General features: G+C 66.3%; 55 protein-coding genes (1 of these 55 only partly in view). 39 read left to right on the forward strand and 16 right to left on the reverse strand.

Translation table 11 applies throughout. The annotated features are described in order from the left end of the window. The coding region (locus ABIE04_RS16620; protein WP_354552802.1) for an RHS repeat-associated core domain-containing protein at positions 1-552 on the forward strand (552 nt) is incomplete at its 5' end. A gap of 894 nt (positions 553-1,446) precedes the next feature. On the opposite strand, the gene ABIE04_RS16625 is transcribed toward ABIE04_RS16620, so the two are convergent. Further along, the gene (locus tag ABIE04_RS16625) at positions 1,447-1,641 is read right to left on the reverse strand and encodes a hypothetical protein (RefSeq protein ID WP_354552804.1); all 195 of its coding nucleotides are present in this window, start codon (positions 1,639-1,641) and stop codon (positions 1,447-1,449) included. Positions 1,642-1,990: 349 nt separating this feature from the next. On the opposite strand from ABIE04_RS16625, the gene ggt reads away from it, so the two are divergent. From ggt to ABIE04_RS16645, 4 genes are all read left to right on the forward strand, one after another. Next, positions 1,991-3,805, forward strand: a complete 1,815-nt coding sequence (gene ggt, locus ABIE04_RS16630) for a gamma-glutamyltransferase (protein WP_354552806.1) — start codon at positions 1,991-1,993, stop codon at positions 3,803-3,805. Between the two features lie 106 nt (positions 3,806-3,911). Continuing rightward, the gene (locus tag ABIE04_RS16635; protein WP_354552808.1) at positions 3,912-4,193 is read left to right on the forward strand and encodes a hypothetical protein; all 282 of its coding nucleotides are present in this window, start codon (positions 3,912-3,914) and stop codon (positions 4,191-4,193) included. A gap of 174 nt (positions 4,194-4,367) precedes the next feature. Continuing rightward, entirely contained in the window at positions 4,368-5,192 is an 825-nt protein-coding gene (locus tag ABIE04_RS16640) for a class I SAM-dependent methyltransferase (RefSeq protein ID WP_354552810.1), read from the forward strand. A gap of 172 nt (positions 5,193-5,364) precedes the next feature. Beyond that, positions 5,365-6,444: a tetratricopeptide repeat protein gene (locus tag ABIE04_RS16645; protein ID WP_354552812.1), complete on the forward strand. Its 1,080-nt coding sequence runs from the start codon at positions 5,365-5,367 to the stop codon at positions 6,442-6,444. Between the two features lie 133 nt (positions 6,445-6,577). On the opposite strand, the gene ABIE04_RS16650 is transcribed toward ABIE04_RS16645, so the two are convergent. Then, positions 6,578-7,492, reverse strand: a complete 915-nt coding sequence (locus ABIE04_RS16650; RefSeq protein ID WP_354552814.1) for a hypothetical protein — start codon at positions 7,490-7,492, stop codon at positions 6,578-6,580. 187 nt (positions 7,493-7,679) lie between these two features. On the opposite strand from ABIE04_RS16650, the gene ABIE04_RS16655 reads away from it, so the two are divergent. After that, complete coding sequence (locus tag ABIE04_RS16655) at positions 7,680-8,195, forward strand: DUF3016 domain-containing protein (RefSeq protein WP_354552816.1); 516 nt, start codon at positions 7,680-7,682, stop codon at positions 8,193-8,195. Between the two features lie 61 nt (positions 8,196-8,256). On the opposite strand, the gene ABIE04_RS16660 is transcribed toward ABIE04_RS16655, so the two are convergent. Then, a complete protein-coding gene (locus ABIE04_RS16660; RefSeq protein ID WP_354552818.1) occupies positions 8,257-8,664 on the reverse strand; it encodes an OsmC family protein in 408 nt (135 codons plus the stop codon). 325 nt (positions 8,665-8,989) lie between these two features. Here ABIE04_RS16660 and ABIE04_RS16665 point away from each other — a divergent pair, with 325 nt between their 5' ends. The 3 genes from ABIE04_RS16665 to ABIE04_RS16675 all read left to right on the forward strand — a co-directional run bounded on the left by ABIE04_RS16665 (position 8,990) and on the right by ABIE04_RS16675 (position 14,365). Continuing rightward, entirely contained in the window at positions 8,990-11,605 is a 2,616-nt protein-coding gene (locus ABIE04_RS16665; protein WP_354552820.1) for a glycoside hydrolase family 3 protein, read from the forward strand. Between the two features lie 54 nt (positions 11,606-11,659). Next, positions 11,660-13,231: a glycoside hydrolase family 30 protein gene (locus ABIE04_RS16670; protein ID WP_354552822.1), complete on the forward strand. Its 1,572-nt coding sequence runs from the start codon at positions 11,660-11,662 to the stop codon at positions 13,229-13,231. 195 nt (positions 13,232-13,426) lie between these two features. Continuing rightward, entirely contained in the window at positions 13,427-14,365 is a 939-nt protein-coding gene (locus ABIE04_RS16675; protein ID WP_354552824.1) for a M14 family metallopeptidase, read from the forward strand. Positions 14,366-14,453: 88 nt separating this feature from the next. Here the strand turns inward: ABIE04_RS16675 and ABIE04_RS16680 are convergent, their stop codons facing one another. The 5 genes from ABIE04_RS16680 to ABIE04_RS16700 form a co-directional block, all read right to left on the reverse strand. After that, the gene (locus ABIE04_RS16680) at positions 14,454-16,040 is read right to left on the reverse strand and encodes an exo-alpha-sialidase (protein WP_354552826.1); all 1,587 of its coding nucleotides are present in this window, start codon (positions 16,038-16,040) and stop codon (positions 14,454-14,456) included. Positions 16,041-16,054: 14 nt separating this feature from the next. Beyond that, a complete protein-coding gene (locus ABIE04_RS16685) occupies positions 16,055-17,380 on the reverse strand; it encodes an SGNH/GDSL hydrolase family protein (protein WP_354552828.1) in 1,326 nt (441 codons plus the stop codon). A 111-nt stretch (positions 17,381-17,491) separates the two neighbouring features. Next, a complete protein-coding gene (locus tag ABIE04_RS16690) occupies positions 17,492-20,302 on the reverse strand; it encodes a TonB-dependent receptor (RefSeq protein WP_354552831.1) in 2,811 nt (936 codons plus the stop codon). Between the two features lie 161 nt (positions 20,303-20,463). Beyond that, positions 20,464-21,639 carry a 1,4-beta-xylanase gene (locus tag ABIE04_RS16695; RefSeq protein ID WP_354552833.1) on the reverse strand — a complete coding sequence of 392 codons (1,176 nt, stop codon included), beginning with the start codon at positions 21,637-21,639 and terminating at the stop codon, positions 20,464-20,466. Between the two features lie 157 nt (positions 21,640-21,796). Beyond that, positions 21,797-22,942, reverse strand: a complete 1,146-nt coding sequence (locus ABIE04_RS16700; RefSeq protein WP_354552835.1) for an aldose epimerase family protein — start codon at positions 22,940-22,942, stop codon at positions 21,797-21,799. A 441-nt stretch (positions 22,943-23,383) separates the two neighbouring features. Between ABIE04_RS16700 and ABIE04_RS16705 the strand changes: the two genes are divergently transcribed. The 16 genes from ABIE04_RS16705 to ABIE04_RS16780 all read left to right on the forward strand — a co-directional run bounded on the left by ABIE04_RS16705 (position 23,384) and on the right by ABIE04_RS16780 (position 37,903). Then, a complete protein-coding gene (locus ABIE04_RS16705) occupies positions 23,384-24,154 on the forward strand; it encodes a FadR/GntR family transcriptional regulator (RefSeq protein WP_354552838.1) in 771 nt (256 codons plus the stop codon). A gap of 4 nt (positions 24,155-24,158) precedes the next feature. Then, positions 24,159-25,100, forward strand: coding sequence for a 2-dehydro-3-deoxygalactonokinase (locus ABIE04_RS16710; RefSeq protein ID WP_354552840.1), 942 nt, complete (start codon positions 24,159-24,161; stop codon positions 25,098-25,100). Next, entirely contained in the window at positions 25,100-25,753 is a 654-nt protein-coding gene (locus ABIE04_RS16715) for a 2-dehydro-3-deoxy-6-phosphogalactonate aldolase (RefSeq protein ID WP_354552842.1), read from the forward strand. Before ABIE04_RS16710 ends, ABIE04_RS16715 begins: the two co-directional genes overlap by 1 nt. Next, the gene (dgoD, locus tag ABIE04_RS16720; protein WP_354552845.1) at positions 25,750-26,898 is read left to right on the forward strand and encodes a galactonate dehydratase; all 1,149 of its coding nucleotides are present in this window, start codon (positions 25,750-25,752) and stop codon (positions 26,896-26,898) included. The genes ABIE04_RS16715 and dgoD overlap by 4 nt, the downstream gene beginning before the upstream one ends. 32 nt (positions 26,899-26,930) lie before the next feature. Next, complete coding sequence (locus tag ABIE04_RS16725) at positions 26,931-27,695, forward strand: SDR family NAD(P)-dependent oxidoreductase (RefSeq protein WP_354552846.1); 765 nt, start codon at positions 26,931-26,933, stop codon at positions 27,693-27,695. Then, the gene (locus ABIE04_RS16730) at positions 27,692-28,681 is read left to right on the forward strand and encodes an SMP-30/gluconolactonase/LRE family protein (protein WP_354552847.1); all 990 of its coding nucleotides are present in this window, start codon (positions 27,692-27,694) and stop codon (positions 28,679-28,681) included. Before ABIE04_RS16725 ends, ABIE04_RS16730 begins: the two co-directional genes overlap by 4 nt. Beyond that, the gene (locus ABIE04_RS16735; protein ID WP_354552848.1) at positions 28,678-30,066 is read left to right on the forward strand and encodes a sugar porter family MFS transporter; all 1,389 of its coding nucleotides are present in this window, start codon (positions 28,678-28,680) and stop codon (positions 30,064-30,066) included. Before ABIE04_RS16730 ends, ABIE04_RS16735 begins: the two co-directional genes overlap by 4 nt. Before the next feature lie 26 nt (positions 30,067-30,092). Then, entirely contained in the window at positions 30,093-31,112 is a 1,020-nt protein-coding gene (locus tag ABIE04_RS16740) for a glycoside hydrolase family 43 protein (protein WP_354552850.1), read from the forward strand. A gap of 250 nt (positions 31,113-31,362) precedes the next feature. Beyond that, complete coding sequence (locus ABIE04_RS16745) at positions 31,363-31,902, forward strand: DinB family protein (protein ID WP_354552852.1); 540 nt, start codon at positions 31,363-31,365, stop codon at positions 31,900-31,902. Positions 31,903-32,269: 367 nt separating this feature from the next. Continuing rightward, positions 32,270-32,551 (forward strand): zf-TFIIB domain-containing protein, encoded by a 282-nt coding sequence (locus tag ABIE04_RS16750; protein ID WP_354552854.1) that lies wholly within the window; start codon positions 32,270-32,272, stop codon positions 32,549-32,551. A gap of 96 nt (positions 32,552-32,647) precedes the next feature. After that, entirely contained in the window at positions 32,648-33,412 is a 765-nt protein-coding gene (locus ABIE04_RS16755; protein WP_354552856.1) for a TerC family protein, read from the forward strand. A 151-nt stretch (positions 33,413-33,563) separates the two neighbouring features. Next, positions 33,564-34,085, forward strand: coding sequence for a GNAT family N-acetyltransferase (locus ABIE04_RS16760; protein ID WP_354552859.1), 522 nt, complete (start codon positions 33,564-33,566; stop codon positions 34,083-34,085). A 96-nt stretch (positions 34,086-34,181) separates the two neighbouring features. Then, the gene (locus tag ABIE04_RS16765) at positions 34,182-34,403 is read left to right on the forward strand and encodes a TonB-dependent receptor (RefSeq protein ID WP_354552861.1); all 222 of its coding nucleotides are present in this window, start codon (positions 34,182-34,184) and stop codon (positions 34,401-34,403) included. A gap of 103 nt (positions 34,404-34,506) precedes the next feature. Next, complete coding sequence (locus tag ABIE04_RS16770; RefSeq protein ID WP_354552864.1) at positions 34,507-35,208, forward strand: alpha/beta fold hydrolase; 702 nt, start codon at positions 34,507-34,509, stop codon at positions 35,206-35,208. A 206-nt stretch (positions 35,209-35,414) separates the two neighbouring features. Continuing rightward, on the forward strand, positions 35,415-35,573 hold the full coding sequence (locus ABIE04_RS16775; protein ID WP_354552866.1) for a hypothetical protein: 159 nt from the start codon (positions 35,415-35,417) through the stop codon (positions 35,571-35,573). A 137-nt stretch (positions 35,574-35,710) separates the two neighbouring features. Beyond that, on the forward strand, positions 35,711-37,903 hold the full coding sequence (locus ABIE04_RS16780; protein ID WP_354552869.1) for a M3 family metallopeptidase: 2,193 nt from the start codon (positions 35,711-35,713) through the stop codon (positions 37,901-37,903). Positions 37,904-38,374: 471 nt separating this feature from the next. Here the strand turns inward: ABIE04_RS16780 and ABIE04_RS16785 are convergent, their stop codons facing one another. Then, entirely contained in the window at positions 38,375-39,274 is a 900-nt protein-coding gene (locus ABIE04_RS16785; RefSeq protein ID WP_354552871.1) for an acyltransferase family protein, read from the reverse strand. 203 nt (positions 39,275-39,477) lie between these two features. On the opposite strand from ABIE04_RS16785, the gene ABIE04_RS16790 reads away from it, so the two are divergent. Continuing rightward, positions 39,478-39,894, forward strand: a complete 417-nt coding sequence (locus ABIE04_RS16790) for a YbaN family protein (RefSeq protein ID WP_354552873.1) — start codon at positions 39,478-39,480, stop codon at positions 39,892-39,894. Between the two features lie 59 nt (positions 39,895-39,953). Here ABIE04_RS16790 and ABIE04_RS16795 read toward each other — a convergent pair whose 3' ends face one another. Beyond that, positions 39,954-40,805 carry an endonuclease/exonuclease/phosphatase family protein gene (locus ABIE04_RS16795; protein ID WP_354552875.1) on the reverse strand — a complete coding sequence of 284 codons (852 nt, stop codon included), beginning with the start codon at positions 40,803-40,805 and terminating at the stop codon, positions 39,954-39,956. 130 nt (positions 40,806-40,935) lie between these two features. Beyond that, on the reverse strand, positions 40,936-41,508 hold the full coding sequence (locus ABIE04_RS16800) for a DUF4410 domain-containing protein (RefSeq protein ID WP_354552877.1): 573 nt from the start codon (positions 41,506-41,508) through the stop codon (positions 40,936-40,938). Between the two features lie 346 nt (positions 41,509-41,854). Between ABIE04_RS16800 and ABIE04_RS16805 the strand changes: the two genes are divergently transcribed. The 7 genes from ABIE04_RS16805 (at position 41,855) to ABIE04_RS16835 (ending at position 47,503) form a co-directional block, all read left to right on the forward strand. Further along, positions 41,855-42,691 carry a DUF2167 domain-containing protein gene (locus tag ABIE04_RS16805; protein ID WP_354552880.1) on the forward strand — a complete coding sequence of 279 codons (837 nt, stop codon included), beginning with the start codon at positions 41,855-41,857 and terminating at the stop codon, positions 42,689-42,691. A gap of 3 nt (positions 42,692-42,694) precedes the next feature. After that, complete coding sequence (locus ABIE04_RS16810; protein ID WP_354552882.1) at positions 42,695-43,408, forward strand: hypothetical protein; 714 nt, start codon at positions 42,695-42,697, stop codon at positions 43,406-43,408. Then, a complete protein-coding gene (locus ABIE04_RS16815; RefSeq protein WP_354552884.1) occupies positions 43,405-43,803 on the forward strand; it encodes a J domain-containing protein in 399 nt (132 codons plus the stop codon). The genes ABIE04_RS16810 and ABIE04_RS16815 overlap by 4 nt, the downstream gene beginning before the upstream one ends. 111 nt (positions 43,804-43,914) lie before the next feature. Then, on the forward strand, positions 43,915-45,546 hold the full coding sequence (locus ABIE04_RS16820) for a trehalase family glycosidase (protein ID WP_436410398.1): 1,632 nt from the start codon (positions 43,915-43,917) through the stop codon (positions 45,544-45,546). 115 nt (positions 45,547-45,661) lie between these two features. Then, the gene (locus ABIE04_RS16825) at positions 45,662-45,943 is read left to right on the forward strand and encodes a hypothetical protein (RefSeq protein ID WP_354552888.1); all 282 of its coding nucleotides are present in this window, start codon (positions 45,662-45,664) and stop codon (positions 45,941-45,943) included. Positions 45,944-46,199: 256 nt separating this feature from the next. After that, positions 46,200-47,012 (forward strand): N-acetylmuramidase family protein, encoded by an 813-nt coding sequence (locus ABIE04_RS16830; protein WP_354552891.1) that lies wholly within the window; start codon positions 46,200-46,202, stop codon positions 47,010-47,012. After that, complete coding sequence (locus ABIE04_RS16835; protein WP_354552893.1) at positions 47,009-47,503, forward strand: hypothetical protein; 495 nt, start codon at positions 47,009-47,011, stop codon at positions 47,501-47,503. The genes ABIE04_RS16830 and ABIE04_RS16835 overlap by 4 nt, the downstream gene beginning before the upstream one ends. Before the next feature lie 6 nt (positions 47,504-47,509). On the opposite strand, the gene ABIE04_RS16840 is transcribed toward ABIE04_RS16835, so the two are convergent. Together ABIE04_RS16840 and ABIE04_RS16845 are read right to left on the reverse strand one after the other, a co-directional pair. After that, a complete protein-coding gene (locus tag ABIE04_RS16840) occupies positions 47,510-48,334 on the reverse strand; it encodes a DUF4377 domain-containing protein (protein ID WP_354552895.1) in 825 nt (274 codons plus the stop codon). A gap of 67 nt (positions 48,335-48,401) precedes the next feature. Beyond that, a complete protein-coding gene (locus ABIE04_RS16845; protein WP_436410397.1) occupies positions 48,402-49,103 on the reverse strand; it encodes a murein L,D-transpeptidase catalytic domain family protein in 702 nt (233 codons plus the stop codon). A 195-nt stretch (positions 49,104-49,298) separates the two neighbouring features. Between ABIE04_RS16845 and ABIE04_RS16850 the strand changes: the two genes are divergently transcribed. Together ABIE04_RS16850 and ABIE04_RS16855 are read left to right on the forward strand one after the other, a co-directional pair. Beyond that, positions 49,299-50,918 carry a L,D-transpeptidase family protein gene (locus ABIE04_RS16850; protein ID WP_354553095.1) on the forward strand — a complete coding sequence of 540 codons (1,620 nt, stop codon included), beginning with the start codon at positions 49,299-49,301 and terminating at the stop codon, positions 50,916-50,918. A 224-nt stretch (positions 50,919-51,142) separates the two neighbouring features. Next, positions 51,143-51,388 carry a hypothetical protein gene (locus ABIE04_RS16855; RefSeq protein ID WP_354552897.1) on the forward strand — a complete coding sequence of 82 codons (246 nt, stop codon included), beginning with the start codon at positions 51,143-51,145 and terminating at the stop codon, positions 51,386-51,388. Here ABIE04_RS16855 and tsaA read toward each other — a convergent pair. Beyond that, positions 51,383-51,955: a tRNA (N6-threonylcarbamoyladenosine(37)-N6)-methyltransferase TrmO gene (gene tsaA / locus ABIE04_RS16860; protein ID WP_354552899.1), complete on the reverse strand. Its 573-nt coding sequence runs from the start codon at positions 51,953-51,955 to the stop codon at positions 51,383-51,385. The two genes, ABIE04_RS16855 and tsaA, sit on opposite strands and share 6 nt — an antisense overlap. Positions 51,956-52,000: 45 nt before the next feature. Here tsaA and ABIE04_RS16865 point away from each other — a divergent pair, with 45 nt between their 5' ends. The 3 genes from ABIE04_RS16865 to ABIE04_RS16875 are packed head-to-tail and all read left to right on the forward strand — an operon-like array spanning position 52,001 to position 53,642. Beyond that, a complete protein-coding gene (locus ABIE04_RS16865; protein WP_354552902.1) occupies positions 52,001-52,375 on the forward strand; it encodes a YciI family protein in 375 nt (124 codons plus the stop codon). A 2-nt stretch (positions 52,376-52,377) separates the two neighbouring features. Next, a complete protein-coding gene (locus ABIE04_RS16870; protein ID WP_354553097.1) occupies positions 52,378-52,899 on the forward strand; it encodes a DUF6630 family protein in 522 nt (173 codons plus the stop codon). A 29-nt stretch (positions 52,900-52,928) separates the two neighbouring features. After that, complete coding sequence (locus tag ABIE04_RS16875) at positions 52,929-53,642, forward strand: HAD family hydrolase (RefSeq protein ID WP_354552904.1); 714 nt, start codon at positions 52,929-52,931, stop codon at positions 53,640-53,642. Here the strand turns inward: ABIE04_RS16875 and ABIE04_RS16880 are convergent. Beyond that, on the reverse strand, positions 53,639-53,893 hold the full coding sequence (locus ABIE04_RS16880; RefSeq protein ID WP_354552906.1) for a hypothetical protein: 255 nt from the start codon (positions 53,891-53,893) through the stop codon (positions 53,639-53,641). The genes ABIE04_RS16875 and ABIE04_RS16880 overlap by 4 nt on opposite strands. 65 nt (positions 53,894-53,958) lie before the next feature. Between ABIE04_RS16880 and ABIE04_RS16885 the strand changes: the two genes are divergently transcribed. After that, on the forward strand, positions 53,959-54,417 hold the full coding sequence (locus ABIE04_RS16885) for a putative toxin-antitoxin system toxin component, PIN family (protein WP_354552908.1): 459 nt from the start codon (positions 53,959-53,961) through the stop codon (positions 54,415-54,417). A 21-nt stretch (positions 54,418-54,438) separates the two neighbouring features. Here ABIE04_RS16885 and ABIE04_RS16890 read toward each other — a convergent pair whose 3' ends face one another. After that, positions 54,439-54,669, reverse strand: the 3' portion of a protein-coding gene (locus ABIE04_RS16890; RefSeq protein ID WP_354552911.1) for a hypothetical protein. Its footprint extends 165 nt past the window's final position; only the last 231 of its 396 coding nucleotides appear in the window; its start codon lies beyond the right edge, outside the window; the stop codon is at positions 54,439-54,441.

Below are 54,669 nucleotides of genomic sequence, written 5' to 3' on the forward strand. Positions count from 1 at the left end.
AACAATGGGTTCCGGGATTACAAGTCGGAGCTGGGGCGGTATCTGGAGAGTGATCCGATCGGACTTGGTGGTGGTATCAATACCTATGCCTATGTCGGTGGTAACCCATTGATCCGCGTTGATCCGTATGGGCTATGGACATTGCAGCTAGGCTTCTCACTTCAATATAGCCTAACTATTCCAGGCACAAGCCTAGGTGTTTCAGGAATGGTGGGCATAGGAGCTGCATTTGATACCAAAGGTGAAATCGCGGCTTATGTCTACGTTCCTAGTGGGCCAGGAGGCAGTATTGGCACAAGTGGGGGATCTGCAGGTGTTCAAGTTGAGGTCTCAAATGCTGACACCGTGAATGATCTTGCCGGTCCGTTTACTAATTTGGCCGCTTCTGGTGGCGAAGGCGCTGGAGGAAGCCTTGATGAGTTTTGGGGGAAAGATCACACTGGATGTAAAGACGTAACTGGTGTGGGTGTAACCCTTGGTGGTGGTGTAGGCGCAAATGCATTTATGGGTCCAACTACAACAACTTTGGGATCGGTAGGGCATTTATGGTAACCACCAGTAAAGTATTGACAGCCATTAAATGGCTTCTAGTGTCCGTATGGGCAATAACTGGGTATTCGCGTATACACTATTACGGTGTTTTTACGAGTAATGGGAGCAATAAGGCAACTCTGACAAACCCGATTGAAATTAACGATCACGGGTCATTGGTCTACGTTACCTTGCATCAAGATCACATTTTAACTTATTTAATTTATATTTCTGTGTCTAGTTTTATTATTGCCGTAATAATCGATTTATATCAGCGCAAACGTTTCTCAGGCCGAGAAGATCACTGACTTCATCGCAATAGAACTGAATGCTTGGTACCTTTTAGAGATCCAGCTAAATCCTGTAATATTGAATTAGATGGCAATCGGTTGACGGCCAACTTGAATCATGCAGAAGTTCAACAATAAAAGTCCGAGTTGATTGGTGTTACCAAAGGAAACGTGCCCGCAAGCATGCAAGGGGGCTTGGTATTTGATGCATATTTGATCCGCAGGAAGAACGATAGAGTACCAGGTCAGGCAATTTGGATACTTCAGGCGACACAAATTTATGCTGGGAAATCCATTGCTTCCAGGGACAAAAGATTCGAGGTCGTCTCACCGGGTATGCAAGCTGGAGGCGTCGTATTTCTTCGCGACCGAAGATACAGGGTATTTGCAGTGGAGTTGCACGGACGGCTTTATATCTGGGATGCAACTGTAGTACAGCTAAACTAGTGTCTCTTGCCATTATTCGTTGAACGTACTTTTAGTAGGTTTCCCGTCACCATCGCAATGATGATGGACGCCACCAGCCGAGCGATGATCGCGTTGAATCTGTCGGATGACCAAGAGCTCAGGGTCAAGAAAACCTAGGGGTCAGATTGAGCCAGTCTCGCTTTCTCGGACGGTCCGATTAAGCACCTGAGGCCAGTCTCTCGGTGCAACAAAACGGGGTCAGAGTGAGATGGCCGTCGCCACGGGCCGAGGCGTCGGAGAACGCCTGCGAGAGGCGGGTGATCGCGGCGGTGTCCGTCTCGGCAGCCCACACGCCGCTCGTCGAGACGAGCGCCGCAACCAGCATGAAACCTTGCAGGCAGCCCTGGCGCATCGTGGCATCTTCGGTTGGCGGTGGCGAAGCTTAGGCGCGTCGTCGTGGAACCAACGCGTGCAGGAAGTCATGCGCCTGCAGGCAGCACGGCAGATCGACGGTCGTGCGACTGGCGTCATTGAACGTCGACCAGCAGATCCACAGCGCACTTCAAAGCGTGACCCCGCCACCGATGTGACCGAACGAACCTGGCGGATCATCCGTACCGGCAAGTCGTTCCACAGACTGGTCCATACGTCGCGAGCAACCTGCCTGCATGCTGCGCGAACTGACGGGCGCCGGTGATATGGCTTTTTATCACTCGCGCGGGTGCGGCTATGCTGGTCCGATCCATGCCGGGAGTGAACCCATGTCCGATCCAAACACAGCGCGACTCGATGCCAGGCCAGCCACGCACGCGGAGGCGTTTCACGGCAGCCGATGGAGGCGCCGCGCCCTGCTGGTGGCGACGCTGGCAGTGTTCAGCGCACTGGCTAACGCCCAGAACGTCAATCCCGACGAGACCGGCCATGAGTCCGTCAGCACCCGGGCGGCACTGCAGAACGCCAGGCCGGTAACCGCCAGACATGCCATGGTGGTCAGTGCAGAGCACCTGGCCACGATGGTGGGCGTGGACATTCTCAAACGCGGCGGCAATGCCGTGGACGCCGCCGTGGCGGTCGGTTTTGCGGAAGCCGTGGTGCATCCGTGCTGCGGCAATATCGGTGGCGGTGGGTTCATGACCATCCACCTCAAGGATGGCCGCAACCTGTTCCTCAATTTCCGCGAGAAGGCGCCTTCGAAGGCGACACCGACGATGTTCCAGGACGCCGACGGCAATGTCGTCGAGGGACGCAGTACCGACAGCTATCTCGGTGTGGGCGTACCGGGCACGGTGATGGGGTTCGCTACCGCGTTGAAGGCCTACGGCACGATGTCGCTGCAACAGCTCATCGCGCCGGCCATCAAGCTGGCCCGCGACGGCTACGTGCTCCAGCAGGGCGACGTCGACAGCCTCGACTCGAGCACCGACGATTTTGCGAAGCATGCCAACGTGGCGGCGATCTTCCTCAACCATGGCAAGCCGTTCAAGGTCGGCGAGCGGCTGGTGCAGAAGGATCTCGCGCACACACTCGAGCTGATCGCGAAAGGCGGCACCAAGGCGTTCTACGAGGGCCCGATTGCCCACGCCGTGGTCAAGGGCAGCGATGCCAACGGCGGCATCCTGTCGTTGCGCGACTTTGCCGACTACACCGCGCAGTGGGAAACGCCGATCCAGTGCGAGTACCGCGGCTACACCGTGGTGTCGGCGCCACCGCCGAGCTCGGGCGGCACCACGCTCTGCCTGATCCTGCAGATCATCAAGCCTTACCCGCTCGCCAAGTGGGGCTACGGCTCGGTCGACAGCGTGCACTACCTGGTCGAGGCCGAGCGCCGCGCCTTTGCCGACCGCAACACCTACCTGGGCGATCCGGCCTTCGTGCACAACCCGATCGACACGCTGCTCTCGGACGCGCACGCGGCGAAGCTTCGCGCCACCATCAAGCCGGACAAGGCCACGCCGTCATCCGAGGTCCAGGGCAGCCTGGGCGCGCCCGAAGGCAATCACACCACGCACTACTCCGTGGTCGACAAGGACGGCAACGCCGTCGCCGTCACCTACACCGTCAACTTCCTGTTCGGCAACAAACAGATCGCCGGCGACACGGGCTTCTTCCTCAACGACGAAATGGACGACTTCACCGGCAAGCCCGGCGTGGCCAACGGGGCCGGCCTGGTCCAGGGCGTGATCAACCGGGTCGAGCCGGGCAAGCGACCCTTGAGCTCCATGACGCCAACCATCGTGCTGCGCGACGGCAAGCCGTTCATGCTCACGGGCAGTCCCGGCAGCGCCACCATCATCTCGTCCACGTTGGAGAGCTTCCTCAACGTGGTCGACTTCGGCATGAACATGCAGCAAGCCGTCAACGCGCCACGACTGCACCAGCAGTGGTATCCGGACGTCGTTTACGCGGGGCAGGGCCTGCTCACGCCGAAGTCGCAGCAAACCCTGGAAGCGATGGGCTACACATTCAAGCAGTTCAGCGGGGGCGCGGTCGAAGCGATCCTGCTCAATCCAAAGACCGGCCTGCTGGAAGGCGCCAATGACCCCCGTCGTCCAGCCGGTCTGGCAGCCGGCTATTGATGGGTTCTTCACGCAAGAACAGGGGCCATGTTCATTTTATTCGGATGGCTAAATGGGCCACGGGGTCAACCGGGCTATCGTGCCGTCCTGATCACGAAGAAACGCCATGACGAAAAGCTACACCCCACCTCTGACCACGAACCCGCATGGCCCTCTCTACCGAGTCGATAAAGGGATCAGGGCAGCGCAGCAACGGCTGGATGCCGCCATCGACGCGAAGCGGCATCACACCAACCAGAATCTCGCCCACGAGGTGATCAAAGAGGCTCGCGAAGGACTCAAAAAGTCTGAGCAGTTGCGTGTGCTCAAGATCAAGGAACTCGCGCAGAAGGCCGCGGAGATCGATGAAGAACGGGGCCGCGTTCACTTGAATCCCCCAAGGAAGTGAACCTGACCCGTTTTTCTCATCGGACCGGCATGGGGAGTGCTATCGTTTTTATGCAGGCCCTGGCAGTGAAAGCCAACGGCGAACCCTGATTTCGCGCAGGCCTGCGGGTCTGGCGGTCCGCACGCGCCGCGACCGCCATGCTGTCCAGAGCGGCATTGCGAAGAGGTGAGCGCCATGAGTGGTCATCATGCCGACGCGGTGTTTGCGGGTTCTGTCCCGGAACTCTACGACACGTACATGGTGCCGCTGATCTTTGCGCCGTATGCGACGGATCTGGCGAGCCGGTTGAGGCCGAGGCGTCTTTCCCGGGTGCTGGAAATCGCCGCCGGTACCGGCGTGGCCACGCGTGCGATGGCGGCGGCGCTGCCGGAAAGCTGCGCGATCGTCGCCACCGATTTGAACCAGGCGATGCTCGATCATGCCCGCGCCGTGGGAACCCCTCGCGCCGTCGAATGGCGCCAGGCAGACGCGTTGCAATTGCCGTTCGAGGACGCGACGTTCGATGCCGTCGTGTGCCAGTTCGGCGCGATGTTCTTTCCGGACAAGTCCAGGGCGTTCGCCGAGGCGCGTCGGGTGCTGAGAAAAGGGGGCGTCTTCATTTTCAGCGTGTGGGACCGGATCGCAGAAAACGAATTCGCCGACGTCGTCACCACCGCGCTGGCATCCGTCTTTCCGTGGGACCCGCCGCGCTTCATGGCCCGCACGCCGCACGGTTATCACGATCGCGAGCTCATTGCGCGGGACCTGGCCAACGCCGGTTTCACCCGCTCGCCGCGGATCGACACCGTCGCGGCGCGCAGCCGCGCAGAGTCTCCCCGTGTCGCCGCCATGGCTTATTGCCACGGCACCCCGCTGCGGAACGAGATCGAGGCCCGCGATGCCGCCCGGCTCGGTGTAGCTACCGAGGTCGCCGCGGAAGCCATCGCCAGGCGATTCGGGCGGGGCAGTGTCGACGGCAAGATCCAGGCGCACGTTGTTACTGTTGAAGCTGGCGACTGACAGGTAAGCATCGCGGCCAGCTGACCGCGTCCGAAAAGATGCCAGTGGCAATGGCTGTGGCCAGAGATGCCGGGCACGGTCCTGCCATCGCGAGCGAACTGATCCGGCGCCTGCGAAAGGACTAGACTGGCGTCGGTAAACGTTCCCGCCCCTGGGCGTGGAGGGTTTCGGCATGGTGACCTGGGCGTACGCGGCAATCCTGGCATGGTCCGTTGCCATGCCTGCGCCGGCCACGTCGGTTGCGCCGGTTGACTCGGTCACGGCGGCCGCGCCGGCCGTGTCGCCGATGCCGCGCCCGGAGCAGGTGATGGCGGTGCCGCCGGAGCTGCGTGCGCAGCTGCAGCAACAGGTCATCGATGCCAGCGGTTCCGGAAGGTCGCGACTGGAACGGCTGGTGGGCTTCCTGTTCCAGAAGTCGGGCCTGGGCATGGAGTATTCGGCCGACGCCACGTTGACCATCGAACAGGCCTACCGCACTCGCAAGGCCAATTGCCTGACCTTCACCCTGCTGACCGTGGCGCTGGCGCACGAGTCCGGCTTGCAGGCCTACGGGCAGGAGCTTGACGACGTCGTGGCCTGGCGCGTGGGCGACGACATCGTCTACCGGTTCAACCACGTCAACGCAGGCATCGCCATTGGCCGCTCGCGCCTCACGGTGGATGTGGCGCGGGATCTGGTGATGTCGCACAAGCCACCCCAGCGGATTTCCGACCAGCACCTGCTGGCGCTCTACTACAACAACCGCGCCGCCGAGTTGCTTGCCGGTGCCTCGCCCGCGGCGGCCGCTCCGTACATGGCCATGGCGCTGCAACTGGCCCCGCGCTATGCCAGCGCCTGGGCCAATGCCGGCGTGTTGCACCTGCGCGAGGGCGACCCGCGGGCGGCCGAACGCGATTACCTGAAGGCGCTGGCGCTCGACCCGGTAAACGCAGGCGCGCTGATGAACCTGGTGGCGCTGTACCGGAACAACGGCGACGAGGCGCGCCGCGCCGTCTATGCACGGCGTCTCGAGAAGGTCCAGGTGAAAGACCCCTACTTCCAGTTCCTGCAGGCCGAGGACAATGAGAAGCAGGGCGATTACGCGGGTGCCGTGCAGCACTACCGGCGGGCCATCCGCCTTTATGACGGCGACTCGCGTTTCTACCTCGGACTGGCCCGCGCCTATCGGCAACTGGGCGAGGAGCGCCACGCACGCCGGGCCATGAACCGCGCCGCCGCGCTAAGCCGCCGCAGCGCCGGGAGCAGGAACTAGGGTCGAGCCAAAGCCGGAGTGTGCTTTTCGAGTGGGCCGGAGGAGCTGGCCGGTTCGGAACTTCGTTGTATGCGACAGGCTGCCGCGCGGATTCGGGTCCCGGTACCACACTGGATCGGCGCCCCGTTCGTTTTCAGTAGAAGCGGATGCCCGGCCTGAGCACGAGCTGGAAGAACAGCAGCAACCCCAGGACCGCGGCGAACAGGTAGGCGAGCGACGGGGCGGTCGTGGTTCCGTTGGCCCTGGCGTCGCGCACGCGCCAGGCTCCCGCCTGGATCCAGGGGATGCCACAAAGGAGTACCAGCAAGGGCACGACGAGGACCTCGAGCAGTTCGCGCGGAACGCGGAACGGGACGACCAGCGCGGTGGCGAGCAGCGCCGGCAGGGTTATGGTGCGGAACACGAAACGTGCGCGGAAACCAGGACCCTCGATGTGCTCGCGGACATGGGCGAGCTCGAGCGCCGGACGCCGGAATTGCAACGCGACGGCCGGCATCAGGCCCAGGGCGAGCAGGCCCGCACCGATGCGCGCGGTTTCGCCGAAGTGCAGATAGCTCATTGCCATGCCGACGTCGCTGCCCTGGCTCAGCGACCCGATGACGACCTGCGGCAACGCCATGAAGCAGCCGCAGTACGCCATCCAGTACAGGAACAACCGGGTGCCGTCCGATCGTTCCCGCGGCCGCCCGAGCAGCCACAGGCAGAACAGGCCGACGGACAGGGTCGCCAGCGCGCCGGTGCCCTGGAACAGGCCGGCAAGCGGATTCGTGCCTTCCCAGCTGTGGTTGTTGTGGTACAGGGTTGGGCGCAGGCCGGGCGTGAGTGCCTTGGGCAGCACCAGGAACAGTTCCTGGATGAAGAACGTCAGGTTGAACGCGAGCACGTAGAGCAGCGTCGACGCCGCCGTGAGCCGCCAGCTTCCGGCAATGGCGGCATGGTCGCCATGTGTGCGGCGAGCGGATACGGCGCCGGCCACTCCCAGCGCCAGCGGAGCCGCAACGATCGTCAGCGCCGAGGCTGCGAGGATCAGTACCGGTCCGGCAGTCATGCTCCGCGATCTCCTGAAATGCCAAGGGACATTCTGTCGGCGCGCGCCCGCAGGGTCGATATGCCGTCGGTCACGCCGGAGTCCCGCAACGGGAAAGCCGCCGACCTGCCTTGCGGGCCGGACGTATACTGATCCCCGCTGCTCCGCCGCCGCGACAGGCGGCCTGTTCCGCTACGGGAGATCTGCCATGAAATCTTCCCCGCTGTTCCGTTTTCTGTGTCTGGCCTGTCTGGCCCTTGCTTCGGTGACCGCATGGGCGGCGACGCCGCCGGACAACGTCAGCGTTCGCTACAAGGATCCCCAGCATTTCACCGAGGCAAGACGCAATTTCGGGTTGCACCTGGTCAGGCCCGACGCCTACCTGGAGCCGCTCAGGACCTACATCGCCCAACGTGCCGCGCGCATTCTGGCGCCGGGCCAGCGGCTGGACATCGAGGTGACCGACGTGGTCCGTGCCGGCCAATACGAGCCGTGGCGTGGTCCCGACTTCAACGACGTGCGCATCATCAAGGACATTTATCCGCCGCGCATCGACCTGAATTTCACCTTGTACGGCGCCGACGGCAAGGTGCTGCGCGAGGGCAGCCGCAAGCTGCGCGACGCGGCTTTTCTCAGCCGCAGTTCGCCCGTGGATCAGGACTCGCTGCGCTACGAGAAATCCCTGATCGATCTCTGGCTGCGCAAGGGCGCCGAGAAGCTTTGAGAAGGTCGTCGCTGGCGGCCACGGCCCCAGCCCCGTCTTGCTGCCGTCGATCGCCGGGTGATCACGGCCCGCGGCGGGAAGTGATCGCGATCCCTGCCAGCAGGGATTTCGTGACCGGTGTCTTGCCTGCCACGTCGAGCAGGTGGGCCCATTGCTCGTCGCTGAGCGGGTTCGAAGTCGCAAGCACGCGCCGGATGCTTGTTCCCGTGTCCTCGCTCTTTGAAAGCTCCAGGTCGACGTGGATCTCTCCCACGTCCCAGCCCTTCCTTTCGGCGTACATCTGCAGGGTCATCGCCGTGCACGCACCCAGACTCGCCAGCAGGTAGTCGTAGGGCGCGGGCCCGGCATCCTGGCCGCCGTGTAACGCCGACTCGTCGGCAACCAGGTCGTGCCTGCCGGTGGCGATGACCGTTCGGTAGTGCGTGGAAGTGGACTTCGCGCTTGCGCTGGAAACAGGTTTCAGATGCATGAGGATTTCTCCATGCCAGGGTGAAAGCCGTTGGTACGAACCCACGAACCGGGTCAGAGCCGCTTGCTCGTCCGCTGGAATACTACGGCCCTTGGGGCATGCCGCGTTGCCCGGCTTCCACTGCAAGTTGCAGCCCGCGAGGCGCCGCGTCGCGGCGCCCCGTCTCGCCTGGTGTGACGCCGTTCGCGCTGCTTCACCCATCGGCAGGCCTGTGCCGCAGTAGCATGTGTGCCGGGGGAGTGGACATCGGCGCAGTCCGCGTGCCTCGGCGGAAATCACGCGCGTGTAAAGTGTCAGGCGAATGCTCCAGACAATCGAGGCTCCCATGGTCCGTACCGGATGGTTGTGGTTGATGTGTGCAGTGCTGGCCACGGTCGACGGCGGGGGCGCCGCGCTGGCAGTTGACGCGCAAGCGGCGAAAGACGCGCGAGCTGCGGCGGCGCCATCCTCCGAGCGTATGCCGGAGCCGACGCACTATGCGGACTGGCCGGCGATCGAGAGCCGACTGCCAGCCGATCCCGCGCTGGAGGCGCGCGTGCGAAAGATGGTGGCGAGCATGAGTCTCGCCCAGAAAATCGGTCAAATGACGCAGGCCGAGATCAAGTCCATCACGCCGGCCCAGGTGGCGAAATACCATATCGGCTCGGTGCTCAATGGCGGCGGCTCCTGGCCCGGTGGAAACAAGCACGCCGGTATCGGGGATTGGCTGGCGCTGTCCGACCGTTACTACGAAGCGTCGATGGCGACCGACGCGGCGGTCAAGGTGCCGGTCATCTGGGGCATCGACGCCGTGCACGGGGACAACAATGTCTTCGGGGCCACGATGTTCCCGCACAACATCGGCCTGGGTGCGGCGCACGACCCGGCCCTGATCGAAGCCATCGGCGCGGCGACCGCCAGGGCGGTGCGCGCTACCGGCGTCGAATGGGTGTTCGCGCCGACGCTCGCCGTGGCGCAGAACGCCCGCTGGGGGCGCACCTACGAAAGTTTTTCCACCGACGGCCCGCTGGTGCGCGCCTATGCGCGCGCCTACGTGGAAGGGCTGCAGGGCCGCTTTGGCGACCACAACGTGATGGCGACCGCCAAGCATTTCATCGGCGACGGAGCGACCCACAACGGAACGGACCAGGGCGACGCCAGGGTCAGCCTGAAGGACATGATCAACGTGCACGGTTCGGGCTACTTCGGCGCGATCGAGGCCGGCGTGCAGAGCGTGATGGCGTCCTACAACAGCTGGGATGACGTGGCCGCCGGCATCGACTACGGAAAAATGTCGGGCGCGCGCGCCTTGTTGACGGGTGCACTGAAGGACAAGATGGGCTTCCAGGGCTTCGTCGTTTCCGACTGGAATGCCATCGGCCAGTTGCCGGGCTGCACCAATGCCAGTTGCCCGCAGGCGATCAATGCCGGCATCGACATGGTGATGGTGCCCGACGACTGGCAGGCCTTCATCGCGAACACCACCCGCCAGGTCGAGAACGGCGACATCCCGATGGCGCGCATCGACGACGCCGTCAGCCGGATCGTTCGCGCCAAATTGCGCATGGGCCTGTTCGGCAAGCGGCCTTCGCAACGGGTGGGGGCCGGCGACGCCGGGTCATTGCAGAGCCGCGAGCTGGCGCGGCGCGCCGTTCGCGAGTCGCTGGTCCTGCTGAAGAACAATCACGGCGCGCTGCCCTTGAAGCCGGGGTCGAAAATCCTGGTCGTGGGGAAGAGTGCCGACAGCCTGTCCAACCAGACCGGCGGCTGGTCGTTGACCTGGCAAGGCACGGGCAACGGCAATGCCGACTTCCCTCACGGCGAAACGATCCTGGCCGGGCTGCGCAAGGCCGATGGCGCGGCGAACGTCACTTACAGCGAAACGGCACAGGGCGTGGATCTGAAGTCCTTTGACGCCATCGTTGCCGTGATCGGCGAGACGCCGTACGCGGAGACCATGGGCGACATCATGCCGTCGGCGACGCTGCGGCACAGCGATCGCCATCCGGAGGACCTAGCCGTCTTGCAGACGGTGGCCAAGGGCCGCAAGCCCGTCGTTACCGTGTTCGTGGCGGGGCGCCCGCTCTACGTCAACGACCTGCTCAATCTCTCCGACGCGTTCGTGGCCGCCTGGCTGCCCGGGACCGAAGGCGAGGGCGTCGCAGACGTGGTGTTCGCACGCCATTCCGGCGCGGGCTCCTACAACTTCAGCGGAACGCTCGCCATGCCGTGGCCGGGTGTCCCCTGCCCCGACGCGAGCGGTAGCGGCATCAAGGCGGCGCGCTGGCTCTTCGCGCCCGGCTACGGGCTGCGCTATCCGAGCAAGCATGCGATAGGTACGCTGCCCACCGATCCCGCCGTCGACGCGTGCGCCGAAGCGTCGGTGCTGTCGGTGTTTCACACGCTTGCTGTTCCCCCGTTCTCGCTCTATCTGGCCGATGCGGACCCGGAGCATCCCGCGCATGACATCGGCTCCGATCTGAACGCCGTCATCGAATGGCCGGCCAGCCATCCGGTGCTGCGTTTGCGCACGGTTCAAGTCAACACCCAGCAGGACGCCAAGTCCGTGACGTGGCTCGGCGCCGGCCGATTCTTCGCGCGGAGTCCCCAACCGAGGAACCTGGCACCGCTCGTATCCACCCATGCGGCCCTGCAGTTCGATGTGGTGATCGCCACGCCCGCCAAAGGGCCGGTGAAGGTGTACATGGGCTGTGGCCAGCACTGCACGAGGAGTGTCGACCTCACGCACACCTTCGCCACCTATGCGAACGGCGACCGCCACACCGTGTCGATTCCGCTGGATTGCTTCATCAAGGGCGGCGCCGACCTCTCACACGTCGACGTGCCGTTCGGCGTGCTGGCATCGCCGCCGTTTTCCGCCGCGTTTGCCGACGTGAAAATCGTCGCGGGTGCGCCGGCTGGACGCGCTGACCTGACGTGCGCAAGCCTGGGCGCTCCGTGAGCGTGGGGTTGTCGCCAGTGAACCGCAGCGTGGTCGATGGGCCTTGTGTGCAGCATGGATGAGCGCAAAGGTGTTTCCGGCTGGATGGCCGTGGCATCCATCACCCTAATCACCATGCTCGCACTGGCGGCCCTTTACGCGCCGCGGCGCAAGCATTCCGCGATAGCGTCCAGGGTGACCTCGACGCCGCTTCCGGTGACAGCCCCGGTCAAGCTGTGGTTGAGCACGGCTGATCGCCGACTGCGCCTGGCGCGGCAGCCCGACATCGAGATGAGCGACCACGAGCCGTCGCCCGCCGATGTGGTCATCGACGTCACCAAGAAATACCAATCCATCGTCGGCTTCGGGGCAGCGTTGACGGACTCGTCGGCGTGGCTGATCCAGAACAAGCTGAACGAGGGGCAGCGCACGGCGTTGCTGCGCGAGTTGTTTGGACCACCGCCCAACCTCAACCTGAACATGACGCGCCTGACCATCGGCGCCTCGGATTTCTCGCTGCAGCACTACACCCTGGATGATCTTCCCGCCGGTGAGGTCGATCCGGCATTGCTGCATTTCAATGTCGCCTCCAATCTGCAAGACGTGATACCGGCCGTGCGCGAGGTCCTGTCCGTCAACCCGCAGCTGCGCATCATCGCGTCGCCATGGAGTGCGCCGGCGTGGATGAAGACCAGCGCGAACCTGATTGGCGGAGAGCTGCTGCCGCAGTTCGAAAGCGCGTACGCGGACTATCTCGTCAAGTACCTCGACACCTACCGCGGGTACGGCATCCCCATCTTCGCCTTGACCTTGCAGAACGAGCCGGGCTTCGTGCCGGTGACCTACCCGGGCATGGAAATGGCCGCGGCCACGCGCGCGCGCATCATCGCGCAGTATCTCGGCCCGGCGCTGGCGGGCCGCAAGCCGAGAACACGCATTCTTGGCTGGGACCACAACTGGGACGCGCCGGAACAACCCCTGGGCGTGCTGGCCGACCCCGCTGCGGCGCGCTATGTCGATGGCATTGCCTGGCACTGCTACAGCGGCACCCCGTCCGCGCAGGGTGACGTGCATCGCGCGTATCCCGGGAAGGACGTCTACATCACCGAGTGCTCGGGCGGCGACTGGGAGTCCGCGCGGAATGGCGAGCTGATGTGGTTCGCGCGCGACCTGCTGCTCGCCGGGCTCAGGCACTGGGCGCGCGGTGTCGTGTACTGGAACCTGGTACTCGACGAGCAGCATGGTCCGCATTTCGGCGGGTGCGACCTCTGCAAGGGCGTGGTCACGATCGACTCGCGCACGGGCGAGGTGAGTCGCAACGACGAGTACTACGCGTTCGCGCACTTCAGCCGATTCGTCCTGCCCGGCGCCGTCCGCGTGGGGTCCGGTGAAACGGACAAGGAAATCAACAATGTGGCCTTCCAGAATGCCGCCGACGGATCGGTCGTGCTGGTGATGGTAAACAGCCATGTGGATGCGCGCCGTGTCTTCGTCACGCAGGACCAGGTCCGTTTCCAGTACACGTTGCCGGCGCAGAGCGTGGCGACTTTCGTATGGAACCCGGTTGAGGCCGGCAAACCCGCGGATACGGCAAGCCCACCGCCGGCCACGAGCGGGACGGTCGGCGAGCGCAAGGTGACGGAGTGATGCCGTGTTGCGGCAGGCGCCTTTCTGCATCGACGGGATCGCATGATCTGCCCAAGCTCCCATCGGCTTCGCAACGTCGGGGTCATGGCGGCGTTCCTTGCGGGAAGCGTCTCGCTCTGGCGTGTCGTGGCGGCCGGCGTTTCGGTCCGGTGTTAAAGTCGCAGGCATGGATGTCCATGCAGAGCGAGCGACGCGATGACTGATGCCCCCTATCCGATCGGCACACCCGGACGTCCCTGGGGTGCTGGGGAAGTCGCTGCCTGGCGGTCGCGACAGACCGTGCAGCGCAGCTACAAAACCGACGTGCTGAGCGTGATCGAGACCCTGCGCTCGCGCTTCGACGTGTCGGAGTACGGCCGACTCGATTACGCGCCCGACAGCTACCCGCTGTTCGCGATCAAGAGCCGCGGCTGGCGCGACGAGCTTCCCTGCGTGCTGGTGACCGGCGGCGTTCACGGCTACGAGACCAGCGGCGTGCACGGCGCGCTGCAATTCGTCGACCGGCATGCGGCGGACTATGCGGGCCGGGTCAACCTGATCGTGGCGCCGTGCGTCAGCCCGTGGGGCTACGAACGCATCCACCGCTGGAACCCGGACGCGCTGGACCCGAACCGCTCGTTCCGCGACGACAGCCCGGCGCCGGAATCGGCGGCGCTGATGCGCCTGGTCGCGCCGCTGCGCGATCGCGTGCTGGTGCACATCGACCTGCACGAAACCACCGATACCGACGAGTCCGAGTTCCGCCCCGCGCTGGCCGCCCGCGACGGCAAGGCGTATGAGCCCGGGGAGATTCCCGACGGCTTCTACCTGGTCGACGACAGCGAGCATCCGCAGCCGGCGTTCCAGCGGGCGATCATTGCGGCGGTGGCGAAGGTCACCCACATCGCGCCGGCCGATGCAAAGGGCGAGATCATCGGGTCGCCGATGGTCGCGCCGGGTGTCATCGAGTACGCACTGAAGCCGCTCGGCCTCTGCGCCGGCATCACCGGCGCGCCCTACAAGACCACCACCGAAGTCTATCCCGACAGCCCGCGGGCTACGCCCGAACAGTGCAACGCCGCGCAGGCGGCGGCGGTCTGCGCGGCGATCGATTTCGCGCTGGCGCATCCTGCGGTGGCGTCGGCCGGGCGCTGACCACCGGCTTTGCCCGATTCGACCGGCCACAGCCAGTCGGTGCGGCGGCGAAGGCGGTCGGCAACCGGCGAGGGGATGACGCCTTGCATCAAGGCGCGGTGACCGGAGCGCCCGCGTCCGACGATCCGGCGTCCAGTTGCAGGTAATCGATGTCGAGCACACGCGCGCCACCTTCGACGTCGATCCGGTTGAAGCCGCGCAGCAGCGGCGCGCTGACCTCGGCGATGGACCAGTCCGGATCGTCCTTGCTGATCGTGATGGATGCCACCGCCGCGCCGTTGACCTTGATGCGCGGCTGGGCGGGCAGGCCGAGATCGGCGAAGCGCACGCGCAGCGTACCGACGCCCTGCGCCGGCACGTGGACCTCGAAGCGCAGGCGTCCATCGGTGCCGCCGGCGATGCGCGCCTTGTAGCCGTTGGATGCCTTGCTGTCGGCAACCATCACGGCCGAGCGCAGCGCGGCGTCCTCCGCCTCGTAGCGGTCGAACCGCAGCGGCGCGGAGGCAAACAGGATCTGGTTGTCGGCCGCGCTCTCGGGCTTTTCCGGCGAGGACGAAGAGGTGACGTGCAGGAAGCGGCCGTCGCCGCGCAGCATCAGCGCCTGGGTCCAGCCGGCGTGGATGTTGCCGGTGAGCTTGTGCACGGGAGCGGCCACCTGCCACCAGGGGCCGCGGCCGGAGGCGTTGTTCCAGTACAGCGCGTGACCGCCTTCGTCACCGCCGCCACCGGCACGTTCGGCCGAGACGATGATCACGCCTTCCGGACCGCCCTGCGGGAACCAGCGCACCACCGGGCAGGCCTCGGGGAACACGCCCGACGCGGTCATCACCGGATCGCCGTGGTCGGCCGGATCGCCCCAGTCCAGCCCGTCCCGGCTGTACTTGATGAACACCTGGCCGTTGCGCGGGCCGTCGATGTTTTCGTAGGTCATCGCGTAGCGGCCGTCGGGCAGGCGCTGCACGATGGCCATGCCCGGCCGCTGCACGCCGCCGGGAATCGCCACGTCGACGGTCTCGCGGCCCCAGTGCCGGCCGCCGTCGGTGGACACCTTGTGCGCGAGCAGCTGGTTGTAGCCGTCGGCCTTGTGCTGTTCGCTGGAGTAGTAGGCGACCATGCGGCCGTCGTCCAGGATGTGCACGTCGGGTTCCCACACGCCCTTGTTGTCCTTGCTCTCCGGTCGGCCGCCACCCTTGACGATGGAGCCGCGATAGCGCCAGCTGCGGCCGCCATCGGTGGACGCATACAGCTGCAGGTCCTCGCTGATCACGCGGCCCTGGGCGTCGTTGCCGGTGGCGTTGGCCGCAAGCAGCAGGGTCCCGGCCTTGAGGTCGCCGCTGGCGCGCGGGATCTCGCTGATGTTCGGCTGCCAGCGCAGCTGCCACAGCTTGTCGCTGGCATGCGGCTGGTCGGTGACGTTGGCGAGGAAGTTCCAGTGATCGCCGTCGTCGCGGCTGCCGTACAGCGCGATGCCCTTCATGCCGTCCTGCTCGAACACCATCAGCAGCGAACCGTTGGCCTGCGGGTCGGCCTGATGCGCCAGTCGCACCATCGACACGTAACCGGTGCCGTCGGCGAGGCGGGTGCCGACGATGTCGTCGGCATCGGAGTGCGCCGCGGCGTTGGCGGTCAGCAGCGCCAGGCTGCAGGCGGCGAAGAGGCGGGTGAATCGGTTCATGGGCTTTTCGCTCGTCAGGGTCTGGGGTGGGGCGCGGTGGAGACCGCGGCCTGCGCGCGCCGCGCGCAACCGAACAGTTGCAGCGGAATGGCTGCGGCCATGGCGCGATAACCCGCGTCGTTGGGGTGGATGTGATCGCCGCTGTCGAGCTCGGGCCGCAATTGCAGCGGGTGTGCGGGATCGCGCAGCGCGGCGTCGAAGTCGATGACCGCGTCGTAGCCGGCGTGATGGCGGATCCAGTCGTTGACCCTTGCACGCGCGTGTTCGCCCGCCGCGGAGTACGCGCCCTGGGTGCCGGCGAACGGCAGCACGGTCGCGCCATAGATGCGCAGGCCGGCGTCGTGCGCCTGTCCGATGATGTCGCGCAGGCCGTCGATGACATGCCCGGCGAGGAGATCGCCATCGACGCTTCGGTGTTGCTTGGCGGCGACCATGGTGGGCTCGCCGATGTCGTTGATGCCGCCAAGCAGCAGTACCGCGCGCACACCTTGCTGCGCGAGCACGTCGCGGTGGAAGCGCTTGCGCATGCTCTGGCCCTGGCCGAACGTGCCGTAGAACGCGCTGACCTGGTTGCCGTCGATGCCGGCGTTCAACACGGCGTGGCGGCAGATGTTCTTGTCCACCTCGCGCAAGCGGCGTGCCAGCAGGTCCGGATAGCGCCGGTCGGTGTTGACGGTGGAGCGGAAGCCATTGGTGATCGAATCGCCCAGCGCCACGATCGCCGAGGTCGGCACCTCCGGTTCGACCTCGACGCCGGACAGCCAGTCGTTCGAGTCGATCGTGCCGGCGACCGGCATCGTCGCCGCGTCGGTGTAATCGCCGCCGACCGAGATGAAGTTGTCGTTGACCGAATCGGGATGCCACGTGCTGGGCGCGATCGCCTGTGCCACGTAGAGGCTGACGCCCAGTGTATCGCCGGCATGCACGGCGAGCGGCAGCGGATCGCTGTAGCGGCTGGTGCCGGCGGGAATCGTCACGCTGGCCGCGCCGTCGAAACGCAGCGCGTGCAGGCTCGACGGTATCAGGCTGCCGTTGCCGGCCGGCGCCCGCACGCCCACGCTGACCGCGCGCAGGGTCAGCGCCCGGGTGCCGAAGGTATTGGCGAGGCGGATGCGCACTCGTCGGCCGCCCGCGCTCAGCAGCACCATCTGGCGCACGGTCTGGTCGGCCAGTGGCCTGGCCGCCTGCGGCACATCGAGCTGCGCGTTGGCGGGGATCGGCGAGCGGATCATCGCCGCGCTCCAGCTGCCGACCCAGCCGCGGGTGCCTGCCGCCCGGCCGGATCCGCTGGCGAGCGCCAGGGCGACGGTCATCAGCAGCAGGCACGTATGCCGTTTCATCAACTCTCCGCAGGTCACGCGTTTCCCTCAACGTCATCCGCAGGCAAGGCTGCCTCGTGCAAAGAGGCAGCGATGGCGGCAGGGGAGGGGCGCCGCCATCGCTGCAAGCACTCACAACTTGAGGCGGATGCCCAACCCGATGGTGCGGTCCTGGTAGCGGATGTCGCGCGGACGCGAGCTGCCGTCGCCCCAGTACTGGTGCAGGTTTTCGCCGGTGAGATTGGTCGCGGTCAGGACCACCGTGCTGTGCTTGTTGAGGTCGTAGGCGACGGAGAAATCGAGCTGGTTGGCCGGCGCGACCTCGTCGTTCACGCCCGCCACGGTCGGCTGCGTGAAGAAGTCGATGAAGCGGCTGCGGTAGTTGTAGGCCAGTCGGGCGGACACGCCGTACTTCTCGTACATGAGCACCGCATTGCCGTTGTTCTTCGACACGCCCTGCAGCGGCGACACCACCACCGGCCCGCCGATGTACTGCGGCGAGCGGGTCGAACCCTCGATGTAGGTGTAGTTCAACTGCACGCCGAGGCCGCTGAGTGCGCCCGGCAGGAAGTCGAAGAACTGCTGATAGGCGACCTCGGCGCCGTCGAGGTGACCGCTGCCGGCGCTCTGCGGCGAGGACAACTGGTAGGCATCGCCGTTGATCGTCACGTCGGTCACGTAGTTCTGGATGTAGCCGTTGATGTCGCGATAGAACACGCCGCCGCTGATGTAGCCGGCCGGCGCGAAGTACCACTCCAGCGAGGCGTCGTAGTTGTTCGACTTGATCGGCTTCAGGTCCGGGTTGCCGCTGGATGCCGCGCCCGCGCGATTGATCGTGCCCGGGTTGAGCGAGAGCGACGGATTGAGCTGGCCGAAGCCCGGATAGCTGACGGTTTTCGCCCCGACCAAACGCAGCTGCAGCGCATCGGTCAGGTGCAGGTTGAAGCTGAGGTTGGGCAGGTAGACCGGCGCGCTGGTCGACGTCGACAGCGGCGAATAGATGTTGGTCGAGGCGTCGTACGAGAACGCGTCGAGGCCGCGCTTGACGCGTTCCATGCGGAAACCCATCAGGCCGTCCACCGGCATGCCGAACAGCTCGGTGTCGTAACCCGCCTGCACGTAGGCCGCATAGGTCTTCTCGTCGATATGGTAGTAGCGGCCCGGGTTTTCCGCGGCCAGGCCGGAAGGCAGGCCGTAGAAGTTGCGCAAGGCGTCGGCGTTCTGGGTCAGGTAGTTGAAGCAGCCGGTCAGCCACGACACCGGAATGGCCGAGGTGGTCGGCATGTTGCAGAAGAAGCTGCTCGGGAAGTTCGCGACCACCTGGTTGGCCGGGTTCGGCGTCGCGGTGATGTTGCCGGTACCGGCGCCGCCGGGCGGCGGCGTGGAGATCTCCACGCTGCCGATGTACTCGGCCTTGTGATCGGCGGCGCGCAGGCCGAAGTCGAGATAGCTGAAGAAGCTGCCGTTGATGTCCCAGGTACCGTCGCCGCGCCACGCGTATTCCTTGCCGCGCTCGGTGTGCCAGGTCTGGAACAGGCCATTGAGGTAGTAGTTCGACGGGTCCAGTTGCGGGTTGCCGCCCAGCGTCCAGTTCTGCTGGTTGCCGGCGGTGCCGTTCCATACCGTCGTGATCGGCCCCTTCAGGAAGGTGTCGATGATGAACGTATTGTCGTTGAACGAGGACGAGTTGAGCGACACGTCGGACGACAGGCGCAGGCGGTCGCCATGCCATTTCACGCCGATCGAGTTCTGGATGTCGTGCCCGTGCTGCTGGTGCGCCTGGGTGCTGGTGGCCGCATACGTGTTGCCGGTCCAGCTGCCGCCGTTGGCGTCGCAGATGGTCTGCCCGTAGTACGGCGAGCCGGTCAGCTGGTTCGCATAGCAGGTGTTGCCCACGCTGAGGTTGTCCGGCGTGACCGCGCCGACCGGGAAGCTGAAGTAGAACGGCTGGCTGTAGTCGTCCGACACCCAGTCGTAGATGCCCTCGGCGTAGAACTCGGTGCTCTCGTTGGGCTTCCACTGCAGCGCGTAGTTGATCTCGGGGCGCTGGCGCCGGCCGATGTTGTAGTCGGCACCGAAGCCGTTGGGGGCCGCCACCAGGTTGCCGCCGCTGGTGATCGGCGTACCGCTGCCATCGGTCAGCACCTTCGGGAAGTCGCCCCAGACCGCGTCGTACTCGTAGTGCTGCGCCATGAACGAGGTATTCAGCAGCGCGCCGAATTCGCCGATATCGGTGTTCCAGCGATTGCTCATCAGCACGCTGAAGTTCGGATCGCTATGCCCGGTGTACTTGCTGTGGGTCTGGGTATACGTCGCGGCGAGTTTGGAGCCCTCGAAGTCGAAGGGACGGAACAGTTCCATGTCGACCAGGCCGGCGATGCCGCCATCGAGCAGGCTGGCTTCGCTGGACTTGTAGACCTTGATCGCCTTGACCGCGGTCGACGGCAGGTTCTGGAAGGCGAAGCTGCGGCCCACGCCGCTGAAGAGCTCGCGGCCGTTGAGCGTGGTGACCACGTTGGGCAGGCCGCGGATCACCACCGAGTTGGTCTCGCCCTGGAAACCCTGCGCCACCTGCACGCCGGTGATGCGCTGCATGGCATCGGCGACACTGTTGTCGGGCAGCTTGCCGATGTCCTCGGCGACGATCGAGTCGACCACCATGCGCGCATCCTGCTTGATCGACTGCGCGCTTTGCAGGCTGCTGCGCAGCGGCGTCACCGTGACGCCGGAAAGATTGGTGACCGTCTGTTCGGCCGCCCTGCGTTTCTTCTCCCGCTCCGCGGCGGTCGTCGCCGGCGCGGTGGTCGACGCGGCGGTGGAATCCTGCGTGGGTGGCGGCGTACTGGTGGTGGGCGCCGGCGACGGCGTCGCGGCGTACGCCGGCGACAGCGCTGCGGCGATCATCGTGGCGAGCAAGGTGACTTGTATGCGGTTGCGGGTCATGTGAAGGCCTCCCCTCAGAGGTGTGGTCTGGCCGGTACGGCCGGTGTCTTTTGCGGTGATGTCATCGAGAAATCCGGAGGAACGACCCGCGTCGCGCGCATCGATCCGTCCGCCGTCGGTTGTCGGTCCATCCATTCGCGCGACCGGAGCCGCGCTTCACGTCATTGCGGCGCCGGCGTCGTCGCCGGCAACGCCTTCGCTTCTTCGGGCACCACGCCACGCGGTGCCGCGGTCAGGCTGCGCAGGATGTCCGCCTCGCGCTGGCGATACGGCGTGCCATCGCCATGCAGCAGGTCGTGGAACCAGATCGGGGGTTCCTGCGCGGTATACGGGTGCTGCCAGGAGTCCCACGGAAACCGGGTTTGCGTACGGCCGTCGACGAAACCCCAATTGACCATGCCGACATCGCGCTTCTTCGCCAGCGGCAGCACGCCATCGATGGTCGAACCCGCGCCGCGTGCCATGTACTCGGTGCAGATCAGCGGACGGCCATAGCCCACCAGTTGATCCACCCGCTGGTTGAACCCTTCCGGCCAGTCGTAGCTGTGGAAACTGATCACGTCGGACTGGGTGATCTGCGTGCGCTCGACGGCATTGAGCTGGTCGAGTTTGGACCAGTCCGGGTTGTGCCACAGGCCGCTGGTCAGCGGCTGCACCGGGTGCGCGCTGCGCGCCCAGTCGAATACCTGCGGCAATAACCTGGCGACGAGCTCGATCTTGTTCGGCGCTTCCTGCTTCTGGTAATTCCCGCCGCCGGGATTGTCCGGCTCGTTCCACACGTCCCACGCGAGGATGCGCTTGTCGTTGGCGAAATGACCGACGATGCCCTTGACGTAGCGCTCGAAGCGCGGGTACTGGCTGGCATCGGCCAGCGAGGCGCCCGGACTCTGCACCCAGCCGGAGTTGTGCACGCCGGGGATCGGCGGATGTTGCGGGCCCAGTTTCGGATCCGGATCCCAGCACGAGTCGAACAGCACGAAGATCGGCTTGATGCCGTGGCGGTCGGCGATCGCCAGGAACGCGTCGATGCGCTTCTCGAAACCCTTCGGATCCTGCTGCCAGAGCTGGTCGTGCAGGAACACGCGCATCGTGTTCATGCCGAGCTTCTGCGCCCAGCCGAATTCGAGATCGATGCGTTTCGGGTCGAACGTGGCCGCCTGCCACATCTCGAGCTCATTGATCGCATCGGCCGGCACGTAGTTGCTGCCGACCAGCCATTTCTGCTGCGCATACCAGGCGTTGGCCTTGGCTGCCGACCAGCGCGCATCCGCGGCATGCGAGGGTACGGCGACGAGCGCGGCGAGGGCGAATGTTGCGGCAAGCAAGACGCGTTTCATGTTCTTCGGAACCCCTTCAGCTGAATCGGCAGTCGTCCCGGAGCGGCGCTGCCTCCAGGGTTGCCGCTATTTGTCATATAAAATACAGAGCGATGCGTACGGGTCGGACGGGATGTGTCGATCGCCCATGCCGGCGGGCGAGTCCCTGGCGGTGGAATCAGTGGTTGACGGTGGAGAACCGGTAGACCATCAGGTTGCGGTAGGTCTGGCCCGGCCTGAGCACGGCGGAACCGAAATCCGGATGGTTCGGCGTGTCCGGGAACAATTGCGGCTCCAGCACGAACGCATCGCCTTGCCGGTAGATGCGGCCGGCGGGGCCCACGGTGGTGCCGTTGAGGAAATTGCCCGAATAGAACTGCAGCCCCGGTTGCGACGAGGTCAGCGTCAGCACGCGGCCGGATGCCGGATCCTCCACGCGCGCCACCATGCGTGGCGCAGCGCTGGCCCGGCGGCTGATCACCCAGTTGTGGTCGTAGCCACGCCCGTTGAGCAACTGCTGGTCGCTGCCGGTGCGGATATCGCGGCCGATCGGCTTGGGCTGGCGGAAATCGAACGGCGTACCGGCGACGCTGGCGAACTCGCCGGTGGGAATCGAGGTGGCATCGACCGGCAGGTAGCTGTCGGCGGGAATCGTCAGGCGCTGGTCCATCACGCTGCCGGAGCCTTCGCCGCCGAGGTTCCAGTAGGTGTGGTTGCTCAGGTTGACGAGGGTCGCCTTGTCGGTGGTGGCGCGGTAGTCGATCGACAGCCGGTTGTCTTCGTCCAGCGTGTAGGTGGCCGTGACGGTGAGGTTGCCCGGGTAGCCCATCTCGCCATCCGGGCTCACGTAGCGAAGGGTCACGCTGGCCTGCCTGGCGTCCTGCTTCACGTCCGCCACCGTCCACAGCACCTTGTCGAAGCCCTTGCTGCCGCCATGCAGGGAGTTGGGCCCATCGTTGGTCGGCGTGCTGTAGTTGCGGCCGTCGATGCTGAACTTGCCCTTGGCGATGCGGTTCGCGTAGCGGCCCACGGTGGCGCCGAAATACTGCGGCTGGTCGAGGTAGCTGCCGACCTTGGCGTAGCCCAGGACGATGTCCGCGCTCTTGCCGCGGCGGTCCGGCGTGGTCAGCGACTGCAGGCTGGCGCCGAGCGTCATGACCCGCGCGCTGATCCCGTGCGAGTTGGTCAGCGTGACCGACTCCACCTTGCTGCCATCGTCCAGCGTCCCGAAGACGCCACGCGTGGCGCTGGCCGACCGTGCCGTCACCGGCATCGTCAATGCCGCGGCACAAAACAGGCCCGTGATCCACTCTGCTCGCTTCATCAACCCTTCCCGCTTGGTGTCGGATTCGCCGGACAAGGCGTGGGAGCTATGCGATCATATTGTAGGACAATATGCAAGTAACCCGGCCGTTGGTCATGCCGGATCGGGCGCGCCGGGATCGGCGTCGGGATGCGCTTTTCGATGACGCGCTGCAGCAGTCGCGAGGTGTATGATCGGGCCGGTACTGCGCCACGGCTTGAGTGCGACAAGGTGTGCTAAGCACCAAACACAGCGTGGTTCGAAGCCAAAAAGGGGACGGCAAACGAGTTGCATGAATGCCGGGCTGGTGCCATTCCGTGCGGGTCTTCGAGGCATCCATGCAAAAAACTTCCGTCACAATGATGACGCTGCCAACACGGTCTGATATAACCCACTTGTATGACAAATAAGACGATCAAGGAAGTTTCCAGGCCCGCGGCGAAAGCCGCGGCAGCCGCGGCCGTGGCGCGGCCACTGACCGCAGGAAAGCGGGCCGCATCGGGAAAGACCCGGCGCACGCTCGGTTCCACGCCGACGCGCAACCTGCACGGGCACGTCGTGCATGAGCTCGGGCAGCGCATCGTGGGCGGCGAGCTGCGCCCCGGCGAATTGCTGCCGCGCGAGGAAACCCTCGCCGACCAGATGGAAGTGAGCCGCACGGCGTTGCGCGAAGCGATGAAGGTCCTCTCGGCGAAGGGGCTGGTGGAATCGCGCCCCAAGGTCGGCACGCGCGTGCGCGATCCGCGCTTCTGGCACCAGCTCGATGCCGACGTGCTGGGCTGGCGCTGCGCGTTGATGCCCACCGAGGATTTCGTGCGCAAGCTGGTCGAGATGCGCGAAGTGATCGAGCCGGCCGCCGCCGCGGCCGCTGCGGTGCGCTGCAGCGTCGAGCAGCTCGAACGGCTCGATGCCGCCTACGCCGCGATGGACCGGGCGAAGGATCTCAACGCCTGGGCGGAAGCGGATCTCGCGTTCCATGAAGCCGTGCTCAACGCGACCAACAACGAGCTGATGACCTCGCTTTTCTCGGTGATCGAGACGGCATTGGGAACCTTCTTCGTGCTGTCGGCGCGTACCGCCAAGGATTTCAAGTACTCGCTGCCGCATCACCAGAAGGTGCTGGAGGCGATCCGCCGCCGCCAGCCGGACGCGGCACGCCGCGCCATGCTGCGCATGGTCGCCGACTCGCGCGCGAACATGGAAAAGCGCCGTCGCAGCGCGGGCAAGGCCTGAAACCATGCACTGGCTGATCGGTCTCGACTGGGGTACGTCGCGCTTGCGGGCGATGCTGTTCGATGGCGATGGCGCCGTGCATGAAACGCGCAGCCGCGCGTGGGGCATACGCCATCTGCCGGAAGGCGGTTTCGATGCGGCACTGTCGTCGATCTGCGAGGGCTGGCCGAGCGCGCCGGTGCTGGCGGCGGGCATGGTCGGCAGCCGGCAGGGCTGGCGCGAGGTTGGCTATGTCGATACCCCCGCGGGCATCGACGCCCTGGCGGCCGGCATCGTCGACGTGCGCAGCGCGGATGGCCGCCGTGTCGGCATCATTCCCGGCGTGCGCGATGCGTTGAGCGTGGACGTGATGCGCGGCGAGGAAACCCAGGTGATCGGCGCGCTGGCGTTGCGGCCGGAACTCGCCGGCCACGTGTGCCTGCTGCTGCCCGGCACGCACAGCAAATGGATCGACGTGCGCGACGGTCGCATCGTGCGCCTCGCGACGATGATGACCGGCGAGCTCTACGCCATCCTGCGCGAGCATTCGATCCTCGGTGCGGGCCTTCCCGGCGCGACCGCTTCGGCCCTGGATACCGATGCGTTCGATGCCGGCGTGCGCGCGGCGCGCGACAGCGCCGCCGCCGGTGCGCTGACGAAACTGTTTTCGGCGCGAGCGTTGATGCTCGACGGCCGGCTGGCGCCCGGGGCGGTGCCCGATTACCTGTCGGGCCTGCTGATCGGGGAAGAGCTGCGCGCCGGGCTGGCCTCCGGCTGGCTGCGCGGCGATGCGCCGCCGCTGCTGGTCGGTGACGAGTCGCTGTGCGCACGCTACAGCCGCGCGGCGACGGCGTTCAACCTGGCCAAACTCGATACGGTCCTGGAGGCGTCCGCGCACGGCCTTTGGCGCATCGCTCGCGCTGCCGCCCTGGTCGGCGAAACGCCCCTTGTTTACGGAGAACACTGATGTTCCGCAGCTGGCTCGAGCCCTTGCCGTTGATCGCCATCCTGCGTGGCCTGCGCCCGGAGGAATCGGTGGCCATCGGCACCGCCATCGCGGACGCCGGCTTCCGCATCCTCGAAGTGCCGCTCAATTCGCCGCGCCCGCTGGAAAGCATCCGACTGCTCGCCGACGCGCTGGGCGATCGCTGCCTGATCGGCGCCGGCACCGTGCTGACCGTCGATGCCGTCGCGGACGTTGCCCGTGCCGGCGGCAAGGTGATCGTGATGCCGCATGCCGATACCCAGGTGATCGCCGCAGCGAAAAGCGCGGGCCTGTTCTGCGTGCCCGGCGTGTCCACGCCGACCGAAGCGTTCGCCGCGTTGCGTGCCGGTGCCGATGCGTTGAAGGCATTTCCCGCCGAGTTGGTCACGCCTGCGGTGCTGCGCGCGTGGCGCGCGATCCTGCCGCCGGAGGTTCCGCTGCTGCCCGTCGGCGGCATCGGCCCGGAGGGCATGGCGGTCTACCGCCGCGCCGGGGCGGCCGGCTTCGGCATCGGTTCGGCGCTGTACGCACCGGGCCGCAGCGTTGCCGAGGTGGCGGACGCGGCACGCGCTTTCGCCCTCGCATGGGTTTCGTCTTCCACCGAATCGGGCAACAGGGACACACGACGCGCATGAAGATCACAAGCCTGACCACCTACCTGGTTCCGCCGCGCTGGCTGTTCGTGCGCATCGACACCGACGAAGGCCTCAGCGGCTGGGGCGAGCCGGTGGTCGAGGGCCGCGCGCATACCGTGGCCGCCGCCGTCGACGAACTCGCCGACTATCTGATCGGCAAGGATCCGCGGCACGTCGAGGATCTCTGGAGCCTGATGTACCGCGGCGGCTTCTACCGCGGAGGTCCGATCCTGATGAGCGCGATCGCCGGCATCGACCAGGCGCTGTGGGACATCAAGGGCAAGGACCTCAACGTGCCGGTGCACGTCCTGCTGGGCGGGCCGGTGCGTTCGCGCATCCGCGTGTATTCGTGGATCGGCGGCGATCGCCCGTCGGACACCGCCAAGGCGGCGGTCGATGCGGTCGCGCGCGGTTTCAGCGCGGTGAAGATGAATGCCACCGAGGAGCTGCAGTTCGTCGACACCTACGACAAGGTCGAGCGCGTGCTGGAGAACGTGCAGGCGGTGCGCGACGCGGTCGGCCCCAACATCGGGCTGGGCCTGGATTTCCACGGCCGCGTGCACAAGCCGATGGCCAAGGTGCTGATGCGCGAGCTGGCGCCGTTCAAGCTGATGTTCATCGAGGAGCCGGTGCTGTCCGACCATCTCGAGGCGATCCCCGAGCTGGCCGCGATCACGCCGGCGCCGATTGCGCTGGGCGAGCGGCTGTATTCGCGCTACGACTTCAAGCGCGTGCTGGCCACCGGCGGCGTCGACATCATCCAGCCCGATCCGTCGCACGCGGGCGGCATCACCGAAACGCGCAAGATCGCAGCGATGGCCGAAGCCTATGACGTGGCGCTGGCCTTGCATTGCCCGCTCGGCCCGATCGCGCTGGCCGCGAACCTGCAGCTCGATGGCGTCTGCCACAACGCCTTCATCCAGGAACAGAGCCTGGGCATCCACTACAACGCCAGCAACGACCTGCTCGACTACGTCAGCGACCGCAGCGTGTTCGCCTACGACGACGGCTTCGTCACCATTCCGAACGGACCGGGCCTGGGCATCACCGTCAACGAGGAATACGTGGCCGAGCGCGCGAAGGTCGGTCATCGCTGGCGCAATCCGATCTGGCGCCACGCCGACGGCAGCGTCGCCGAATGGTAGGCGCCCGACCCCCCGACCCCGGAACGCACGCCATGTCCGCTTTCGCCTGTTATCCCAGCCTCGCCGATCGCACGGTGCTCATCACCGGCGGCGCCACCGGCATCGGCGCCGCGTTCGTCGCGGCCTTTGCGCAACAGGGCGCGCGGGTGGCGTTCCTGGACATCGACAGCGCCGGTGCCGATGCCTTGCAGCACGGCCTGGGCGACGTCGCGCACGCGCCGCTGTTCCTGCGCTGCGACGTCACCGATCTCGACGCCCTGGGCGCGGCGATTGCCGAAGCGCGCGCGCACTTGGGCCCGATCGCGGTGCTGATCAACAACGCCGCCAACGACGTGCGTCATGCGCTGGCCGGCACCACCGCGGCGGATTTCGAGCGCAGTGTCGCGGTCAATCTGCGTCATCAGTATTTCGCCACCCAGGCGGTGGTCGACGACATGCGTGCGCTGGGCGGCGGCTCGGTGATCTGCCTGGGCTCGACCGGCTGGATGATCAAGAACGACGGTTACCCGATGTACGCCATGGCCAAGGCTGGCGTGCGCGGACTGGTCAACGGCCTGGCGCGTTCGCTCGGCCGCGACCGCATCCGCATCAACTGCCTGGTGCCGGGCTGGGTGATCACCGACAAGCAGCGCGAGCTGTGGCTCGATGCGGAAGGCGAGGCGGAAATCGCCCGCCGGCAGTGCCTGCCCGATCACCTGATGGCGCCGGACCTGGCCCGCGCCGCGCTGTTTCTCGCGGCCGACGACAGCCGCATGTGCACCGGCCAGGACTTCATCGTCGACGGCGGCTGGGTGTGAGCGGCATCGTCGCCACCAGCGTGCTCGACGCCGGCAACCTGCTGGGCGAAGGCGTCCTGTGGTGCCCGCGCGCGCAGGCGCTGTACTGGACCGATATCCAGGCATCCACCTTGTGGCGTCATCGCCCGACGGACGGGGCCACCGATACCTGGCCGATGCCGGAACGGCTCGCCTCGTTCGCGCTGTGCGAAGACGACGACTGGCTGCTGCTTGGCCTGGCCACGCGGCTGGGTTTCTTCCACCTGCCCAGCGGCGCGCTGGAGCCGTTGTGCGAAGTCGAGGCCGGGCTGCCCACGCGGCTCAACGATGGCGTCTGCGATCGCGAAGGGCGCTTCGTGTTCGGCACCTTGCACGAGCCGCGCGATGGCGGCCCGAAACAGCCCGTCGGCAGTTTCTACCGCTTCGATGCGGATCTGTCGCTGCACCGGCTCGATCTCGGCCACGTGGCGATCTCCAACAGCCTGGCGTTCAGTCCCGACGGGCGCACGATGTATTTTTGCGACTCGCCGAGGCGGGTCATCCAGCGCTGCGCCTATGCCGTCGACGGCAGCGTCGGCGTCGCCGAGGACTGGCTGGACCTGCGTGCCATCGACGGCGAGCCGGACGGCTCCACGGTGGATGCCGAAGGCGGCCTGTGGAACGCGCAATGGGGCATGGGCCGCGTGGTGCGCTACACGCCGGACGGACGCCAGGACCTCGTCGTGAGCGTGCCCGTCCGGCAGCCGACCCGGCCCGCACTCGGCGGCGGCGCGCTGGATACGCTCTACATCACCAGCGCCCGCGATGGCCTGTCCGCGCAGGCATGGCGCGACGATCCGCAAGCGGGCCATCTGTTCTGCGTGGCGTCGCCGGTGCAAGGCCTGCCGGAACCGCGTTTTGCCGGCATGCCGCGCAGCGCGGACGTGCGCAAACGCCACAACTCTCTTCATGCATCGTCACCTACGACACCGCCAAGCGGTGCACCTTCCACCCGGAGCCATCCATGAACGCCATCGCCGAACCGATCAAAGCGCACCCCAGGGCTGCGACCATCTTCACGTGTGTGCTGGCGGCGCTGGCCGGGTTGATGTTCGGCCTGGACATCGGCGTCATTTCCGGCGCCACGCAGTTCATCCAGGCCGAGTTCCGGATCGACGACCGGACCATCGAGTGGATCGTCAGCGCGATGATGCTGGGCGCGGCCATCGGCGCGCTGGGTGCCGGCTGGATGTCCTCCGCGCTGGGCCGCAAACGCTCGCTGATACTCGCCGCCACCCTGTTCGTCGCCGGCTCGCTGCTGAGCGGCTGGGCGTGGTCGCCGGCCACCCTGATCGGCGCGCGCTTCGTGCTCGGCCTGGCCATCGGCGTGGCCACCTTCACCGCGCCGCTGTACCTGGCCGAGGTCGCGCCGGTGCGCATTCGTGGCGCGATGATCTCCACCTACCAGCTGATGATCACCATCGGCATCCTGGTCGCGTTCCTGTCCGACACCGCCTTCAGCTATTCGGGCAACTGGCGCTGGATGCTCGGCGTGATCGCGATTCCCGGCGCGCTGTTCCTGCTCGGCGTGCTGTTGCTGCCGGACAGCCCGCGCTGGCTGATGATGCGCGGACGCAGGGCCGAAGCGGTCGTGGTGCTGACCCGCCTGCGTGGCGACGCCGCGGTGGTCGTCAGCGAAGTGGCCGACATCGAGGAACAGCTGAAGACGCCGCAGCGCGGCTGGCACCTGTTCCTGCAGAACTCCAATTTCCGTCGCTCGGTCGGGCTGGGCGTGCTGCTGCAGGTGATGCAGCAGTTCACCGGCATGAACGTGGTGATGTACTACGCGCCGCGCATCTTCGAGGGGATGGGCTACAACACCGAATCGCAGATGTGGTTCACCGCGGTCGTCGGCCTGGTCAATGTGCTGGCCACCTTCATCGCGATCGGGCTGGTCGACAGGCTCGGCCGCAAGCCGATCCTCTATATCGGCTTCACGGTGATGGCGCTGGGCCTTGGCGTCGTCGGCACGATGATGCATCTGGGCATCCGGACGCACGTCGAGCAGATGTTCACCGTGGCGATGCTGCTGACCTTCATCGTCGGCTTCGCGATGTCGGCCGGGCCGCTGATCTGGACGCTGTGCTCGGAGGTGCAGCCGTTGAAGGGCCGCGACTTCGGCATCGGCTGCTCGACCTTCACCAACTGGATCGCCAATATGATCGTCGGCGTGACCTTCCTGAGCCTGCTCAACGGCATCGGCAATGCCGCGACGTTCTGGCTGTATGCGGGGCTCAACCTGGTGTTCCTGGTGATCACCTTCCTGCTGATCCCGGAAACCAAGGGCGTCACGCTGGAGCAGATCGAACGCAACCTGATGGCCGGCAAACCGCTGCGCGAGATCGGGCAGTAATGCGGCGAGGCGAGGGGGCCGGGACCATGCTGATGCGGGTCACGCTCGCCGCACTCGCGGCCATGCTGCTGTGCGCACCCGTGGCGGCGCGTACGGCGACGGCGGCCGCCGCGACGTTCAGCAACCCGCTGCTGCCTTCCGGTCCCGATCCCTGGGTGGCCCAGCGCGACGGCTGGTACTACTACACCCATACGCTCGGCGATCGCATCGCGCTGTGGAAGACGCGCGACATCACGCGACTGGCCGAGACGACACCGGTGGTGGTGTGGCGTGCGCCGGCGAATGGACCCAACTCCCATTCGGTCTGGGCGCCGGAGCTGCATTACCTCAAGGGCAAGTGGTATCTCTACTACAGCGCGTCCGATCGCCGGCATGACGACGACGCCCATCGCCACAGCTTCGTGCTGGAGAACGCCTCGGACGATCCCACCCGCGGCGAGTGGATCGACAAGGGCATGTTGAAAACCGACCACGCCGGCATCGACGGCACAGTGTTCGAACTTCATGGACGACTGTATTTCGTCTACTCGGCGTATATCGGCGATCACAGCGATCTGATCATCGCGCCGATGGCGAACCCGTGGACGCTGTCGCCGCAGCAGGTGGATATCGCGCATCCGACCCATCGCTGGGAAATGCAGGGCGGGCGCAAGATCCTGGAAGGTCCCGAGTTTCTCCAGGGGCCGTCCGGCAAGGTGTTCCTGACCTATTCGGCCAGCGCATGCTGGTCGGACGACTACGCGCTGGGCCTGCTCAGCGCCAGTGCGGATGCCGACCTGACCGATCCGGCGTCATGGACCAAATCCGCGCAGCCGGTGTTTGCGCAATCGGCGGCGAACGGTGTCTATGCGCCCGGCCACAACGGCTTCTTCAAATCGCCCGACGGCAAGCAGGACTGGATCATCTATCACGCCACTACCGGGCCGGGCTGGAAATGCAAGCAGCGATCGCCGCGCATCCAGCGTTTCGACTGGCGCAGTGACGGTACGCCCGATTTCGGCCTGCCGGTGAAAACAGGCGTGCCGCAGGCGGCGCCGTCGCGTTGACCGGCATCCGTCAGCAGCATTGTCGCAGGCTGGCCGCAACTCGCTTGCCAGAACACCACCGCCACCACGATGCATACCAGCGCCAGCATGAAGCCCAACTCGTCGATCGCATAAGGAGTGATGCGGCCGTGCGATGGTAGAGCAGATGTAACCACCGTCGCAGCGTTCCGTGAAAACCCATCCGGCGCAGCATGCATTTCCGCAGGGTGACGGCAGTACTCTTGCCCGGATTCAACACATCCGGAACGCCATGTCGCTCAAACTCGATTTCGAACTGATGGCCCGCTACAACCAGTGGATGAATGCGCGGCTCTATGCCGCCGCCGCGCAGCTGGACGAGGTGCAGTGGCACGCGGACCGGGGCGCGTTCTTCGGTTCGATCGCCGCCACGCTGGACCACATCCTCGCCGCCGATACGCACTGGATGAAGCGTTTCGCGGCAGCCTTGCCCGACCTGGCCTCGCTGGATGCCGTGCGCGCGCTGCCGTTGCCGGAACTGGTCCGCGGCATCACGTTTCCCGATTTCGCGCGGCTGCGCAGCGGGCGCGAGGCGATGGATGCGGCGATCGTGGACTTCACTTGCGAAGCCACCGATGCGTTGTATGGACGGCCGCTGCGCTACGTGAACAGCGCCGGCGAATACCACGCCAAACGGTCCGGGCTGGTGCTGCGTCATGTCTTCAATCACCAGACCCACCATCGCGGCCAGGTCACCACCTTGTTCAGCCAGCTCGGCGTCGACATCGGCGTGACCGATCTGTCCGCGCTGATTCCGGAATGCCTCGACTGAGTCGACCGCGTCATGCGGCGGAATCGCGTGCCGAAGCTGTGCTAGCATCCGGCGTTGAAGGGGAGTAGCTCCCAGTCGCTGTCGCCGTCATTACGGGCTTTTGCCCCGGTGCAGCAGCAAATCGCCAGGCGATTTGCGAGCAAGACCTTCGCCGTTCCACGGCGAAGGTGCGTCCATCACAGATGCCTGTCCGCCGTGGCCTTTCGAGCCTTGCTGGAGCATCCGCATGCCACTGGACGTCCATCCGAAGTCGTGAAGCGCGTTGGCGCGCTCACCGTTTCTGTTTGCCGGGGCCTGTCCCGGCAGGCTGGCCCGCGCATCGGCGTGGCTGGCGCCACCCCTTCACGCAACACCCGAGGAATACCCCATGCTGTGTCCCGCCTGCAAAGACGTGAACCTGTCGATGACCGATCGTCAGGGCATCGAAATCGATTATTGCCCCAGCTGCCGCGGCATCTGGCTCGACCGCGGTGAGCTCGACCGGCTCATCGAGCGCGCGGAACTGGCGGCTCCAGCGCCCGCGCCGGCGGCCCGGTTCAAAGGCGACTATCCGCCGCCGCATCGCGGCGATCACCATGGCGATCACCCGCAGCACGAGCATCGGCCCAGGCGGCGCAAGTCGTTGCTGGGGGAGTTGTTCGATTTCTGAGCAGCGACGGTTCCGCTTTTTTGCGCCCACAACCGTGCCGTCACGCCGTCAGCGGTGTGATGGCGTGCACCCCCCCGTCCATCGAAGAGACTTCCCATGGAATTGCTGGCCAATCCCGAAATCTGGATCGCCCTCGCCACGCTGACCGCGCTTGAGCTGGTGCTCGGCATCGACAACATCATTTTCATCTCGATCCTGGCCGGCAAGCTGCCGGCGGAGCGACGCGACAAGGCGCGCCGCGTCGGCATCATCCTGGCGGCGGTCACCCGCCTGGGGCTGTTGCTTGCGATCGCCTGGATCGTCGGGCTGACCGCGCCGCTGTTCTCGGTGGCCGGGCATGCGTTCTCGTGGCGTGACCTGATCCTGATCGGCGGCGGCCTGTTCCTGATCGGCAAGGCCACGCATGAAATCCACCAGAAGCTGGAAGGCGCCACCGAGCAGGTCACGGTGGGCGCGGCGGCAGCGACGTTCGGCGGCGTGATCGCGCAGATCATGCTGCTCGACATCGTGTTCTCGCTCGACTCCATCATCACCGCGGTCGGCATGGTCGACGAGCGCTGGGTGATGGTTACCGCGATCCTCGCCTCGATCGGTTTCATGCTGGTGTTTGCCCGGCCCATCGGCGAGTTCGTCGAGCGCCACCCCACGGTCAAGGTGCTCGCGCTGAGCTTCCTGATCATGATCGGCCTGGTGCTTGTGGCGGACGGCTTCGGCCAGCACATTCCCAAGGGCTACATCTATGCCGCAATGGCCTTCTCGGTGTTCGTGGAGCTGATCAACCTGTGGATCCGCCGGCGCGCGAACAGGCAGGTCGCGCCGGTGGCGTTGCACGAGAAGTACGCGGAGGGCGGCACCGAATAGGTTTGCGGGAGTGCGGCGCGCCGGCGTGATGGCGCGCCGCCGTTGGTGGCCCGGAAGCCTGCGTGGCTTGAAGCCGTCCGGCTTCGCGCGAGGTTCACGCGTGCGCGATCGTTCCGGATACCATGATTCCCCTGCGGCTCGGAGCCCTTTCATGACCATGCTGCGCGACGCCACTCCCGCCGACTTTCCCGCCATCCTCGCCCTCAACGAGGCGTTCGTGGCCGTACTGAGTCCACTCGACAGTGCGCGGCTGGCGCGCCTGCATGCGCAGGCGGCATGGCATCGGGTGATCGAAAGCGATGCGCGGATCGGCGCATTCCTGCTCGCGTTCCGCGAGGGGGCGGACTACGACAGTCCGAACTACCACTGGTTTGCGCAGCGCTATCCGCGCTTTCTCTACGTGGATCGCATCGTGGTGGCCGGCAGCACGCAGGCGCGCGGCGCCGGCAGCCGGCTCTACCGCGAACTCCATGCGCTGGCGGTGCACGACGCGGTACCGCTGATCACCTGCGAGTTCGACGTCGAACCGCCCAACCCGGCGTCCGAACGTTTCCATGCCAGGCTGGGTTTTCGCGAAGTGGGTCGTCAGCTGCTGCATGGCGGGCGCAAGACCGTCTCGCTGCAGGCGCTCGATGTCGCCGTGGGCGACATGCCGCTGGCCGACGCCGGCTGACGTCCGGAGTCCGCGGCCGGCTGCCGCCGGGAGTCATCGCCTTGCAGCGACGGTAAAGGGCTATGCTGGCGGTCACCACGCCAGGAGGCTCCCGCCATGACCACGGTCTCCGGCAAGACGAAGAACGGCTTTACCTACGAAGGCGATTACGAACAGGCGAGCGCTGGCCGCGTCATCTGGACGGCGACGTTCCGCCGCGATGGCGATTACGCCGGCGTGCGGCACGGCCGCATGTTCGACATGCAAGGTGTGGCGCCGGCGGCGCTGGATGACCTGGTGAAGGCCGACATCGAGGCGACGTGGACTGACGCGACCTGATCCGTCCAGCTCCAGGCGCAGGGTTTGTCGGACGGCGATGTCGTCGTGCCGCGACCGGCGCGCTAGCCGATAATGCTTCCCCTTTTGATTGCCTGGCATGCTCGTGACTGACCTTCGGCCGCCGTTGCTGCTGCTTCCCGGATTCCTGTGCGACGAAGACCTGTGGCGCGACCAGTTGACGGGTCTTGCCGATGTCGCCGATGGCCGGGTCGCCGACCTGGGCCACGGCGACAGCATCGCCGGACTGGCCGGCCAGGTGCTGGCGACGGCGCCGCCGCGTTTTGCGCTGGCCGGCTTTTCGTTCGGCGGCTACGTCGCCCAGGAAATCGCCCGGCAGGCGCCGCAGCGCATCGAACGGCTGGCGCTGCTCGACACCTCGTTCCACGCCGATACGCCCGAACGCATCGCGCAGCGGCGGGGGGCCAACAAGTCGGTCAGCCTGCCCGGCGAGTTCCGCGGCATGACCGAGCAACTGCTGCCGAGCTTCATCGCGACGGACCGCCTGCACGACACCGCGCTGGTGCAGCGGATCAACGCGATGACGTTGCGCCAGGGCCGCGAGGTTTTCATGCGGCAGAACGCGATGCGGCGCGAAAACGGCGCGGCGGCATTGCGCAGGCTGACCTGTCCGGTGCTGGTGCTGTGCGGCCGGCACGACGTGCTCACCCCGCCGGCACTGCACGAGGAGATGGCGGCGCTGATGCCGCAGGCCGAGCTGGTGGTGGTCGAAGACAGCGGCCACATGAGCCCGATGGAACAGCCTGCGGCGGTCACCCGGGCGATGCGGCACTGGTTGGCGGCGTAGCCGGGCGGTCGTCGCCTTGCGCGGGCCTGCGTCCGCCTGTCCGGCTGTCCGGCGCCACCTCGGCGGCTGTCCGCGGACAGACGATCTGCCCCTGGAGTGTCTCGCCAGCGACAGCAAAAACAACGGTTTGTGCAGGTCTGACGGGTTGGCACGGCGATTGCTCTCCATGCACTACAGGGAACATCACCATCAACCGGAGACACGTCATGAAATTCGAATCACTGATCCTGGCCAGCCTGTTCGCCGTCTGCTTCGCCGTTTGCGCGCTGGTCATGGGCGCGATGCTGACGATCACGCCGAGCTCGGTGCAGTTGGCCCATGCGGACAAGGCGGCGTTGATCGTTCCGGTCGCGCCGGCGAGCTGAAACCGCGGACGCGCAGGCACGCCCTCCTGCGCTACCGGATGGTTGCGACGAATTGCCTCGGACCATGGCTTTAGTCATGGATGGGAACGCCGGGCATTGGGTAGGATCGGGGTTTACCCACGACGAGATCCGTCCCGATGAAGCATCCCATCGCGCTGGCCCTGGCCATTGCCCTGTCCGGCTCCATGGCCGCCTGCACCGATACCGGCAGCGGCAAGAACGAATCCGCCACGTCGCAGGCGCAGACCGATGCGGTGGCCGCCGACGCCGGCAATCCGTTCTTCAGCGAAAGCCCGCTGCCGCTGCACTACCCGCAGTTCGACAAGATCAAGGACAGCGATTTCGCGCCCGCCTTCGACCGCGGCATGGCCGAGCATCTCAAGGAAGTCCAGGCGATCGCCGGCAACGCCGAGGCGCCCACGTTCGACAACACCATCATCGCGCTGGAGAAATCCGGGCAGATCCTCTCCCGCACCTCGACCGTGTTCTTCAGCCTGGTCGGCGTGGACACCAACGACGCGCGCAAGGCGCTGCAGGCCGAGTACGCGCCGAAGCTGGCGGCGCATCGCGACGCGATCTCGCTGGATCCGGCATTGTTCGCGCGCATCCAGCAGCTGTACGACACGCGCGACAGCCTGGGCCTGGACGCCGAGGGCGTGCGCCTGATCGAGCGCTACCACACCGACTTCGTGCGCGCCGGCGCCAAGCTGTCCGATGCCGACAAGGCGCACCTGAAGGCGATCAACGGCGAGCTGGCGAAGCTGGGCACCCAGTTCAGCCAGAACGTGCTGGCCGAAGTGAACGACTCCGCCGTGGTGGTCGACACGAAGGAAGAACTGGCCGGCCTCACCGACGAGCAGATCGGCGCCGCCGCCGCTGCGGCCAAACAGAAGGGCCTGGACGGCAAGTACGTGATCGCCCTGCTCAACACCACCGGGCAACCACCGGAAGCCCAACTGCAGAACCGTGCCCTGCGCGAACGCCTGCACCAGGCGTCGATCGTGCGCGGCAGCCGCGGCAACCAGTTTGACAACACCGCGATCGTGTCGAAGGTGCTGAAGCTGCGCGCCGAGAAGGCGACCATGCTCGGCTATCCCACCTACGCCGCCTACGTGCTGGCCGACGAGACGGCGAAGACGCCCGAAGCGGTCAACGCCATGCTGACCAAGCTGGCGCCGCCGGCGGTGGCCAACGCGAAGCGCGAGGGCGCGGCGATCCAGGCGATGATCGACAAGGAGCAGGCGGCCAAGGGCGAGCCGACGTTCGCGCTGCAGCCGTGGGACTGGGCGTACTACACCGAGAAGGTGCGCGCCGAGAAGTACGACTTCGACGAAAGCCAGCTCAAGCCCTACCTGGAGATGAAGAACGTGCTGGAGAACGGCGTGTTCTACGCCGCCGGCCAGCTCTACGGGCTCAGCTTCAAGCAACGCAAGGACCTGCCGGTCTACAACCCCGACGTGCTGGTGTACGACGTGTACGACGCGGACGGCAAGCAGCTGGCGATCTTCCTGGCCGACATGTACGCGCGGCCGTCCAAGCGCGGCGGCGCGTGGATGAACTCCTACGTCGAGCAGTCCGCGCTGACCGGCAACCTGCCGGTGGTGGCCAACCACCTCAACATCACCAAGCCGGCCAGCGGCCCGACCCTGCTGACCTGGGACGAGGTGACCACGATGTTCCACGAGTTCGGCCATGCGCTGCACGGCATGTTCTCGAACGTGAAGTACCCGTACTTCAGCGGCACCAGCGTGCCGCGCGACTTCGTCGAGTTCCCGTCGCAGGTCAACGAGATGTGGTCCGACTGGCCGAGCGTGCTGGCGAATTACGCCAAGCACTACCAGACCGGCGCGCCGATGCCGAAGGCGCTGCTGGACAAGGTGCTGGCCACCTCGAAGTTCAACCAGGGCTTCGCCACCACCGAATACCTCGGTTCGGCGATGCTCGACCAGAGCTGGCACCAGATCGGCGCCGACAAGATCCCCGAGGCCGGCGGCGTGATGGCGTTCGAGGCCGCTGCATTGAAGGCGAACGGCACCGACTACGCGCCGGTGCCGCCGCGCTACCGCACGCCGTACTTCAGCCATATCATGGGCGGCTACGCAGCCGGCTACTACGCCTACATCTGGTCAGAAGTGCTGGACGCGAACACGGTCGAATGGATCAAGGCGAACGGCGGCCTCACCCGCGCCAACGGCGACCGCTTCCGCGCCACCCTGCTTTCGCGCGGCGGCAGCAAGGACGCGCTGCAGCTGTTCCGCGACTTCACCGGACAGGAGCCGAAGATCGAGCCGCTGCTGAAGCGGCGCGGGCTGGATGGCGCGGTCGACTGATCCGGAACCATCCGCTGGAAACGACACCGCCCGGAGCGATCCGGGCGGTTTTTTTGTGCGATGCATGGGGCAGCGCCGTCGCGGTGAAACAGGCGCAGGTCGAATGCTCCGGAGTCGCGATGCCTGCGGCGCGAATGCCGAATGCCTGGGCCAGGCCATGCGCGAGCGCGTCGATCAGCTGATGCAGCAGTAGGCCGTGGCAATGGGCAGCACGTCCCGGCGTGTCGGCATGCGCTGGAGCGCAAGCACTGGGATAGATTGATCACAGAACCGGAACGGACCGACCACCGCCACCGATTTGGAATGATCAGCCAACGGATCTGCTGATCCTGTTGCGAAGGACTGTTACCGGCCAGGAGCGGACGGTCAACGCCTAGGTTCAGGGGTGGCCTCGCCGCAGGCGAGGACATCCCCCTGCAACCTGTTGTTGGGCCTGCCCGCGCTATGCACTCTTCTTCTCCTTTGATTCTCTTATAGTGCGGCGTTTCCGCATCGCTGGCTTGGCTTGAAGCGCAGCGCTTTCTTTTCTACGAAGTGCCAGGAGGCAGTCGCTAGAGCGAGCGTCACCGGAACGGATATAGACAGCAGCTCGAGGTAGGACGTTCGCCTCCCCATCAGGGCCACGCCTATTTGCTGCACGGGCCACGCGTAGATGTAGATTCCATAGGAGAGATCGCCGACTTTCGAGATGTCTCGTAGGCCAGGCCATGACCGTAAGCCAATCGCGATCGTCAAGGGTGGAACCACAAACGCGAGGCCAAGTTTGGTCTGGTGAACGTGGATGAGCGCATAGCCCATGACCAGGAACAACAGGGTCGGCAAGTGGGTGCGGAGATACGGATAGGCTCGAAGTAGGCTTCCTGCGACGAAGAATAATCCGAAGTACGCCAGGATCGTTTCGCTGGACTGCAGGCCCGAAAGCGCAAAGTAGCCAGAAATACCCGCGGCCAGCACGATGGAAGAGCGACGTGTTGCCACGCCCGCAACCAGAAGGAGGGCGTAACAGCCGACCTCGTATTTAATGGTCCAAAGAGATCCGTTGGTAAGGTGCCTGGGGTTATCAGGGAATCCTGTCAGTCCGAGCGTGGCGATCACTGCCCATGTCAGCGGCATGGACACGCAGAGGGCCGGCACCACGCGTAAGGTGCGGCGGGCGGCAAAGCGCAGAATGTTCGGGTCTTTCAGCCAACTGGATGTGACCAGATAGCCGCTAATCGAGAAGAAGATGAGCACGCCGAGGTTGCCAAACGAATGGTCTCCGACGAACCTCGGCTCCCAACGTCCAGATAAGGCGAACTGGTGGCTGATCAGAACCAGGAAGGCGCCGATTAGCCGTAAAGCGTCGAAGTTGTTACGCGACGCGCTGTTCATCCCACTCCGTCCCCAGTTCTCTCGCCAAACATAGGGTCTGGAGAGGGCATTGAGGCGTCGAATTTATGTCCGCTTCGGGTCGGTAGCAGTCACTGAGCTGAATAATCCGCATGGCGGTGTGCTGATCAAGATTTCTTCGTCTTGGTGATCAATTTCATCGGCATGCGTTAGAGTCGGCCAGCCCCTTTTCACGAGTCCGTTTCTTGTCCGCGCCGCGTCCAGCCGCACTGGAACCACGCCGAGCCCGCATCGTGCGCTGGGTGCTGATCGTGGCCGGCGCGCTGTCGTTGGTGCTGGCCGTGGTCGGCATGGTGTTGCCCTTGCTGCCGACCGTACCGTTCCTGCTGCTGACGGCCGCCTGCTGGTCGCGCGCGTCGCCGCGCTGGCACCGCTGGTTGTTGTCGCGGCCGCGACTGGGGCCGGCGATCGCGCGCTGGGAGCGCGAACGTACGGTGCCGCGGCGGGCCAAGCTGACCGCGGTTGTGCTGATCGTGCCGTCGATGACCGCGTCGATCTGGCTGGTACGCGACCACGCGTGGCTGCCGTGGGTGCTGGCGGGCGTGGCCGTGTTGGTGATCCTGTTCATCCTGCGCCTGCCGGAAACGCACGACGGCGCGTGAGCATGCAGCGTCCAGCGTGGCCACGCGCTGCGATGACGACGGGCGCTTGAAGCGGCGGCTCAGTGCGCCCGATCGTGCCGCGGCCAGCGCAGCTCGGCCACCACCGGAAAGTGGTCGGACGGGTAGTGCCCGTCCTGCTGCGTGGTGATCGTGCGCACCGCGTCGGCGTGCAGGCCGCGGTAGAGGATCCAGTCGATGCGCCGGTCCGGCGTCCCGGTGAAATCGTGGAAGGTGGCTTCCGGGCCGCTGTGGCTGGTGGCGTCCAACCAGGCGTCCTGCAGCAATCCGGTGAGCAGCGCGTGGGCGGGGCTGGACGGCGCGGTGTTGAAGTCGCCGGTCAGCACGATCGGCAAGGCCGCGGGCAGGGCTTCGAGCCGGTGAAGGATTTCCTGCGCCGCACGGGTGCGCGCCAGCTCGTCCTGGTCGCGGTAGGGGAAATGCGTATTGGCGTAGTAGAAGCGCTGGCCGCTGGACTTCAGCTCGAATATCGCCCAGGTCACCATGCGCGGGAACGGATGGCCCCAGCTGATGCTGCCGGGCTTGTCCGGCGTGTCGGACAGCCAGTAGTCGCCGGACTCCACCAGCTTGAGCCGGTCGGTGCGATAGAACACGCCCATGTGCTCGTCGCCATCGTCGCCGTGGCGGCCGCGCCCAAACCAGGTGTAATGCTTCAGTTTGCCGACGAGATAGTCGCCCTGCAGCTTGTACAGTTCCTGCGTGCCGATTATGTCGGGCTGCTGTTCGCGGATCGTGCGCACCATCAGGTCGCGGCGCAGCTCCCAGCGGTTCACGCCGTCGTCGGGGCTGGGCAGGCGCACGTTGAAGGTCATCACGCGCAGCGTCTGCGCCGCGACCGGTTGGAACGGGATGGACAGCATCGCCACGGCAAGCAGCAGCTGGATGAGGCGCATGGGCGGCTCCCTTGAACACGTCGAAACGGGACGGACTGACCGTAGCATAGCGGTGCCGCCGACGTGATGATGCGGGCGGATCGAGTCGCGCAGCACGGAAGGACGGCCGCGTGCGCGGCCGTCCGCGGTGTCACTCCTCCTCGCTGCCGTCCAAGCCGGTCGGGCCGCCGACCGCGCTGGCATAGTTGCGCTGCATGTACTGCTGCGCCACGGTGGAGATGCGCACCAGCATGCCGTTGTCGGTGCCGCCGATGCTCCATGCGCCGCCCATGGCCGCGGCACGCTGGTAGAACTGCGGGTCGGCGATGACCTTGCCGGTGTCCGCGTCGATCAGGCGCACTTGCATGACCACGGCCGAGCTGCCGGCCATGGCGCCGGCGAAGAAACGCTTGCCGCCGCTGACGAACTTCAGCTCGGTGACGCGCGGTTCGATCTTCAGTGTGCGGCCTCCCTGGCCCTTGTGCTCCCAGCGGGTGACGGTATCGCCGAGCTTCTGCTGCACGTTGGCCGCGATCTTCGCCATCGCCGCATTCTGTTCGCGCACCTCGGCCGTCGTGGCCACCACGGGTTGCAGCTGGAAGTGCTGGAACGCCGACAGTGCTTCCTGCGGCGGCGGGTTGTCGGTGGCGGTCGGCCGGATATGGGTAACGCAGGCACAGCACGACATGGCCAGCAGTGCCGGCAGCATCAGACGAGACTTCATTGGATTCCCCTGTCGAATGTCGCGGCTCCATTGCATCGCGACGCCGGCAGCATAACCGGGGAAATTCCTGTGGGTGAAAACATCCCCAAGCCGGCGCGCCTGCCTGCGCTGTCGGTGCCGGAAACGGGCCGGGCATGCGCTGGCTGCGTGGATGGGGCGCGCTGCTTCTTGCCATGGCAGGTGTGCCGCATACAGTCGACGGCGGCTTATTGATATATGACCGGCACGGCTTCAAAGTAGGCAGGCATGGCGGATTCGGTGCACGTTCTGCGGAACGCGATATTCACCGGTGCAGCGGGGGCTGCGCGCCATGCATGGGATGTTCATGGATCAACAGGGGGAAAGGATGAAGCGACTGTTTCCAGTGCTCGCGGCACTGCTCGCGGCGTGCCTGTGCGCGCCCGTCACCGCGCAAGATAACCCTATCGAGGCCTTGCCCTGGCAGAAGGGGCCGACTACCGTCCAACTGGGTACGCACGCCTCGCTGCAGGTACCGGAAGGTTATGCGTTCCTGGACGCCAAGGGCACCAAGGCATTGAACCTGCTGATGGAAAATCCTTCTGGCGATGGCGACGACTACGCGCTGGTGGACAACGGCGGCGATTGGGTGGCGTACTTCTCCTACGCGGATACCGGCTACATCAAGGACGATGAACAGATAGATGCCGATGACATCCTCGACTCCATCCGCAGGGGTACCGAGCAAAGCAACACGGAGCGGCGCTCGCGCGGCTGGGAGGAACTGCGCATCCTTGGCTGGAGCGCGAAACCCGAGTACGACATCCAGCTCAAGTCGCTGGCCTGGTCGATCCTGGCCGAGACTGTTGGCACACAACAGAAAGTGGTGAACTACAACACGCGCTTGCTGGGCCGTTACGGCGTGATGGAAGTGGTGGTGGCGACTGCCCCCGACAAACTTGGTCACGCCGTCGAGAGCTTCAAGAGTGCGGTGCCGGGGTTTCAGTTTTCCCCCGGCGAAACCTATGGCGAGTATCAGCCCGGTGACCACGTTGCAGCATATGGCCTGGCGGCGCTCATCACCGGAGGTGCCGCAGCGGTTGCCGCGAAGAAGGGCTTTTTCGCCGTGATCGGCGGTTTCCTGGCGGCGACCTGGAAGTTCCTGCTGATCGGCCTCGCTGCCATGGGTACTTGGTTCAAGTCGCTTTTCCAGAAGAAGCGCTAGGGGATGCTGCTGTCCGATCCGTGGATGCTGATGGGCGCGGTCCTTGGTCTGTACCTGTACGACGCCGCCCTTCTGCTGTTCCACAACGAGGTAGTGCTGGAGGTGCGGCGGCGCGATTTCGTCGTCTCCGGCGGCTCGGCTTTGGAGTTTGGTGGCCGGCACCTGTTCCTGCCGAACCCGTGTTGCCCGCATCGAGTGCTGCTGCGACTGGCCTGGTCCGCAGCCGCATCACCACCGCGGCAGCGGGCACGCTGGCAGCGTGCCAGGCTCACGCTGGTGACCCTCGCGCCGTGGACGTGGTTGCTGCTGGGCCTATTCTTCGTGGGGTTGCCCGGGGCGCTCTGGCTCGGTACGCATGTCGTGCTGCTGGGCTGGCTGCTGTCGACCTATCTGGTGATCGTGGCGATGCTGGTCCAGGTGTACCGCTGCCGGAAGGCGCTGAACCTCTCGGCGCGAGCGGTGCTGGCGCTGGCATTCGATGCGCTGCTGTGCGCGCCGTTCGCACTGAACATCGTCAGGAAGATCAGTCTGCGGCAAGAGGCTGTTCCCGACCTGCGCCGTGCCGCCTCGTCGCTCCTGTCGCCCGTACAGCAGACTGTGCTGCTCGGCCTGTTGCGCGAGAGAATTCGCACCAGCCTGGATTTCGCGGAGCCGGGCAGTGCGGCCAGCAACTCGTTGCGGGCCTGCCTGAAGCACTTTGAGGACAGCGCGCCATGACCGTTACGCAGATCGTCGTCATCCTCGCCGGGTTGTTCTTCGGCTACCGCCTGGTCAGCCACCTGCTTTCGCCGGGCACAGGCGAACAGGATGGGTTGCATCGTCCTTCCGGCGGACAGGACGAACGTAATGACGTTAACGGCCGGCGGCGCGACCACGGCCCGGCGTGGAGCGATGCGCCATCGTCCGAACGGCCGGCCGCGTGGCACCAGGTGCTGGGCGTCGCCGAATCCGCCAGTCTGGATGAGATTGAGCACGCCTACCGGCAACAGATCAGCCAGTACCACCCGGACAAGGTGGCCCGGCTCGGCGAGGATCTCCGCCAACTGGCCGGGCGTCGCTCACAGGAGATCAATGCCGCGTACGACATTGCCACCCGGCTGCGGCGCGGATAGCCGAAAGCCGTTGACGGCACGGAGCACGTCATTCGCGGGATCGCGAGGTTGCATCGGCGGGGCGATGGTTACACGCTGTCGCGTGTGTACCCACAGCATCGGTCCATGATCATGAAATCATTCCTTCGATTTGCCCTTTCCGGACTGTTGGTCCTGTTCGCCGCCACTGCGGCGGCCCTCCAGCCTGATGCGCTGAAAACGCGGGCCTATATCGACCACGCATGGACCACGCTGACGCGTTCGATGGATGACTGCTCGGCCCTGCGCGATCCCAAGGTGGGCACGCAGCCGGTGCTGTACCTGCCGGCGAACCTGCCGACGCCGCCGGACCTGGCGGCGGTGAAGGCGCGCTGCAACGTCGACGTGCACGTGCTGCCCCGGGCGGTCGGCCAGCTCGGCGACATCGCACCGACCACGCTGCCGCGGCAGGGCCTGCTCTACCTGCCGCATCCGTACGTGGTGCCGGGCGGCTTCTTCAACGAGATGTACGGCTGGGACAGCTATTTCATCGTGCTCGGCCTGGTCGCCGACCATCGCGAGGCGCTGGCGCGCGACATGGTAGAGAACGCGCTGTTCGAGGTGCAGTACTACGGGGCGGTGCTCAACGCGAACCGCACCTACTACCTGACCCGTTCGCAGCCGCCGTTCCTGAGTTCGATGATCCGTGCCGTACTGGACGACCCGGACAGTTTCAAGAGCAAGGCCGAAGCCCATGCGTGGCTCGAACACGCCTATCCGCTCGCCGTGCGCGACTACTCCACCTGGACGCGCAAGGAACACCGGGCCGGCGACACCGGTCTGGCGCGCTACTACGACTACGGCGGCGCGGCGCCGGTGCTGGAGATGCGCGACAGCAGCTACCTGCGCGGCGTGATCGACTGGCTGATCGCGCACCCGTCGGAGGATCCCGGCTACCTGGTCAAGGCTTCCGAACATCCGGACGCGGCGGAAGTCGCGCGGCTCAAGGCCGCCAGCTGCGACGTCGAGGCCTCGAAGGTGTGCGCCGGCGCCTGGTCGAAAGGCTATCGCCTGAGCGCCGACTACTACCTCGGCGATCGCGCGATGCGCGAATCGGGTTTCGACACCACCTTCCGCATGGGCCCGTTCGGCGGTTCCACCCACCAGTACGCGCCGGTCGATCTGAACAGCCTGCTGTACCGCTACGAGCGCGACCTGCACGATTTCGCCGTGCAGCTCGGCAACGATGCGGACGCCCAGCGCTGGGCCGGCGCTGCCGATGCGCGGCGCGCGGCGATCGACAAATACCTGTGGCGCGCCGGCAAGGGCATGTACATGGACTACGACTTCGTCACCGGCAAGCCGTCGGACTACGACTTCGTCTCCACCTACTATCCGCTGTGGGCCGGTGCCGCGTCGAAGCAGCAGGCCAAGGCGCTGCGCGGCAAGCTCGGCATCTTCGAACGCAAGGGCGGGCTGCAGATGAGCGACCACGCCAGCGGCGCGCAATGGGATGCGCCGTTCGGCTGGGCGCCGACCAACTGGCTGGCGGTGGCCGGCCTGGATGCCTACGGCTTCCACGACGACGCCCGCCGCATCGCGCGCGAGTTCACCGGCACCATCGACCGCAGCCTCGCCGACGACGGCACCATCCGCGAGAAATACAACATGGCCAGCGGCAATGCCGACGTGAAGATCAGCGCCGGCTACAAGGACAACGTGATCGGCTTCGGCTGGAGCAACGGCGTGTACCTGAAGATGCAGGCGCTGCTACGGCAGAAATAATCCGGTCCGGCGGTGCCCGCTTGCGCGTGCCCCGGGCGCCGCCGTTGCGGCATACTTCCCGCGGCGAGGCACACCGCACAGGGGAAGAGCAGGCATGACATGGGGGTGGGTCGTCGTGGGCACGCTCGCCCAGCTGATGCTGGGCCTGTTCCTGTTCATGCTGGTGGTGTTTTCCGCATCCAGCATGGACGGCGTCGGCAAGCTCGCCGGGGTGCACTCGAAGATCCTCGCGCTGTCGCTCTTCGGGCTGCCCGCCACCTGCGTCGTGAGCGCCGGCATGCTCATCCACCTTTTACCGAAGCGGTGGCAGTCCGTCGTCATGGTGGTGGCACGCCGTGCCGCTGGCAGCGGCTGCCGTGTATCTCGTCTACGCGATCAGCCTCGGAAAGCGGATTGAGGCGCTCCGCGAGAAGGAAACGGGTTCACGCAACTCAACAGGGGAAGGGAAATGAATACCTACAATCCGTACGAGGCACCGAAGGCTGACATCGCGGCGCCGGTGGCTGGGGGCGACGCGCTGAAGCGCGAAGCGCTGAGCCTTGGCGCGGGCTGAGGCAGGTATCGGGCCGGCGGATCGGAGTACTCTTTGCCCTCGCATGGCGTCATGCACGGCTGTCGATTCTTCGCGCATTCAACTCGGACGGGTGAGCACGATGGCGAACTTCCGCATTCCCGGCCCCACCTTGTGGGGCGCGCAGTTTTCACAGAACGCGGGCAGCCTGTTCAACCTGCGCGCCGGGTTTCCCGGGCAGGATGTCTGCAGCACGCCGCTGACGACCGCCTTCCACCTGTTGCCGGTGCAGCAGTCGCCCGGCATGTGCCTGGCCGGCATGGGCCAGTTCAATGCCGCGCCGGACGTATCGTTCCTGTTCCGCATGTGCCTCAACCCCAGGGTCGGGTTGACCGACCAGGACTTTGCGGACGCCGCGGCCGGGCTGGGTGTGGAAGTCGCCGCGATCAAGGCGGTGGCCGAGGTGGAAGCGCCGGGCAAGGCGTTCGACGAGTCCGGGCGGCCACGCATCCTGTATGAGCGACACTATTTCCATCGCCTCACGCAGGGCCGCTACGACAAGCAGCACCCGGATATCTCGAACACCCTGGGTGGCGGTTACGGCAAGTTCTCCGCGCAGTATGGCAAGCTCGAGAAGGCCTATCTGCTGGATGCGGAGGCCGCGCTGAAATCGGCCTCGTGGGGGCGCTTCCAGATCATGGGCGAGAACCACCCGGCCGCGGGCTACACCTCGGTGCAGGCGTTCGTGCTGGCGTTGACCCGTTCGGAGGCCGCGCATCTGCAGGCCTTCACCCGTTTCGTCATGGCCAACAATTCAATGAACGAAGCCTTGCGGAAAAAGGAGTGGGCGGCGTTTGCCAAGGCCTACAATGGCAAGAACTACCAGCAGAACGACTACGACACCAAGCTGAAATCGGCCTACGACAAATTCACGCGGGGATCGGCGAAACCATGAGAAATACCGTCAGCCTGGTGCTGCTACTGTCGCTCGTTTCCTCATGCGCCTATTCCGTTCAGCCCGCCACCGGATCGCTGTGCCACGCACCGGAAACCACGTACTTCAGCTGCCGGACCACGCGCCACACGACGGTCAGCCTGTGCGGTACGCTGCCGTCGAACCTGCAGTACCGCTACGGCAAGGGCGCGCAGGTGGAGTTGCAGTTTCCCGATGACCCGGCGACGGGCGCTCGGCAACTCGGCTACGCGCACTACTCGCGCTTCCAGGTCGAGCGCACCGAGGTCACCTTCAGTCACATGGACGCCGACTACGCCGTGTTCGACTACACCGAGAACGACCGGCGCAGCGCCGGCGTGCACGTCACCACCGCGGACGGCAAGGAGTCGGAGGTGCGCTGTACCGGTCCGGTGCAGGGGCAGCTGGCGCCGCTCGGCAAGAGCCTGCGCTGCGACAGCGACAACGCGCTCAACGGCGGGCAGTGTCCCTGACGCGGGTCAGGGCTTCGCGCCCGGTGTTTTGACGATCTCGCTCTCGACCACCATGTCCAGCACGTACGCGCTGGACGGTGCGTCGGCCGGCGGCCGCTTCAGCGGATCGCGCTTCACGCGCAGCACGTTGCGTACGCCGGGCTCGTGCACGTAGCCCTCGATGTCCTGCTGCAGCGGCTGCCACGGGCCGGGCTCGCCCGCGCGCAGGCCGTTCGCGTCGTAGTGGCGTTCGCGCACCTGCAGGCAGGTCTTGTCCGGCACCAGAGGGTGCCGGCAGGGCACCGTCTGCGGCGCCACTTCCAGGAACAGCGTTTCGCCGGGCCCGCCATAGCGCGTCTCGGCGGTGGGCTGGCCGGCGAACGTGAGGGTCTGGCCGTTGGCGGCCGCCAGGGTGAGCAGCGGCGTGCCGCCGGGCGTCGACACGATCAGTGAGGGCCGGTCCCGCAGCACGGCCTTGATGGTGGTTTCGCGCTGCATCAGGGTGGCATCCGTGCAGGCCATCATGGTCTGCAGCAACGAAGCAGTGACCAGGTGGCCGTCGACGATCTTGTAGTCGCCGCCGATCGCGTTGCAGGCGTTGTGCACGCTGAGCTGGTCGGTGGTGAAGTCGAGTTGCAGCGGCGGCTTGTCCGTCTTGCCGAACAGCGCGTCGAGGCGCTGGTTGCTGGCGTCGACGGCGTCGTGCAGCTGCCAGTGGTAACGCGTGAGGGTGTGGGTCGATGTCGGCATGTCATCGCCGGCCGGCGCAGGCACGGCCGCTTGCGTGTTCGACTCCGGTGTCGCCATGCAGGCGGCCAGCACGAGCGGGAGCAGCCACAGAAAGTTTTTCATGCGATGCCTCCGGAAGGACATATGCCGCGAGGGTAGCGCAGGCGCAGCCGGTGGTGACGCGGCCGGTTCAGTGCGCATTGAGGCTCGCGGTCATGGCGCGCCCGCGGCTGCACTTGAGGTAGGGCGAGGCGTGCAGCCAGCGCGCATCGGGGTAGTAGGAAAACACGTACTGGCCGCCCTTGAGCGTGTCGATCAACGGGCGCGCGATCGCGTTGCGCACGGCGGGGCAACCGTAGCTGCGGCCGATGCGGCCCTGCTGGCGGGCGAAGGCGGAGTTGACATAGGACGCGCCGTGGATCACCAGCGCGCGTGCCAGTGCATGGTCGTTGGTGCCCGGTTCGAGGCCTTCCATGCGTAGCGAGTAACCGTTGCGGCCGACGTAGGTGTCCAGCGTGCGGAACAGGCCCAGGCTGGATTGCAGGCTCTCCGGCCGGTTCGAGAATGCCGTGGCCAGGTTCTCGCCGGTGTTGCGGCCGTGCGCCACCAGCTCGTGGTACAGCAGCTTGCGTTTGGCCAGGTCGAACACCCACAGCCGCGGTTCGGTCGAGGGCTTCGAATAGTCGATCACCGCCAGCCGGTCGGATGGCGGCTGGCCCTGTGCAGCGGCGCACTCGGTGGCGGCGAGCGCCAGGCCGATCACCTGGGGGTTCGCGTGCGGTGCGAGCTTGCTGAGCGCGTCCTGCAGTGACGGTTCCGCGGCATGCGCCGCAGCGAAGCAGCCGGCGAAAAGCAGCATCAGGGTGGCGGCGTGGCGCAGGAATCGGCTCATCGGAACGGCTTGGCGTGGGGCGGATCAGGCATGCGGCTGTCGATCCTAGCAGTCCCCCGTTAAGAACGCGTCCAGCACGGCGGGGCGGCGCCGCGCGCGTTTGCGCCGACATGCGGCTGTGCTATGACAGGCCGGAACTTTGCGCAGGATCGTGCCGTGCCGTCCAAACCTTCCCGTGTCGTTCACGCCATCGCCCTGCTGGGGCTGCTGCTGGGAGCCGCCGTGCATGCGCAGCAGCCCGCCGCCGAGCCACCGCTGAGTCCGGTGGCCGAACAGATCCGCGACCGGGTCGAGCAATGGCGCGGCGCGCATGCCGACGCCGATGCCCCCGGCCAAGCGGTGGCGGATTTCTACGAACAGAACCGGTTCGCGCCGGCATGGACGCGCCCGGGCGATCTCGACCAGTTGCTGGCCGCGCTACGCGACGTGGCCGGCGATGGCCTCGATCCGGAAGACTATGGACTGAGCGAACTGCAGCGCCAGCGCGTCGTGCCGGGCGACCCGCAGGCGACGCCACAGCAGCGTGCGCAGTTCGACCTGCTGGCCACCGATGCCTGCCTGGCCGCGCTGATGCATCTGTATCGCGGCAAGGTCGATCCGGCCACGCTGGACACGCACTGGAACTTCGACCCGCGCCAGCTCGACCAGGCGCAGGGCCTCAAGGCGGTGCGCGACGCGCTGGCGCAGGGCGCGGTGGGCCCGCTGTTCGCGCGCGCCCGTCCGCAGAACCCGCTGTACGGCCAGTTGCGCGCGGCGCTGGCGAAACTGCGCGAGGTGGCGGTGCAGGGCGGCTGGCCGCCGCTCGCCGACGGCCCCACGCTGAAGCCGGGCAGCCGCGATCCACGCGTACCGGCGCTGCGCCAGCGGCTGCAGCTGGTCGGCTATCCGGTGGGTGGAAGTGTGGACGACCTGTACGACCCGGCGCTGGAAGCCGCGTTGAAGCAGTTCCAGCGCGAACAATACCTGGCCGCGGACGGCCACCTGGGCAAGGCCACGCTGGCCGCGTTGAACGTGCCGGTCGCGGCGCGCATCGAGCAGCTGCGGGCGAACCTGGAGCGCGCGCGCTGGCTGCTGCACCAGCTGCAGGGCGAGTTCGTGGTGGTCGACATCGCCGGCTACCAGGTCGCCTACTACAGGGACGGCAAGCCGGTGTGGCGTTCGCGCGTGCAGGTGGGCAAGCCGTACCGCAGCACGCCGGTGTTCAAGTCGAAGATCACCTACCTCACGCTCAACCCGACCTGGACGGTGCCGCCGACCATCCTGAAGAACGACATCCTGCCGAAGGTGCGCAGGAACCCGGGCTACCTCGCCGCCAACCGCATCCGCGTACTCGACGGCCAGGGTCGCGAGTTGTCGCCGGCCAGCGTGAACTGGGCCAACCCGCGCGGCATCGTGCTGCGCCAGGATGCCGGTCCGGGCAATTCGCTGGGCCGGCTGGTGATCCGTTTTCCCAACGACTACGCGGTCTACCTGCACGACACGCCGCACCAGGAACTGTTCGCCAACGAGCAGCGCGCGAACAGCTCCGGCTGCATCCGGGTGGAGCGTCCGCGCGAACTGGCCGAGCTGCTGCTGGACGACCCCGCGCGCTGGAATCGCGCGGGCATCGACCGCGCGATCGACACGCTGAAGACCCAGACCGTGATGCTGCGTCAGCCGGTACCGTTGCTGCTGGCGTACTGGACGGTGGACCTGCGCGAGGACGGCCGCGTCGGTTTCCGCCCCGACGTCTACCAGCGCGACCCGCCGCTGCTCGCCGCGTTGGGGCGCCCGCGCGTGTCGCCATGGCTGCCGGCGGCCGCCATGCAACCCTGAAGCAAAAAAGGCCGCGCCGGCGGGAGCGCCGGGCGCGGCCAAGGTTTGAACCGATCCACTGCCAATGCATCGGGTGCCGGTGACGGAGCGATCCGCGCCGGCCCGGGCAGTGTGCCGAGCGTAGGTCTCACGGGCTGGGATTGCCCTGATCCCGGTCAGGGCGCCCGGCCGGGCTGGCCGCCATCATCGCCGTCGGCGGATGTCCCGCCCTGGAGACCGTACCGATGCTGTTTCAAGTGAAGGATCTTGCCGGTGATACCGGCGCCATCGCCGCCATCCTGCGCGCCCATGACGCCAACGCGCAGGTCACCGGCGATCCCGCCGCGGGACAGATCGACGTGGCGGCGCAGCTGACCTCCAGCCAGGTCATCACCGCCCTGCACGACGCGGGCTACGAGGCCGTCCGCGTATCCGAGCCGCGGCAGATCCACGTCAGCGGCGGCAGCACGTGCTGCGGCAGCTGCTCATGAGGCGTTGACGTCGTCGTCCGTGCCGCGTGGCCGCGCCGAACGCGGCTTGCGCGGCCCCGGCGCGGAATGCCGGCCCTGCGCGGCGTCGATCGCGTCGATCCAGCCCGCGCGCGCGCCCGGAAACGCGTCCGCGTACGGCACGTACGGCTTGATGTCGAGGATCGGCGTGCCGTCGAGCAGGTCCACCCCGCGCACGCGCAGCGTGCCGTCTTCGACCGCGACCAGCTCCACCGCGGACAGGCCGATCGCGTTCGGCCGGTGCGGCGAGCGCGTCGCCAGCACGCTGCGCTTGCCGCCGCCGCGCGGCGGGCGCACCTCGGCCTTCCAGCCTTCGCTGCGGTGGAACGCGAACAGCAGCCAGATCCGCTCAAAGCCGGCGAGATCCCGCCAGGCCGCCGCGGGGAAGCCCGCCACGAACTCGATCACCGCCTCGGCCACCGCCTGCGTCTCGGTACCGGCCACCACGGTGGACTGGTGCGGCGCGTCGATGCGCCGCGCGTACGGCGAGCGCACGAACGCGATCGGATGGCAGGACAGGACGTGCAAGCTATCGGGCGCGGTGCTCATTGCGGCATTATCCACCTTCGCCCCGCTTCCCCCGCCGAGGACGCCATGAAATTTCTTGTGATGATCTACTGCGACGACGCCTTGCTGGACGCGCTGCCCGAGGGTGAGTTCGACCACATGATGCGCGGTTGCCTCCACCACGCCGACGAGCTGCAGGCCGACGGCTGCCTGCTCGGTTCGCAGCAGCTCGAACACCCGGCCACGGCACGCACCCTGCGCGTGCGCGGCCAGCACAGCAGCGTCGTCGACGGGCCGTTCGCCGAAACCAAGGAATACCTGGGCGGCTTCAACCTGATCGAGGCCGCCGACATGGACGAGGCGGTGCGGGTCGCCGCGGAGTTCCCCTGGGCGCGTACCGGCGCGATCGAGATCCGCCCGGTGCGCGACATGGATGCGGTCAGGCGGCGGGTGGGCGCGTGAGCATGCGCGACGACGACGATTTCGACACCGGTCCGGACTTCGACGAGGAGGACGACTCGGTCGAGGCGAAGGTCTGGCAGTTGCTGCTGCTGATCAACCCCGGCGACGAGGAGACCGCGCTGCAGCAGTTCGCGGACTACCGCGAGGCCGCGGCGGAGGTGGAAGACGCGGAGCCGGTCGAACTGGTCGGCCGGGTGATCGACTGGCGCTCCGGCTTCATGGTCGACGAGCACGACCTGCGCTCGCTGGTGCAGGCGCTGGACGAGCTGAGCGCGCGCTGGAACCTGTCGATCGACTGGAACGGCGACCCGGACGACGACGACTTCTTCGACGACACCGACGCGGGCACCCTGCTCGGCATCGCCTACGACCGCCTCGCCGAATTCGGCTATACGGTGTGGTCGTGGGAAACCGCCGACGAGGCCTGCGCCGGCTGGATCACCCTGACCCGCGACAACGAACCGATGCGCGAACTGGCCACGGCGCTGCACATCAACCTGCGCCTGGGCAGCGACGTGGGCTGAACGGCGAAACAGTAGGGAACGGAACAAGCATGCTGCAATTGATCGGTTTCGATGGCGACGACACGCTGTGGCACAGCGAGGGTTACTACCGCGCGGCCAGCGAGGCGTTCGCCGCGATCATGGGGCGCTACGTGGACCTCGGCGACCAGCACGTGCACGACAGCATGCTGGCCACCGAACAGCGCAACCTCAAGCTGTTCGGCTACGGCGCCAAGGGCATGGCGCTGTCGATGGTGGAAACCGCGATCGCGATCAGCGACGGCCGCATCACGGCGACGGACATCCATCGCCTGGTCGAGCTGGGCAAGACCGTGCTGCAGCATCCGGTGGAACTGCTGCCCGGCATCCGCGAAGCGGTCGAGGCGGTGGCGCAGCGCTACGAGGTGGTGCTGATCACCAAGGGCGACCTGTTCCACCAGGAAAAGAAGGTGGCCGAGTCGGGGCTGGCCGACCTGTTCCGCCGCATCGAGATCGTGTCGGAGAAGAACGCCGCCACCTACCGGCGCGTGCTCGGCGAATTCGCGCTGCAGCCGGCGCAGTTCGCGATGGTCGGCAACTCGCTGCGCTCGGACATCGAGCCGGTGGTGCGCCTGGGCGGCTGGGGCGTGCACCTGCCGTACCACGTGACCTGGGCACACGAACTGGAGAACGGCCTCGGCGCCGACGAACCGCACGTGCTCACGGTGGACGCGCCGGCGGCTATCCCGGCGGCGGTGGAACGCTTGCGCGAGCTGGCGGTTTAGTCGTCGAAGCCGGTGTAGCCCTCGGGGAAGATCGGCGTGCCGTCCGCTTCCAGCCCCGTCATGTCGGCCAGCGCCTTCGCCGCGGCGGCCTCGGCGAGATCCTTGTCGCGGAAGCTGCGGTTCTCGCAGATCGCGTAGTACACCGGGAAGCCGTGGCGGCGCGGCGTGACCGCGAGCCAGGCGGAGTAGCGCGAACCTTCCAGGGTGGCGCCGGAGCGGGCAAGGTAGTTGTCGAACTCGCGCTCGGCCATGGTCGTCGGTTCCGGTCGGAAAGCGTGCAGTGTATAGCGCGCCGTGCTTGCCTCATCATGCGGCGATGACCGCCGACGATCTGCCCGTGCCGCGCATCGTGCTGGACACCAACGTGTGCCTGGACCTGTTCCTGTTCCGCGATCCCTCGTGCGCGCGGCTGCTGGCGGCGTTGCAGGCCGGCACGGTGCAGGCGGTGACCCGCGACGATTGCCGCGAGGAATGGCAGCGCGTGCTGCACTATCCGCAGCTGCCGATCGAGGAACCCATGCGGCCGGGGTTGCGCGCCGCGTACGACGCGCTGCTGCAGCCGCTGCCGCCCGCGGCGAGCGGCGCGCCTGACGAGGCGTGCCTGCCGCGTTGCGCCGATCCGGACGACCAGAAATTCCTGCAGCTGGCGCTGGCCGCACGGGCCAGCTGGCTGCTCAGCAAGGACAAGGAGCTGCTCAAGCTCGATCGCCGGACGCGCCGCGCCGGGTTGTTTGCGATCCTGCTGCCGCAGGACTGGTTGCCGGCGGGATGTTGATGGCGCAGGCAGCACTGCTCGTCAGCGTGATGACGCCGTTGCCCGCGGATTTCGCGCCGGCATGCAGTCCGGCGTCTCGGCGCGAGCATCGTGGCTGACGCAGAAGCGGAAGCCCATCGGCAGATCGGTGACGTCCCGACTCGTGCCGCTCGCCAGCGCGAACTCTCCGACCGGATCGGTCGCGCACGGCGCGGCCGGCGGCGCCATCGTGCAGTCGCGCGGAAACAGTTCGTAATGGCAGCTGCCGCTGAC

Source organism: Rhodanobacter soli, from assembly GCF_040548735.1.
In the GTDB taxonomy this organism is placed as follows: domain Bacteria; phylum Pseudomonadota; class Gammaproteobacteria; order Xanthomonadales; family Rhodanobacteraceae; genus Rhodanobacter; species Rhodanobacter soli_A.

Excerpts from the sequence above, each read along its gene's own strand:
- ABIE04_RS16735 (WP_354552848.1), top strand. The coding sequence starts at position 28,678 with ATGAACGCCATCGCCGAACCGATCAAAGCGCACCCCAGGGCTGCGACC.
- ABIE04_RS16830 (WP_354552891.1), top strand. The coding sequence starts at position 46,200 with ATGGCGAACTTCCGCATTCCCGGCCCCACCTTGTGGGGCGCGCAGTTT.
- ABIE04_RS16750 (WP_354552854.1), top strand. The coding sequence starts at position 32,270 with ATGCTGTGTCCCGCCTGCAAAGACGTGAACCTGTCGATGACCGATCGT.
- ABIE04_RS16835 (WP_354552893.1), top strand. The coding sequence starts at position 47,009 with ATGAGAAATACCGTCAGCCTGGTGCTGCTACTGTCGCTCGTTTCCTCA.
- ABIE04_RS16675 (WP_354552824.1), top strand. The coding sequence starts at position 13,427 with ATGACTGATGCCCCCTATCCGATCGGCACACCCGGACGTCCCTGGGGT.
- ABIE04_RS16875 (WP_354552904.1), top strand. The coding sequence starts at position 52,929 with ATGCTGCAATTGATCGGTTTCGATGGCGACGACACGCTGTGGCACAGC.
- ABIE04_RS16805 (WP_354552880.1), top strand. The coding sequence starts at position 41,855 with ATGAAGCGACTGTTTCCAGTGCTCGCGGCACTGCTCGCGGCGTGCCTG.
- ABIE04_RS16780 (WP_354552869.1), top strand. The coding sequence starts at position 35,711 with ATGAAGCATCCCATCGCGCTGGCCCTGGCCATTGCCCTGTCCGGCTCC.
- ABIE04_RS16645 (WP_354552812.1), top strand. The coding sequence starts at position 5,365 with ATGGTGACCTGGGCGTACGCGGCAATCCTGGCATGGTCCGTTGCCATG.
- ABIE04_RS16640 (WP_354552810.1), top strand. The coding sequence starts at position 4,368 with ATGAGTGGTCATCATGCCGACGCGGTGTTTGCGGGTTCTGTCCCGGAA.
- ABIE04_RS16800 (WP_354552877.1), bottom strand. The coding sequence starts at position 41,508 with ATGAAGTCTCGTCTGATGCTGCCGGCACTGCTGGCCATGTCGTGCTGT.
- ABIE04_RS16880 (WP_354552906.1), bottom strand. The coding sequence starts at position 53,893 with ATGGCCGAGCGCGAGTTCGACAACTACCTTGCCCGCTCCGGCGCCACC.
- ABIE04_RS16855 (WP_354552897.1), top strand. The coding sequence starts at position 51,143 with ATGCTGTTTCAAGTGAAGGATCTTGCCGGTGATACCGGCGCCATCGCC.
- ABIE04_RS16815 (WP_354552884.1), top strand. The coding sequence starts at position 43,405 with ATGACCGTTACGCAGATCGTCGTCATCCTCGCCGGGTTGTTCTTCGGC.
- ABIE04_RS16695 (WP_354552833.1), bottom strand. The coding sequence starts at position 21,639 with ATGAAACGCGTCTTGCTTGCCGCAACATTCGCCCTCGCCGCGCTCGTC.
- ABIE04_RS16670 (WP_354552822.1), top strand. The coding sequence starts at position 11,660 with ATGGATGAGCGCAAAGGTGTTTCCGGCTGGATGGCCGTGGCATCCATC.
- ABIE04_RS16690 (WP_354552831.1), bottom strand. The coding sequence starts at position 20,302 with ATGACCCGCAACCGCATACAAGTCACCTTGCTCGCCACGATGATCGCC.
- ABIE04_RS16840 (WP_354552895.1), bottom strand. The coding sequence starts at position 48,334 with ATGAAAAACTTTCTGTGGCTGCTCCCGCTCGTGCTGGCCGCCTGCATG.
- ABIE04_RS16775 (WP_354552866.1), top strand. The coding sequence starts at position 35,415 with ATGAAATTCGAATCACTGATCCTGGCCAGCCTGTTCGCCGTCTGCTTC.
- ABIE04_RS16650 (WP_354552814.1), bottom strand. The coding sequence starts at position 7,492 with ATGACTGCCGGACCGGTACTGATCCTCGCAGCCTCGGCGCTGACGATC.
- dgoD (WP_354552845.1), top strand. The coding sequence starts at position 25,750 with ATGAAGATCACAAGCCTGACCACCTACCTGGTTCCGCCGCGCTGGCTG.
- ABIE04_RS16810 (WP_354552882.1), top strand. The coding sequence starts at position 42,695 with ATGCTGCTGTCCGATCCGTGGATGCTGATGGGCGCGGTCCTTGGTCTG.
- ABIE04_RS16760 (WP_354552859.1), top strand. The coding sequence starts at position 33,564 with ATGACCATGCTGCGCGACGCCACTCCCGCCGACTTTCCCGCCATCCTC.
- ABIE04_RS16710 (WP_354552840.1), top strand. The coding sequence starts at position 24,159 with ATGCACTGGCTGATCGGTCTCGACTGGGGTACGTCGCGCTTGCGGGCG.
- ABIE04_RS16680 (WP_354552826.1), bottom strand. The coding sequence starts at position 16,040 with ATGAACCGATTCACCCGCCTCTTCGCCGCCTGCAGCCTGGCGCTGCTG.
- ABIE04_RS16725 (WP_354552846.1), top strand. The coding sequence starts at position 26,931 with ATGTCCGCTTTCGCCTGTTATCCCAGCCTCGCCGATCGCACGGTGCTC.
- ABIE04_RS16755 (WP_354552856.1), top strand. The coding sequence starts at position 32,648 with ATGGAATTGCTGGCCAATCCCGAAATCTGGATCGCCCTCGCCACGCTG.
- ABIE04_RS16795 (WP_354552875.1), bottom strand. The coding sequence starts at position 40,805 with ATGCGCCTCATCCAGCTGCTGCTTGCCGTGGCGATGCTGTCCATCCCG.
- ggt (WP_354552806.1), top strand. The coding sequence starts at position 1,991 with ATGTCCGATCCAAACACAGCGCGACTCGATGCCAGGCCAGCCACGCAC.
- ABIE04_RS16865 (WP_354552902.1), top strand. The coding sequence starts at position 52,001 with ATGAAATTTCTTGTGATGATCTACTGCGACGACGCCTTGCTGGACGCG.
- ABIE04_RS16885 (WP_354552908.1), top strand. The coding sequence starts at position 53,959 with ATGACCGCCGACGATCTGCCCGTGCCGCGCATCGTGCTGGACACCAAC.
- ABIE04_RS16665 (WP_354552820.1), top strand. The coding sequence starts at position 8,990 with ATGGTCCGTACCGGATGGTTGTGGTTGATGTGTGCAGTGCTGGCCACG.
- tsaA (WP_354552899.1), bottom strand. The coding sequence starts at position 51,955 with ATGAGCACCGCGCCCGATAGCTTGCACGTCCTGTCCTGCCATCCGATC.
- ABIE04_RS16625 (WP_354552804.1), bottom strand. The coding sequence starts at position 1,641 with ATGCGCCAGGGCTGCCTGCAAGGTTTCATGCTGGTTGCGGCGCTCGTC.
- ABIE04_RS16685 (WP_354552828.1), bottom strand. The coding sequence starts at position 17,380 with ATGAAACGGCATACGTGCCTGCTGCTGATGACCGTCGCCCTGGCGCTC.
- ABIE04_RS16785 (WP_354552871.1), bottom strand. The coding sequence starts at position 39,274 with ATGAACAGCGCGTCGCGTAACAACTTCGACGCTTTACGGCTAATCGGC.
- ABIE04_RS16655 (WP_354552816.1), top strand. The coding sequence starts at position 7,680 with ATGAAATCTTCCCCGCTGTTCCGTTTTCTGTGTCTGGCCTGTCTGGCC.
- ABIE04_RS16700 (WP_354552835.1), bottom strand. The coding sequence starts at position 22,942 with ATGAAGCGAGCAGAGTGGATCACGGGCCTGTTTTGTGCCGCGGCATTG.
- ABIE04_RS16870 (WP_354553097.1), top strand. The coding sequence starts at position 52,378 with ATGCGCGACGACGACGATTTCGACACCGGTCCGGACTTCGACGAGGAG.
- ABIE04_RS16765 (WP_354552861.1), top strand. The coding sequence starts at position 34,182 with ATGACCACGGTCTCCGGCAAGACGAAGAACGGCTTTACCTACGAAGGC.
- ABIE04_RS16820 (WP_436410398.1), top strand. The coding sequence starts at position 43,915 with ATGAAATCATTCCTTCGATTTGCCCTTTCCGGACTGTTGGTCCTGTTC.
- ABIE04_RS16635 (WP_354552808.1), top strand. The coding sequence starts at position 3,912 with ATGACGAAAAGCTACACCCCACCTCTGACCACGAACCCGCATGGCCCT.
- ABIE04_RS16745 (WP_354552852.1), top strand. The coding sequence starts at position 31,363 with ATGTCGCTCAAACTCGATTTCGAACTGATGGCCCGCTACAACCAGTGG.
- ABIE04_RS16845 (WP_436410397.1), bottom strand. The coding sequence starts at position 49,103 with ATGAGCCGATTCCTGCGCCACGCCGCCACCCTGATGCTGCTTTTCGCC.
- ABIE04_RS16740 (WP_354552850.1), top strand. The coding sequence starts at position 30,093 with ATGCTGATGCGGGTCACGCTCGCCGCACTCGCGGCCATGCTGCTGTGC.
- ABIE04_RS16660 (WP_354552818.1), bottom strand. The coding sequence starts at position 8,664 with ATGCATCTGAAACCTGTTTCCAGCGCAAGCGCGAAGTCCACTTCCACG.
- ABIE04_RS16715 (WP_354552842.1), top strand. The coding sequence starts at position 25,100 with ATGTTCCGCAGCTGGCTCGAGCCCTTGCCGTTGATCGCCATCCTGCGT.